Source organism: Akkermansiaceae bacterium (assembly GCA_019634595.1).
In the GTDB taxonomy this organism is placed as follows: domain Bacteria; phylum Verrucomicrobiota; class Verrucomicrobiia; order Verrucomicrobiales; family Akkermansiaceae; genus Luteolibacter.
Genome location: JAHCBC010000002.1, coordinates 57,296 through 114,384 on the forward strand (window position 1 = coordinate 57,296; position 57,089 = coordinate 114,384).

General features: G+C 62.8%; 54 protein-coding genes and 1 other RNA gene (2 of these 55 running past the window's edge). 28 read left to right on the top strand and 27 right to left on the bottom strand.

Annotated elements, in window-relative coordinates; translation table 11 throughout:
• The 5 genes from KF712_05940 to KF712_05960 all read left to right on the top strand — a co-directional run.
• On the top strand, positions 1-421 hold the end of the coding sequence (locus tag KF712_05940; protein ID MBX3740511.1) for a glycosyltransferase. Its footprint begins 1,667 nt before the window's first position; the window shows 421 of its 2,088 coding nt (coding positions 1,668-2,088); its start codon lies beyond the left edge, outside the window; it ends in the stop codon at positions 419-421.
• Positions 418-1,407, top strand: coding sequence for a tRNA preQ1(34) S-adenosylmethionine ribosyltransferase-isomerase QueA (gene queA / locus KF712_05945; protein MBX3740512.1), 990 nt, complete (start codon positions 418-420; stop codon positions 1,405-1,407). Before KF712_05940 ends, queA begins: the two co-directional genes overlap by 4 nt.
• Positions 1,408-1,434: 27 nt before the next feature.
• Positions 1,435-2,193, top strand: coding sequence for an exodeoxyribonuclease III (xth, locus tag KF712_05950; GenBank protein ID MBX3740513.1), 759 nt, complete (start codon positions 1,435-1,437; stop codon positions 2,191-2,193).
• Positions 2,194-2,257: 64 nt separating this feature from the next.
• Positions 2,258-4,588, top strand: coding sequence for a DUF1592 domain-containing protein (locus KF712_05955; GenBank protein ID MBX3740514.1), 2,331 nt, complete (start codon positions 2,258-2,260; stop codon positions 4,586-4,588).
• Between the two features lie 4 nt (positions 4,589-4,592).
• Positions 4,593-5,855, top strand: a complete 1,263-nt coding sequence (locus KF712_05960; GenBank protein ID MBX3740515.1) for a DUF1552 domain-containing protein — start codon at positions 4,593-4,595, stop codon at positions 5,853-5,855.
• Positions 5,856-5,988: 133 nt separating this feature from the next.
• On the opposite strand, the gene rsmI is transcribed toward KF712_05960, so the two are convergent.
• From rsmI to KF712_05995, 7 genes are all read right to left on the bottom strand, one after another.
• On the bottom strand, positions 5,989-6,669 hold the full coding sequence (gene rsmI, locus KF712_05965) for a 16S rRNA (cytidine(1402)-2'-O)-methyltransferase (protein MBX3740516.1): 681 nt from the start codon (positions 6,667-6,669) through the stop codon (positions 5,989-5,991).
• Between the two features lie 99 nt (positions 6,670-6,768).
• Positions 6,769-7,167, bottom strand: coding sequence for an acyl-CoA thioesterase (locus KF712_05970; protein ID MBX3740517.1), 399 nt, complete (start codon positions 7,165-7,167; stop codon positions 6,769-6,771).
• Positions 7,167-8,414 carry a beta-ketoacyl-ACP synthase II gene (fabF, locus tag KF712_05975; protein MBX3740518.1) on the bottom strand — a complete coding sequence of 416 codons (1,248 nt, stop codon included), beginning with the start codon at positions 8,412-8,414 and terminating at the stop codon, positions 7,167-7,169. The genes KF712_05970 and fabF overlap by 1 nt, the downstream gene beginning before the upstream one ends.
• Before the next feature lie 56 nt (positions 8,415-8,470).
• Positions 8,471-8,710 carry a hypothetical protein gene (locus tag KF712_05980; GenBank protein ID MBX3740519.1) on the bottom strand — a complete coding sequence of 80 codons (240 nt, stop codon included), beginning with the start codon at positions 8,708-8,710 and terminating at the stop codon, positions 8,471-8,473.
• Positions 8,691-9,488 carry a hypothetical protein gene (locus KF712_05985; protein ID MBX3740520.1) on the bottom strand — a complete coding sequence of 266 codons (798 nt, stop codon included), beginning with the start codon at positions 9,486-9,488 and terminating at the stop codon, positions 8,691-8,693. The genes KF712_05980 and KF712_05985 overlap by 20 nt, the downstream gene beginning before the upstream one ends.
• A complete protein-coding gene (locus tag KF712_05990) occupies positions 9,485-9,922 on the bottom strand; it encodes a biopolymer transporter ExbD (GenBank protein MBX3740521.1) in 438 nt (145 codons plus the stop codon). The genes KF712_05985 and KF712_05990 overlap by 4 nt, the downstream gene beginning before the upstream one ends.
• Positions 9,919-10,629, bottom strand: a complete 711-nt coding sequence (locus KF712_05995) for a MotA/TolQ/ExbB proton channel family protein (protein ID MBX3740522.1) — start codon at positions 10,627-10,629, stop codon at positions 9,919-9,921. Before KF712_05995 ends, KF712_05990 begins: the two co-directional genes overlap by 4 nt.
• A 94-nt stretch (positions 10,630-10,723) precedes the next feature.
• On the opposite strand from KF712_05995, the gene pyrE reads away from it, so the two are divergent.
• The 3 genes from pyrE to ffs all read left to right on the top strand — a co-directional run bounded on the left by pyrE (position 10,724) and on the right by ffs (position 12,556).
• Complete coding sequence (pyrE, locus tag KF712_06000; GenBank protein ID MBX3740523.1) at positions 10,724-11,290, top strand: orotate phosphoribosyltransferase; 567 nt, start codon at positions 10,724-10,726, stop codon at positions 11,288-11,290.
• Between the two features lie 31 nt (positions 11,291-11,321).
• Positions 11,322-12,377 carry a hypothetical protein gene (locus tag KF712_06005; GenBank protein MBX3740524.1) on the top strand — a complete coding sequence of 352 codons (1,056 nt, stop codon included), beginning with the start codon at positions 11,322-11,324 and terminating at the stop codon, positions 12,375-12,377.
• An 85-nt stretch (positions 12,378-12,462) separates the two neighbouring features.
• Positions 12,463-12,556: signal recognition particle sRNA small type (gene ffs, locus KF712_06010), an RNA gene on the top strand.
• Positions 12,557-12,726: 170 nt separating this feature from the next.
• Here the strand turns inward: ffs and KF712_06015 are convergent.
• The gene (locus KF712_06015) at positions 12,727-14,025 is read right to left on the bottom strand and encodes a C39 family peptidase (protein MBX3740525.1); all 1,299 of its coding nucleotides are present in this window, start codon (positions 14,023-14,025) and stop codon (positions 12,727-12,729) included.
• Between the two features lie 154 nt (positions 14,026-14,179).
• Between KF712_06015 and KF712_06020 the strand changes: the two genes are divergently transcribed.
• A complete protein-coding gene (locus KF712_06020; protein MBX3740526.1) occupies positions 14,180-14,428 on the top strand; it encodes a hypothetical protein in 249 nt (82 codons plus the stop codon).
• Here KF712_06020 and KF712_06025 read toward each other — a convergent pair.
• From KF712_06025 to KF712_06055, 7 genes are all read right to left on the bottom strand, one after another.
• The gene (locus KF712_06025; GenBank protein MBX3740527.1) at positions 14,420-15,814 is read right to left on the bottom strand and encodes a hypothetical protein; all 1,395 of its coding nucleotides are present in this window, start codon (positions 15,812-15,814) and stop codon (positions 14,420-14,422) included. The two genes, KF712_06020 and KF712_06025, sit on opposite strands and share 9 nt — an antisense overlap.
• A gap of 67 nt (positions 15,815-15,881) precedes the next feature.
• The gene (locus tag KF712_06030) at positions 15,882-16,631 is read right to left on the bottom strand and encodes a haloacid dehalogenase-like hydrolase (protein ID MBX3740528.1); all 750 of its coding nucleotides are present in this window, start codon (positions 16,629-16,631) and stop codon (positions 15,882-15,884) included.
• 12 nt (positions 16,632-16,643) lie between these two features.
• Positions 16,644-17,243 carry a 3-isopropylmalate dehydratase small subunit gene (gene leuD / locus KF712_06035; GenBank protein MBX3740529.1) on the bottom strand — a complete coding sequence of 200 codons (600 nt, stop codon included), beginning with the start codon at positions 17,241-17,243 and terminating at the stop codon, positions 16,644-16,646.
• Positions 17,244-17,257: 14 nt separating this feature from the next.
• Positions 17,258-18,196 (bottom strand): TraB/GumN family protein, encoded by a 939-nt coding sequence (locus KF712_06040; protein MBX3740530.1) that lies wholly within the window; start codon positions 18,194-18,196, stop codon positions 17,258-17,260.
• A 37-nt stretch (positions 18,197-18,233) separates the two neighbouring features.
• A complete protein-coding gene (gene leuC / locus KF712_06045; GenBank protein ID MBX3740531.1) occupies positions 18,234-19,658 on the bottom strand; it encodes a 3-isopropylmalate dehydratase large subunit in 1,425 nt (474 codons plus the stop codon).
• A gap of 91 nt (positions 19,659-19,749) precedes the next feature.
• Positions 19,750-19,983 carry a hypothetical protein gene (locus KF712_06050; protein ID MBX3740532.1) on the bottom strand — a complete coding sequence of 78 codons (234 nt, stop codon included), beginning with the start codon at positions 19,981-19,983 and terminating at the stop codon, positions 19,750-19,752.
• A gap of 119 nt (positions 19,984-20,102) precedes the next feature.
• Positions 20,103-20,261, bottom strand: coding sequence for a hypothetical protein (locus KF712_06055; GenBank protein MBX3740533.1), 159 nt, complete (start codon positions 20,259-20,261; stop codon positions 20,103-20,105).
• A 398-nt stretch (positions 20,262-20,659) separates the two neighbouring features.
• Here KF712_06055 and KF712_06060 point away from each other — a divergent pair, with 398 nt between their 5' ends.
• Complete coding sequence (locus KF712_06060; protein ID MBX3740534.1) at positions 20,660-21,316, top strand: OmpH family outer membrane protein; 657 nt, start codon at positions 20,660-20,662, stop codon at positions 21,314-21,316.
• Positions 21,317-21,348: 32 nt separating this feature from the next.
• Positions 21,349-22,383, top strand: coding sequence for a UDP-3-O-(3-hydroxymyristoyl)glucosamine N-acyltransferase (lpxD, locus tag KF712_06065; protein MBX3740535.1), 1,035 nt, complete (start codon positions 21,349-21,351; stop codon positions 22,381-22,383).
• Positions 22,384-22,511: 128 nt separating this feature from the next.
• Here lpxD and KF712_06070 read toward each other — a convergent pair whose 3' ends face one another.
• The gene (locus KF712_06070) at positions 22,512-23,906 is read right to left on the bottom strand and encodes an efflux transporter outer membrane subunit (protein MBX3740536.1); all 1,395 of its coding nucleotides are present in this window, start codon (positions 23,904-23,906) and stop codon (positions 22,512-22,514) included.
• Between the two features lie 178 nt (positions 23,907-24,084).
• Between KF712_06070 and KF712_06075 the strand changes: the two genes are divergently transcribed.
• From KF712_06075 to KF712_06095, 5 genes are all read left to right on the top strand, one after another.
• Positions 24,085-24,654, top strand: coding sequence for a tetratricopeptide repeat protein (locus tag KF712_06075; GenBank protein ID MBX3740537.1), 570 nt, complete (start codon positions 24,085-24,087; stop codon positions 24,652-24,654).
• Positions 24,651-25,409, top strand: a complete 759-nt coding sequence (locus KF712_06080; GenBank protein MBX3740538.1) for a DUF4339 domain-containing protein — start codon at positions 24,651-24,653, stop codon at positions 25,407-25,409. The genes KF712_06075 and KF712_06080 overlap by 4 nt, the downstream gene beginning before the upstream one ends.
• Entirely contained in the window at positions 25,406-26,185 is a 780-nt protein-coding gene (locus KF712_06085) for an alpha/beta fold hydrolase (GenBank protein MBX3740539.1), read from the top strand. Before KF712_06080 ends, KF712_06085 begins: the two co-directional genes overlap by 4 nt.
• Positions 26,186-26,245: 60 nt before the next feature.
• Positions 26,246-27,061: a 1,4-dihydroxy-2-naphthoyl-CoA synthase gene (gene menB, locus KF712_06090; protein MBX3740540.1), complete on the top strand. Its 816-nt coding sequence runs from the start codon at positions 26,246-26,248 to the stop codon at positions 27,059-27,061.
• A gap of 960 nt (positions 27,062-28,021) precedes the next feature.
• Positions 28,022-32,065, top strand: coding sequence for a C39 family peptidase (locus tag KF712_06095; GenBank protein MBX3740541.1), 4,044 nt, complete (start codon positions 28,022-28,024; stop codon positions 32,063-32,065).
• An 18-nt stretch (positions 32,066-32,083) separates the two neighbouring features.
• Here the strand turns inward: KF712_06095 and KF712_06100 are convergent, their stop codons facing one another.
• Both KF712_06100 and KF712_06105 read right to left on the bottom strand, forming a co-directional pair.
• Entirely contained in the window at positions 32,084-32,521 is a 438-nt protein-coding gene (locus KF712_06100) for a hypothetical protein (GenBank protein ID MBX3740542.1), read from the bottom strand.
• 93 nt (positions 32,522-32,614) lie between these two features.
• Complete coding sequence (locus KF712_06105) at positions 32,615-34,357, bottom strand: 2OG-Fe(II) oxygenase (GenBank protein MBX3740543.1); 1,743 nt, start codon at positions 34,355-34,357, stop codon at positions 32,615-32,617.
• A 273-nt stretch (positions 34,358-34,630) separates the two neighbouring features.
• Here KF712_06105 and menA point away from each other — a divergent pair, with 273 nt between their 5' ends.
• The 6 genes from menA (at position 34,631) to KF712_06135 (ending at position 42,216) form a co-directional block, all read left to right on the top strand.
• The gene (gene menA / locus KF712_06110; protein MBX3740544.1) at positions 34,631-35,521 is read left to right on the top strand and encodes a 1,4-dihydroxy-2-naphthoate octaprenyltransferase; all 891 of its coding nucleotides are present in this window, start codon (positions 34,631-34,633) and stop codon (positions 35,519-35,521) included.
• The gene (locus KF712_06115; protein MBX3740545.1) at positions 35,518-36,486 is read left to right on the top strand and encodes a hypothetical protein; all 969 of its coding nucleotides are present in this window, start codon (positions 35,518-35,520) and stop codon (positions 36,484-36,486) included. The genes menA and KF712_06115 overlap by 4 nt, the downstream gene beginning before the upstream one ends.
• Positions 36,468-37,586, top strand: coding sequence for an AMP-binding protein (locus tag KF712_06120; protein ID MBX3740546.1), 1,119 nt, complete (start codon positions 36,468-36,470; stop codon positions 37,584-37,586). The genes KF712_06115 and KF712_06120 overlap by 19 nt, the downstream gene beginning before the upstream one ends.
• A 152-nt stretch (positions 37,587-37,738) precedes the next feature.
• Entirely contained in the window at positions 37,739-39,268 is a 1,530-nt protein-coding gene (locus KF712_06125; GenBank protein MBX3740547.1) for a PhoH family protein, read from the top strand.
• A 162-nt stretch (positions 39,269-39,430) separates the two neighbouring features.
• Positions 39,431-40,207 carry a hypothetical protein gene (locus tag KF712_06130; GenBank protein ID MBX3740548.1) on the top strand — a complete coding sequence of 259 codons (777 nt, stop codon included), beginning with the start codon at positions 39,431-39,433 and terminating at the stop codon, positions 40,205-40,207.
• A 119-nt stretch (positions 40,208-40,326) separates the two neighbouring features.
• Positions 40,327-42,216: a M48 family metalloprotease gene (locus KF712_06135; protein ID MBX3740549.1), complete on the top strand. Its 1,890-nt coding sequence runs from the start codon at positions 40,327-40,329 to the stop codon at positions 42,214-42,216.
• On the opposite strand, the gene ald is transcribed toward KF712_06135, so the two are convergent.
• From ald to KF712_06160, 5 genes are all read right to left on the bottom strand, one after another.
• Entirely contained in the window at positions 42,201-43,304 is a 1,104-nt protein-coding gene (gene ald / locus KF712_06140) for an alanine dehydrogenase (GenBank protein MBX3740550.1), read from the bottom strand. The two genes, KF712_06135 and ald, sit on opposite strands and share 16 nt — an antisense overlap.
• Before the next feature lie 86 nt (positions 43,305-43,390).
• On the bottom strand, positions 43,391-43,969 hold the full coding sequence (locus KF712_06145) for a membrane integrity-associated transporter subunit PqiC (GenBank protein ID MBX3740551.1): 579 nt from the start codon (positions 43,967-43,969) through the stop codon (positions 43,391-43,393).
• Positions 43,970-44,019: 50 nt separating this feature from the next.
• Positions 44,020-45,027 carry an MCE family protein gene (locus KF712_06150; protein ID MBX3740552.1) on the bottom strand — a complete coding sequence of 336 codons (1,008 nt, stop codon included), beginning with the start codon at positions 45,025-45,027 and terminating at the stop codon, positions 44,020-44,022.
• A complete protein-coding gene (locus KF712_06155) occupies positions 45,024-45,797 on the bottom strand; it encodes an ATP-binding cassette domain-containing protein (GenBank protein ID MBX3740553.1) in 774 nt (257 codons plus the stop codon). Before KF712_06155 ends, KF712_06150 begins: the two co-directional genes overlap by 4 nt.
• 3 nt (positions 45,798-45,800) lie before the next feature.
• Positions 45,801-46,907: an ABC transporter permease gene (locus tag KF712_06160; GenBank protein MBX3740554.1), complete on the bottom strand. Its 1,107-nt coding sequence runs from the start codon at positions 46,905-46,907 to the stop codon at positions 45,801-45,803.
• 416 nt (positions 46,908-47,323) lie between these two features.
• On the opposite strand from KF712_06160, the gene KF712_06165 reads away from it, so the two are divergent.
• On the top strand, positions 47,324-47,902 hold the full coding sequence (locus KF712_06165) for a hypothetical protein (protein ID MBX3740555.1): 579 nt from the start codon (positions 47,324-47,326) through the stop codon (positions 47,900-47,902).
• Between the two features lie 16 nt (positions 47,903-47,918).
• Positions 47,919-48,209, top strand: coding sequence for a hypothetical protein (locus KF712_06170; GenBank protein MBX3740556.1), 291 nt, complete (start codon positions 47,919-47,921; stop codon positions 48,207-48,209).
• Between the two features lie 16 nt (positions 48,210-48,225).
• Here the strand turns inward: KF712_06170 and KF712_06175 are convergent, their stop codons facing one another.
• Both KF712_06175 and KF712_06180 read right to left on the bottom strand, forming a co-directional pair.
• On the bottom strand, positions 48,226-49,131 hold the full coding sequence (locus tag KF712_06175; protein MBX3740557.1) for a hypothetical protein: 906 nt from the start codon (positions 49,129-49,131) through the stop codon (positions 48,226-48,228).
• A complete protein-coding gene (locus KF712_06180) occupies positions 49,124-49,672 on the bottom strand; it encodes an RNA polymerase sigma factor (protein MBX3740558.1) in 549 nt (182 codons plus the stop codon). Before KF712_06180 ends, KF712_06175 begins: the two co-directional genes overlap by 8 nt.
• Before the next feature lie 105 nt (positions 49,673-49,777).
• Here KF712_06180 and KF712_06185 point away from each other — a divergent pair, with 105 nt between their 5' ends.
• Entirely contained in the window at positions 49,778-50,713 is a 936-nt protein-coding gene (locus KF712_06185) for a PmoA family protein (GenBank protein MBX3740559.1), read from the top strand.
• Between the two features lie 37 nt (positions 50,714-50,750).
• Positions 50,751-52,181, top strand: coding sequence for a Gfo/Idh/MocA family oxidoreductase (locus KF712_06190; GenBank protein MBX3740560.1), 1,431 nt, complete (start codon positions 50,751-50,753; stop codon positions 52,179-52,181).
• Positions 52,182-52,446: 265 nt separating this feature from the next.
• On the opposite strand, the gene KF712_06195 is transcribed toward KF712_06190, so the two are convergent.
• Both KF712_06195 and rsfS read right to left on the bottom strand, forming a co-directional pair.
• Positions 52,447-53,001: a transposase gene (locus KF712_06195; protein MBX3740561.1), complete on the bottom strand. Its 555-nt coding sequence runs from the start codon at positions 52,999-53,001 to the stop codon at positions 52,447-52,449.
• 229 nt (positions 53,002-53,230) lie between these two features.
• Positions 53,231-53,590, bottom strand: coding sequence for a ribosome silencing factor (rsfS, locus tag KF712_06200; GenBank protein MBX3740562.1), 360 nt, complete (start codon positions 53,588-53,590; stop codon positions 53,231-53,233).
• 91 nt (positions 53,591-53,681) lie between these two features.
• On the opposite strand from rsfS, the gene KF712_06205 reads away from it, so the two are divergent.
• Positions 53,682-56,231, top strand: a complete 2,550-nt coding sequence (locus KF712_06205) for a DUF3516 domain-containing protein (GenBank protein ID MBX3740563.1) — start codon at positions 53,682-53,684, stop codon at positions 56,229-56,231.
• A 93-nt stretch (positions 56,232-56,324) separates the two neighbouring features.
• Positions 56,325-57,089, top strand: the 5' portion of a protein-coding gene (locus KF712_06210) for a hypothetical protein (GenBank protein ID MBX3740564.1). The gene runs 204 nt beyond the window's last position; the window shows 765 of its 969 coding nt (coding positions 1-765); the start codon lies at positions 56,325-56,327; its stop codon lies off the right edge, out of view.

The window sequence follows — 57,089 nt, forward strand, 5'->3', positions numbered from 1 at the left end:
CCAGCATGTGATGAACCGCATGCTGCCGCTGCGCGGACTGGACGAGCGCCATGACACGGTGGTGAACCGCCTGGTGCTCGATCTGGTCACCTTCATCCAGCCACGGCTCCGCGCCTGGGGCAGGAACCACGCCATCGTCCTGCGGAGCGGGGCGGCGGAACAGCACCGCGCGGAGGACCCGAGCGACGAGTTCGGCATCCAGCCGAAGGAAGGGCAGGACCGCGAGTTCTTTCTGAAGTTCCTCGTGGACCGCCGGTGGAAGCCCGGCGGCGATACGGATGAATGGGACGTGGAGAAAAACGGCACCCGCGTGCTGCTGGCCACGGAATACCGCAACCACAAGCCGGTGATCCTCTTCCGCGTCTGGGGCCCGGCGGAGCAACTGATGCTCTACATGGGCGTGAACCGGAAACGCCGATGAGCCTGCTGACGAAAGATTTCTCCTACCATCTGCCGGACGAACTGATCGCATCCAAGCCACTGGCGGAGCGTTCCGCCTCCCGCATGATGGTGATCCACCGGGACACCGGCGTCATCGAGCACCGCATGTTCACGGACTTTCCGGAGTATCTCCGCGCGGACGATCTGCTCGTGCTCAATGACACGAAAGTCATCCCAGCCCGCGTGTTTTCCGACGATGGCAAGATCGAGCTGCTCTGCCTGGACCGGCTTTCCCCGACCGAGTGGCGCTGCCTCGTCCGCCCCGGGAAAAAAATGCGCGAAGGCAGGACGGTCACCGCCGGAGGAACTACGGGAACCGTAGTCGAAGTTTTCGAAAACGGCGACCGCCTGATCCGCTGGGATGCCCCCGTGGACCTGGACAAGCACGGCCACCTGGCCCTGCCCCACTACATGAACCGGGAGGACGAACTGTCCGACCGGGAGCGTTACCAGACCGTCTTCGCCCGCGAGGAAGGCGCCATCGCCGCGCCCACCGCCGGCCTGCATTTCACCCCGGAGCTGCTGGCGCAAATCCCGCACGCATTCCTCACCCTGCATGTCGGTGTGGGCACCTTCCGCCCGGTGAGCGTCGAGAACCTTTCCGAGCACGTGATGCACTCGGAACGCTACGCCGTCACCCGGGACACCGCCGCCAAGGTGAACGCCGCCTCACGCGTCATCGCCGTGGGCACCACCGTCACCCGCGTGCTGGAGTCCCTGCGCACGGACGACGGCCGGAGGATCGCGGAGGACGACCAGCGCGGGGAGACGGACATCTTCATCCACCCGCCCTACCGGTTCGGTGTGATCGGCGGCCTGCTGACGAATTTCCACCTGCCGGAAAGCACGTTGATCATGCTGGTGAGCGCTTTCGCCGGACGGGAGCTGGTGCTGGACGCCTACCGCCAGGCGGTCGAGCGTCGCTACCGTTTTTACAGCTACGGGGACTGCATGCTGTTGATTTGAGCGGCGTGGTGTGGAAACTCCCGGTAGATGAAATTGATCTCCTGGAATGTGAACGGCATCCGCGCCACGCTGGGCAAGGGCTTCGGCGACTTCGTCACCGCCTCGAAACCGGACATCCTCTGCCTGCAGGAAACCAAGGCACGGCCGGAGCAGGTCACCCTGCCACCGGAGCTGGAAGGCTACCATGGCTTCTGGGATGTGGCGCAGAAGCCGGGCTACTCCGGCGTGGCCGTCTTCACCCGGGAGCAACCGCTCGACGTCCGCATGGGCCTGGGCATGGACGAACATGACAAGGAAGGCCGCGTGCTGACGCTGGAGTATCCGGACTTCCACCTGGTGAATGTCTATACGCCCAACTCCCAGGACGGCCTGCGCCGCCTGCCCTACCGCCTCACCTGGGACCTCGCCTTCCGCCGCCATGTCTCCGGACTGGCGAAGACGAAGCCGGTCATCTTCTGCGGTGACCTGAACGTCGCCCACCAGGAGATCGACATCGCCCGGCCAAAAGAGAACCGCCTTTCCGCAGGCTTCTCCGACGAGGAACGGGCCAGCTTCGGCGAACTGCTCGGCGCGGGCTTCACCGATACCTTCCGCCACCTTTACCCGGACAAGCGGGAGGCCTATTCCTGGTGGTCGTTCCGTGGCGGCGCGCGCTCGCGGAACGTCGGCTGGAGGATCGACTACTTCGGTGTTTCGCAGCCATTCATGGATCGCGTGAAGGACGCGGTCATCATGCCTGAGGTCACCGGTTCCGACCATTGTCCGGTCGGGATCACCCTTGCCTGATCCCGCCGCATCGGGCAGTTTTGCAAAAACGCCGGAAAACCCACGTATCCGGTGGCCCTGCGACATGCCGTTCCCGCGTACCATCCTTGCGTTCTCCCTGCTCTGCGCCGCCAGCTCCCATGCGGCGGACGATGGCGGCTTCACGGAACGCGCCTCGGAATTTTTCGCAAACCGCTGCACGGATTGCCATGATGCGGACACAAAGGAAGGTGGGCTGGACCTGACGAAGATCGGCCCGGACATGGCCGGACACACGGACCTGTGGACGAGCATCTATGACCGGGTGAAGTCCGGCGAGATGCCGCCGAAGAAGCGGAAGAACCGCCCGGAACCGGAAGAGATCCAGGGGCTGCTCAAATGGATCGAGCCGCGGCTCGCCCAGGCGGACCAGCAACAGCGCGAGGTGTATCTCCGCCGCCTCAACCGGGCCGAATACCGGAACACGATCCGCGACCTGCTGGGCGTGGACCGGGATTTCTCCGGCACGCTGCCGGAGGACCAGAAAGCGGGCGGCTTCGACAACAACGGCAAGGCGCTCGCCATTTCCGCCGACCAGATGGAGGCCTACCTCACCGCCGCGTCCGTGGCACTGGACCAGGCACTGAAACCGGGAGAGAAGCCGGTGACCCACAAGGTGGTGGTGGATCCCGCACCGGAGCTGCTGGAACACATCACGAAATATCCCACCAACAGCTACGCCATCGTCGATGGGATGGCCGCAACTTTCCGGACGGAACGCGGGACCTACTCCCAGGTCGCCACCCGGCAGAACGTGACGAAGAAGGCGGGCCACTACCGGTTCAAGTTCCAGGCAAAGGCGCTCAACACGACCAAGGATCTCGTCTTCGCCATCCGCAACTATGGCTCCGCCAGCGGCAGCGGGAATCCCGGCTACCTGGAAGTCGGTCCGCAGTTGAAGACCTTCGAGTTCGAGATGGATATGGGTGCCTACTCGCCCATCCAGTTCTTCGCCATGGGCCTGCCCTACCTGCCGGACAAGGCAAAGGGAGCGACCAACCCCGGCATCGCCTTCGGCAAGGTGGAGATGACCGGCCCGCTCGTCCCCGCTTGGCCGCCGGAACCTTACACGCGGGTGCTGGGCAAGCTGGATGTCACCAAGGCGACCGCTCCGGATGCGCTGCCCGTGCTGGAGAAATTCATGGCCCGTGCCTTCCGCAGGCCGCTGCAACCGGGTGAGACGGACCGCTATCACGCGCTGGTTTCCGCACGGATGGAATCCGGCGCGACGTTCATCGAAAGCCTGCGCGCCGGGATGCTGGCCGTCCTTTGTTCGCCGAATTTCCTCTACCTGCGTGAGGACGTGCGGCCCGGGGAGACCCGCGTGGCGGATACGGAACTCGCCTCCAGGCTGTCCTACTTCCTCTGGAGTTCCATGCCGGATGCGGAGCTGCTGGAGCTGGCCGCCACCAACAAGCTCCGCGACCCGAAGGTGCTGCACGCCCAGGTGGAGCGCCTGCTGGCGGACGAGCGGTCGGAGCAGTTCATCCGCAACTTCACCGGCCAATGGCTGCACCTCCGGGAAATCAATGCCACCACCCCGGACGCGAAGGTTTATCCGGACTACGATGACCTCCTCCAATACTCGATGGTGGAGGAAAGCCGCACCTTCTTCCGGGAGATCCTCAACCGGGACCTGCCGATGGTGAACTTCATCGACTCCCAGTTCGCCATCCTCAACGGCCGCCTCGCGCAGCACTACGGCATCCCCGGCGTGGAGGGCATGGCCCTGCGCCCGGTGCGGCTGCCGAAGGACAGCGTGCGCGGCGGAGTGCTGACCCAAGCCAGCGTGCTGAAGGTCACCTCCAACGGCAGCTACACTTCTCCCGTCGTCCGCGGGGCATGGGTGCTGGAAAGCATCCTCGGCCGCCCGTCCCCGCCGCCGCCACCGAACATCAATGGCATCGAGCCGGACATCCGCGGCGCGACGACCATGCGCCAGTTGCTGGAAAAGCACCGGGAGGACTCGAGCTGCGCGTCCTGTCACCAGCACATCGACCCGCCCGGATTCGCGCTGGAGGACTTCGACCCCACGGGCGCGTTCCGAACCCACTACGTGAACTACGAGGCGGGCGAAGGGGAAAAGGAAAAGGGCAAGCTGGTGAACGGCCTGGCGGTGGATGCCAGCGGCGTGCTCACGGACGGACGCACCTTTTCCGGCATCGCCGGATTCAAAAAGCTGCTGCTCGCGACAGGCAGGGATGATTTCAGGCGTTGTCTCACGCAGAAGCTCATGACCTACGGCCTCGGCCGGGAACTCGGATTCTCCGACCGGCCCGCCGTTGCCCGGATCATGAATGAGTCCTCCGCGAAAGGTGACGGCCTGCGCACCCTCGTCCACCTCATCGTCTCCAGCGAAACCTTCTCCAACCGTTGATGCCATGAAACAAGCACGACTCTCCCGCCGCACCTTTCTCCGTGGCACCGGTATCTCGCTCGCGCTGCCGTTCCTGGAAGCGATGATGCCGCTCTCCGCCCGGGCCGCCGCGGCGCAGTCCGTTCCCCGCAGGTTCATCGCCATCAACATCCCGCTCGGCTTCCTGTCGGAGAACTTCTTCCCGGAGAAAGCGGGCGCTGGCTATGACCCCAGCCCCTACCTGAAGATCGGTGGCACGCTGCAGGACCAGTTCACCGTTTTTTCCGGCGTGAGCCACCCGGGCGTCGATGGCGGGCATGAAACCCAGAAGTCCTTCCTCACCGCCGCCCACCACCCTGCGGCGCGGAGTTTCAAGAACTCCGTCTCCGTCGATCAGGTGATCGCCAAGGCCATCGGTGCGGAAACCCGGTTTTCGTCGATCACCCTGGGCGAGCACAGCCTGGCCGTTTCAGAAAACGGCGTCGTCGTCCCGCGCATCGGCATGCCGGGGACCGCCTACCGCCGCCTGTTCATGTCCGGCACGCCGCAGGAGATCGCTTCCCGTGAGGCGGACCTGCGCGATGGCCGCAGCGTGATGGATCTGGTCATGGAGGAGGCCAAGACCATCGAGCGGCACGCCAGCCAGGCGGACCGGGAAAAACTCGACCAATACTTCACCGCTGTCCGGGAGACGGAGCAACGGCTCGAAAAAGCCGGTGCCTGGGAAAAGACACCGAAACCACAGGTGGACGAGAAGCCGCCGGGCAAGTTCGAGGCCGAGGACGTGGTGGCCGCCTACCGCTCCTACTTCGACGTCATGCGCCTGGCCATCCAGACGGACTCCACCCGCGTGCTGACGCTGGGCGGCACCGCCATCGGCACCGTGCCGAAAATCGAGGGCGTGGCGCAGGGCTACCACACGCTTTCCCACCACGGAAAGAATGCGGACCGACTGAAGCAACTGGAGATCGTCGAGCGCGCGACGATGAAGGTGTTCTTCGATTTCCTCACCCAGCTCCGCAACTTCCGCGAAGGCGACTCCAACCTGCTGGAGCGCACCCAGGTGCTGCTGGGCAGCAACCTGGGCAATGCCAGCGGCCACCAGACGAACAACCTCCCGCTGCTGCTGGCGGGCGGCGGCTACAAGCACGGCCAGCACCTAGGCTTCGACACGAAGAACAACTACCCGCTCTCGAATCTTTTCATCACCATGATGCAGCGCGCCGGCGTCCAGAAGGACAGCTTCGGCGGCCACAGTGGAACGATGCGCGGCCTGGAGATGGCGTGAGGCCCCCAGTAAGGAGGGTGGACACTCTTGTCCACCGGCTGCAACCGGACCACGCAGCCAAAGGCACATCGGTGCAGATCCACTCTTCAGGAGATCCGCCAATGCCGCCGACGGACAGGAGTGTCCGTCCTCCTTACTCCTTGCAGTGAACCAACAGCACGATCTCACCCTTCGGCGGATGGGCCTTGAAATGAGCGAGTACTTCCGCAGCGGTACCGCGGTGATACGTCTCGAATTTCTTCGTCAGTTCCCGCGCGACGCAGGTCCGCGCCTCCGGGTCGATCTCCGCCAGGATCTCCAGCGTGGAGACGATGCGGTGCGGCGACTCGAAAAAGATGCCCGTCTCCCCTGACTCCAGCGCGGCGGACAGGGCGGAACGGCGCTTGCCGGACTTCACCGAAAGGAACCCGCCAAAACGGAAGGCATGGCATGGAAACCCGGAGCCGATGAGCGCGGTGATGACCGCGGACGGACCGGGCAGCACCTCGATGGGCACTTCATTCTCCAGACACGCCTGCACCAAGCGGTAGCCCGGGTCCGAGATGCCGGGCATGCCCGCATCACTGATCACCGCGATGATCTCACCGGCCTTCGCCGCAGCGACCAACTCGGGAGCGCGGCGGGCCTCGTTGTGCTCATGCAGGGCGACGAGCGGCTTTCCTGAAATGCCATGGTGCGCGAGCAGCGGAGCGGAATGCCGGGTGTCCTCGCACGCGATGCGGTCGCAGGATTTCAGGATCTCCAGCGCGCGCAGCGTGATGTCGGCAAGATTGCCGATGGGCGTGGGGACAAGGATGACGCGGCCGGTTTCCATATTTTAGAAAAGCCGCAGATGAACGCAGATGAACGTGAATAAGGAGACTGCTCCAAATTTCTTATCTGCGTCCATCTGTGTTCATCTGCGGTTGAAAGTTCAATGATTCTCCAGCTTCCCGCGTTCATCCTCGGAAAGGATCCTCGGTTTTCCATCCGGACCCACCCTGACAGTGGTCATGCCGCCGGATGCGGAAAGCTCCCCGTCCTTGCCGATGATTTCGAACTCCCAGGTCACGGACGCACCACCGACACGGGAAATCCCGAGCAACACCTCGATGCGGTCACCCAGTTGCAGCGGACGCTTGAAGTCCGCGGAGACGCTCGCCCGCGGCCAGCCGCCGCCGTCGCGTGCGAAGACGATGATGCCACGGGAACTGAGGAACGTGTGTTCCGCGATCTCCACGTAGCGGAAGATGTTCGGGAAATGGACCCACCCACTGGCATCCGTATCCCCGAAGGCGACTTCGAGCGTCTGGCGGTGCCGCGGGTTTTCCATCACTCGAATTTCCGGACGAGCACGGCGGCGTTGTGGCCGCCGAAGCCGAAGCCGTTGCTGAGGGCCACCGTCACCGGGGTCTCGCGGGCGACATTCGGGACGACGTCCAGATCGCACTCCGGGTCCTGGTTCTCCACGTTGATGGTCGGCGGGATGACGCTTTCCTGGATGGCCTTGATGCAGGCGATGAGCTCGATGCCGCCCGCCGCACCGAGCATGTGGCCGGTCATCGACTTCGTCGCGCTCACGGCCAGGCCGTTCTTCGCGTAGTCGCCGAAGGCCAGCTTGATCGCCTTCGTTTCCGCGATGTCACCGAGGCCGGTGGAGGTCGCGTGGGCGTTGAGATACTGCACGTCCGTCGGGTTCACCTTGGCGTGGTTCATGGCCATCTGCATGGCGTAGGCCGGGCCGGATCCGTCCGGAGTCGGCGCACTGAGGTGGTGGGCGTCCGCGCTGATGCCGTAGCCGGTCAGCTCCGCGTAGATCTTCGCACCGCGCTTCTTCGCGTGCTCCAGTTCCTCGATGACAAGGACGGCGGCACCTTCACCCATGACGAAGCCGTCGCGGTCCACATCGAACGGGCGGGAGGCGCGCTCCGGCTCGTCGTTGCGGGTGCTGAGCGCCTTCATGTTCGAGAAACCGGCAAGACCCATCGGCAGGACGGCGGCTTCCGCGCCACCGCAGAGGAAGGCGTCCGCATCGCCGAATTTGATGATGCGCCAGGCCTCACCAATGTTGTGGTTGGAAGTCGCGCAGGCGGTGACGATGACCATGTTCGGCCCGAGCAGGCCGTGCTCCATGGAGATGATGCCGCTGGCGATGTTGGAAATCATCATCGGGATGGTGAACGGGGAAACCCGCTTCGGTCCCTTGGCGATGTAGGTGCCGTGCTCACGCTCAAGGGTGGAAAGGCCGCCGATACCGCTGCCGACCATCACGCCGAAGCGGCGGCGGTCGATCTTCTCCACGTCCACGCCGGAGTCATCCATGGCCATCTTCGCGGCGGCCACTGCATACTGCACATAGCGGTCGGAGCGACGGGCGTCCTTCGGCACCTTGAAATAGCCGTCCGCGTTGAAGTCCCTGACCTCACCCGCGATCTTGCACTCGAACGGCTCCGGATCGATCTGCGCGATGCGCTTGATGCCGCTGCGGCCGTTTTTCAGCCCATCCCAGGTGGACTCAAGATCATTGCCAAGCGGGCTGAGACAGCCGATTCCGGTGATGACGACGCGTCGTTCGCTCATAGTTTGTCGGGCAACTTTGGCCGCTGCGGCGGATGGGCGCAAGCCCTCATCTCCGCTCATCCCAGACGGCGGCTGCGGCCGCGCTCGTTCGCCGCACCGCAGTGGGGGCAGTCCACCACCTTCCCGCGCTCCTGGGTTTCGAACGCATGGAGGCAGAGGCGGCAGATCACCCGGCGGGCCAGCGCCCGCGCCTCCGCACGGTTGTGCAGCGTGCGGGAGATCATGGAAAAAACCACGACCAGGCCGGATGTCCCCAACAGCAGGAAGAGAACGAAGTCAGCGAGGGTCAGGTCCATCCGGAACAGCGATATTGGTGAATCCCACCGCCACAGCCAGAACCGGGGACTTTGCGGCGACGGCAGGGCCGAAATTGATCTTCATCAACCAGTTGCGGATGACCGGGGCCTCATCATCCCCGGACAGATCCGTGCAGGACAGCACCCTGCCGTCCTGGTCCAGTTCCAGCAGGAACTCCCGCGGTGCGGACGCCGCGGCGGTCGCCTTCATCCCGGCAGGATCGAACACGGGCAGGATGGCGGGAAGCTCCTCCGAGGTGATGCCGGACCGTGGATGGAGAACCGGAACCGGGACCGATGCCACCGGCGGGGCAGCCGGGCCGGATTTCACGGGATGCTTCGGGAAAACCCGCTCATGCCTGTCAGCCAGCGGGACAGGCAGCACCTCTTCCCGGGCAGGGAGTTCCTTCAATTTCGGCTCATACCCGCCGATGGACAGGCGCGTGGCGCTGATGAGGGAGTCCTCCAACCCGGCATCCTTTCCCCAGGCACCCACATCGAAGCGGGCGGGATACGGCCCGCTTTCCTGCGCCCGCTGCGCCCACATCCTCCCCGCACCGTCCGCCGGCAGGTGGATGATGGAGGCTTTTTTCTCCACCCATTGCTGCGGCGCGCTCACGCGGATCCTCACCGTCGCGGCGAACAACGCGAACAGGCCGCCGGTGATGAGCAGCGCGAGAAATCCCCGCAGGGGAGTGCCGTCCAGCCCCCGCCAGCGGAAAATCCAACGCCGGGTGGCGTGCAGGCGATCCCTCACCATGACCGCCGGACTTTTCATTCCGCCGGCTTGTCGAGGGGTTGCGCCGCGCTCGGGACGGCCTGACCGACATAGGCGATCCGGAAGCCCTTCGCGAGGATGGCCTCCGTGACCTCCCGCTCCACGCCCACCGGGGTCCCCGCATCCGTCTGCATCAGCACGATGGTCTTCGCGATGCCGTCCTGGCCGTGGATCTCATCCAGCCGCTCCAGCAGGTCCGGCAGCGTCATGGAGTCTCTCCCCAGGTGGAGGCGGCCCGGCCCCAGCGTGACAACCAGGGAATCCCGGAACCTCTCCATCTGGAACCGGGACGGCGGCATCTCCACGGAAATCCCGGAGTGCATCACGAAGGACGGGCCGAGCAGCAGGAACAGCAGCAGCAGCGCGAAAAGATTCAGCACCGGCACCGCATGCAGGAAGCCGGGGCGCTCTGGCAGCGTCATCTCCAGCTTCATGGCACCGGCTTCGGTTTCACCTTCGTTTTCTTCCCGGAACTGACCTCACCCTGGAACGGGTGGAATTCCTCTTCCTCCCGCGCGTCCGCGATCATGTTCACCATCTCGATGCCGGTGCGCTCCAGCCGGTGGACCAGCCGGGTCGCCCGGCCCAGGAAGTAGAGATAAAAGAGATAGAGCGGGATGGCCGTGGCCAGACCCACCACCGAGGTGATGAGAGCGGTGAACGCTCCGCTGGAAAGCTCCGCCGGACCCGTGACACCACCGTGCTCGCTCACCCGTTGGAAAATCTCCACCATGCCCAGCAGGGTGCCCAGCATGCCCACCAAAGGTGCCAGCAATGCCGCACCCAGGATGGCGCGGATGTTTTTCTCGATCCGGGGGACCTCCAGTTGGCCCGCCTCCCGCGCCACCTCGCGCAGTTCCGCACGGTTCAGGTAGTAGCGCAGCAACGAGGCGTGCGCCACCCGCGCCACCGGCCCCGGCGCGCGGGCCGCCTCATGCAGCGCCTCCGCGAAGGCACGCCGCCGCACATGGTGGGACAGCCCCACCAGCAGGTCACCCACGTTGATCCTCGCCCGGTGGAAGAAAAACAACCGTTCCACGATGCAGACGCCGCCGATGAATCCGAGGCCCAGCAGCACCCATACGAGTGGGCCGCCCTGCTCGATCAATCCCGAAGGTTCCATCAACTGTCCCAAGATCATCCGGCCCGGAAAATACCCCTCCGCCCGTCCCCGTGACCAGAGCAAAACCCCGCGCTTGCCTCCGCGCCCTCCCGTTTCCAGCATCAGCCCCGCCATGCACGCCTCCACCGCCGCCCTCAAAGCCCTCCTCCTCGAAAAATCCGTCCGCACCGGGACCTTCACGCTCGCCTCCGGAAAGCAGAGCGACCTCTACATCGACTGCCGCGTCACCGCCATGGACCCCTTCGGCGCGAACCTCATCGGCGAACTCGGCTGGCAGGCCGTCCGCTCGAAGATCCACTCGGAGCACCTCAACATCGCCGCCATCGGTGGCATGACCCTCGGCGCGGACCCCATCTCCCTCGCCATCGGCATGGCCTCCGCCAGGTCCCACCCGGAGGAGGCGCTCCAGGTCTTCACCGTGCGCAAGGAGCCGAAGGGCCACGGCGCGGGCAAACAGATCGAGGGCAACTTCAAGTCCGGAGACACCGTGATCGTCGTGGATGACGTCATCACCACCGGCGGCTCCACCCTGAAGGCCATCGACGTCATCGAGCGGGAGGGCGGAAAGGTCGCCTTCGCCATCGTCCTGGTGGACCGGGAGGAAGGCGGTCGCGAAGCCATCGAAGCCCGCGGCATCCACGTCATCCCGCTCTTCAGCCGCAGCACGCTGCTGGGCTGATACGGCAAATCTTCCCAAGCAAACGCCTCCCATGAAAGCCGCGGCCTTTCTCCTGCTGTCCGTTTGCCTCGCCGCAGGCGATGTCGCGGAAGTCCGGCTCCTCTCATGCAGCCCGGAGATCGCCAACGCCATGCGGGCCAACCTCAACGGCGGAAAGCTCACCGACGAGGCGTTTGAGAAAGCATATGACCGCCTGACGGCAGGGAAGCAGATCGAGGAGCTCGACCGGTTTCGCAAGGATGACTGGGAGATCTCCTCCGAACAGCCACGGGAATTCGTGTTCACTTCACCGGGCTGGGACACATACAACGCTCCGCAGAATGGCATACGGGCATCCAACAAGGGTTGGGAGCATCAGATTCGCATAATCGCCTCCCTTCATAAAAGCAGGGTGGAGTACGGATGGAGCAAGTTCTCCCTGCCTCCGGGAAGCAGGGATTTCGGCCTCAACCGCTTCGAGCTGGAGGCCATGACCATCACCACGTTGCCTTCGCCGACATGGCAGATCATGGATGAAACCAGCTACGGAAACCAGGTTGTCATCTCGCTCTTCCGGCATTCCGCCGCAACCACTCCGGCCCCGGATCCCGCCACCCGCCTTTATTGGGCGGAAGGACTGTTCCTGATCGCCGGGCCGCAAGAGCGCGACGCGATCACCGGAATGGACCAGGAGCGGCTGCGGCTGAAGGTGACGGAATTGCGGAAGTCCGCGCAGTCATCGGATTTCTTCAGAATCAGGGCAGGATCCAGCGCGCACGACCCGACCAGCGGCCCATTTTTCCGCCATCGCAAGGGTGCTTGGGAGGATCCGGCGAATGATTACCAGGCGGACAAGGTGACGGCCACCAACATGACGCTTTTCTCCGGAGATCTCAAATTTCCGGGCGATGCGGGCGAAACCGAACTCACGTGCGTGGCCGAACTGGCACCCATACCAGGCCCCGGCCTACCCTTGGAGAAATACGAATTCAGATTCACCGGGAAGTTGCCTCTCGGAACGTGGATCGCCGTTACCTCGAACACTCCGGACAAAGCGGGACGCACGGGGATTTTCTTCACACGGATCTCCCTCCCCAACGCGGACTGAATATCTCCGACATACCCATGGAACCTCTGCCATCGCTAAAAATTCATTTGCGGTGGAAGGAAGGCTCGGCTTTCCTCTCCCCGCTGTCAGGGGCCGCAGAGGTCCGGCAAGCGAACCCCGCCAGGCCTTGATCGGAGCAACGGTAGTTTGTCCGGGCTTGCCGCGGATTCCCTGGCAGCACTTTTCTCTCATCTCTCTTCAGAGGAGCCTCCGGCAGCCGGCCGACCGTTCCGCATGCGACCGCCACGGCCAGTGGACCGATATGCTTCAATCCATACGGCAGCCATTGAGGACCGGTTTGCCACGGTCCAGAGGGGACCCGCGCGAGCTTCCTCGCTCTACGTGTCTCTCAAGGCTCGAACAGGAAATAGAGATAACCGGAGTGCTCCATTTCCTCCACCCTCATCCGCCGGTTGCGCTTGTTCTCGCCCCAACTCTCGGTGAAGAGGATCTCACCCCGCTCGCGGTTGTAGCCGGTGACGATGGATGCATGGCCCCCGTTGCTTCTGCCTGCCCACCGCTCTTCCTCTTCCTTGTCCTTTTTGGGATCGGGAAGCACCGCGGACGGATCCGTCGCGAAAGTCTCGGCGAAATCACTGTGCACCTCATCCCGTTCACGGCTGAAGTAACGCCAGATCAGCACCGGCTGGCCTCTGTCCACCTCCTTGATCAGTTGCCGGGCCTTCAGCGGAGGCGTCACGACCTGCAGTTTCAGTTTCCCCTCCTTCGCGGCAGACTCGTATATCGGGACGATACTCGCGTGTTCCACGCTGCCTTCCTGATAGCCTGCGGCGGCGGCAAGCTGGTCGATATTCACGTTGACCGAGTAATACTGCATGATCATCGCCAAGGTTCCCATCGCGCAGTAGCCGCGGCTGCCCTGGTTCACCATCGGGATGTTCCGGATCACCACATCCCCGTTCGGAAGCTTTTCCGGCCCGGCCTTGATGTCCCGCCGCCGGTCGGATCCTGTCTGGGTGACGAGCTTGTTGCCCGTCACCTCAGCGGGTATGATGGCGAGCAAGATCAGCTGGTCTTCCTCGGCTGAAAACCGGAAACGCAGCGAGGGGCTGACGAACTCCGTGGCACGGACCTTCAGCATGCGGTCGCGGCCGATGCTGACCTTCTTTCCAGGAGCGCCGCAGAACGCTTCCAACGCCATCGGGATCGATTTTTCGAGATCCCCGAAAAGTTTTTCAAACTCCTGTTTCCGCCCCGCCGCCTCCAGATCCTCCTTGTCCTTCATTTCCCTCACCTCCTTCTCTGAGAGTTTGTCCCGGACATAGGCGTCTTCGCGGGACTTCCGGTATCCGAAAACATTACCCGTCTCCAGATACGTCACGTCCATCCTTACCAGCTTGTCCGCCTGATAGTATGCCAGCACCTGTTGGGGGCGCGCACCGAAGAACCTGCCCATGGACTTCAGTTCACAGGTCTTCTTGTCGCCCTGGTTGCTGATCGTCACCCATTTCCCGGGAACTTCCTGGGCGCCTTCCCATACCGAAGGGGCAAGCAACACGGAAACGAGATCCGTGTCCGTTTGATCCACTTCAAGATTTTCACCGACCTGTGCGTGCACCATGGGCGCACAGGCAAGGCCCATTGCATAAAGGACGATCCGCAGATAGGAGAAAAGGGGGATTGCCATGGCGGTTTGATCGGGAACTGGATCATCACATATTTTTCACCCGTTGAAATGCAACCCTATTCCACGAACAGGGCACGTGTTGCCTCATAATTGGGGACACCATGGCGCGAGCCATGGGCATGACCGAAAAGAGCACCGAGGAATACACCAGGAGATGCGGGCGAGGTATGCGCGGCTGACAGGCCGGAAGGCCCGCTGGGAGACCAAGCTGTGGAGCCGGTGGCGCAACCTCTTCTGCGTGACGATGATGCAGGAGAGCAAGCGGCGTGAGGGCAGCCGCCAGATCCGCCACCACGAGAAGAAGGGTTTCACCCCTGCACATCGTCTGATCGGGAGCGGGGACCTGCAAGGGGAGGAGCGACGGAAGGGATTTTCACGGCGTGCTCCTGGAATTTCAGGGTGACACCATGGAGGAGATCGACTCCAGCGTCGGGATCGCCACCCCTTTCAGTTCCGCCGCGGGCTTTTCAACAAACTTCAGATGGGGTGACAGCTTCGAGATCCGCGACTTGCAGTTGCTGACGTAGAGTGGGATCTCCATCGGTCTGGTGATCTTCGCATCGTCCATGGGGTTCTTGTCATCGACGAACGTGCAGCCTTCGAAAATACAGTCACGGGTGAGGGTGAGGAAACTGGCGGGTATGGTGCAGTTGACGAAGCGGCAGTTCACGATCCGCATCCACGGATGGTTCGCGAAGCTGGCCGGTTGCTTGCTCTTGAAATCCACGCCCGGCAGCTCGATGCCCTGGAAGACGGTGGACTGCGCGCGGACACCATGGTGGTCGATGTTGAGGAAACCCGCGAGGCTCCCCTTCACCAGGCAACGGTCGAAATGGAACTTCGCCGCGTGGTCCGGGCCGACCCGGTTCCCGCCCTTGCGGATCCCGCAATCCTCCAGCGTGGAGTTGGTGAAATGATAGATGCAGTTGAGATCCGCCAGAAAGGTCAGCTTCTCAAAACGCGCCCGGTTGGCCACCAACCGACCGGCTGTAAGCTCCACGCTGGCACCATCCACCGAGGACCAGACATTTCCGGGCGCAACCACCACGACCGACGCGGACTTCGCGCTGCGGTCCCCGATGATGATCCGCTCACGGATCCGTTGCTTCATGGCGGGAACCGTCACGGATTCAAGCCAGCGGCCCTTGGTCGAAAAAATGTTGGCATTCACCGGCGGCTGATCGCCGGGGACCGTGATGGCGGGCAGCTCCTTCAGTTCCAGCGGACCCGCCGCCTTGGGATCTTCGCCGAAAGGAATGTCCGCCGCTGACGAGGTGTCCGGCACCAGCTCAAGCAGCAATCTTTCGCCTTCCTTCCGCAGTGCCAGGGCATCATCCACTTTCCCGGCCTTGGTCAGCACCAGCTCCTCCGCGCGTATTTTCCGGGTGACCTCCTCCGCCACCTTCGCGTTGGCCGCGGCAAGCTCCCCGTGGATGACTTTGCGCGCCGCCAGGTATTTCCCCCTCAGTTCCACCAGCTCCTTGTCCGCATGGGCGGTGGGTGTGCCGGATTCCTTGATCGCGTCCCGTTCCTCCCTCAGACGGACGATGAGGTCGAGGTTGCCCTCCGCGGCGAGCTTCTTTTCCAAGGCATCGAGCGCCGCGAGATAGCGGGTGGAAAGCTCCGCCTCCTTGAAAAGGGCGCTGAGTTCGGACTCCTCCACCTGGGTGGCCGCCGTTTTCCGGATCTCCTCCAGCGGCTCCTGCCCATGGAGCGGAGAGGAAATGACCATCCATCCGCCCGCGAGCAGCAGCGCGGATGACATCCCGTTTCCGAGTTTCCAACCCATGACCTTTCCTATTTCAGGGGACCGGCATGTCAATGGTATAACCCAAAGGCAGCCAAGGGCATTCCCGCTAGCCCCGCAACCCGCCGGGATCCGCGCCGATGCCGAAAAGGAGCTTCAGCGATCGCCGGATGAAATCCGCCTTCGACTTCCATGGACGGACGGGACGGACGACCTGCCAGCCATGCCGGGTGCCGATCTCCAGCAGTTCCGGCTTCGGATTCACCAACGTCGCGTGCTGGCAGAGTCCCAGCATCGGCAGGTCCGCGGTGCTGTCCGTGTAGCCGTGGCAGTTCCGCAGTTGCGGACCATCGAAGTACGAGGCAGGCAGCAGCACCCGCAGGCGCGCGACTTTCGCCGCGCCCTTGTGGTTCTCCAGATCGGGGAACAGTTCACCGGGCGTCACCACAGTACCAAGCACGAGGTCGAACCCGAGCAAGCGCCCGATCTCCGAGACATAGAACTCCGGGCTGGCCGAGGTGAGCACCAGCAGGTACCCGGCCCGGCGGTGGCGTTCGATCTCCTCCCGCAGTCCGGGATAGATCGCGGGCATCACCGAAGCGGCGAAACTCTTGGAATGCTCCGCCACCTTTTCAGGAGGCATGCCCCGCAGGTAGCTGAGGAACACCCGCTTCATTCCCTCCGTCTTCAGGATGGAATAGAGCGGGAGCAGCCCCAGGAAAACGGGCAGGTAGGCCCGTCGCCATGGCTCATGCCGGACCACATGGTGGCGGAACAGGAGCTGGCAGTCCCAAGGGATGAGCGTCCCATCGAGATCGAACAGGGCGATGCCCGGAGGTGGCTCGGGAGGGAGGATCAAAACGTGCGTCTGTTAGACGTAGTGGAGCTCCTTCGCCTTCGCGTCGATGGCGGCGTCGTTGTCGAGCAGCTCCTGGATGGGATCCCAGCGTCCGGACACCAGTGCCTCGCGGAACGAGTCAGGCATGGTCACGGAAAACTCCAGACCACCGGAGGTGCGGACCTTGAGGGCCTCTACATCGATGGTGACAGCGACCTTCGGGTCGGCTTCGATGGCGGCGGCGAGCGCGGTGATGTCGGCGGCGGCGGCCATCACGCAGGGCATGGCCAGGCCGGTCGAGTTGCCGTAGAAAATCTCCGCGAAGGACTCCGCGATGACGCCGTTGAAGCCATACTTCCGCAGGGACTGCGGGGCGTGCTCACGGGAGGAGCCGCAGCCGAAGTTCACACCGGCCACCAGGATGGAGGCACCTTCGAAACGGGAGTCGTTCAGCGGGTGGTTCGTCTTGTTGCCGTGCTCGTCATAGCGGACGTCGTAGAAGGCGAATTCACCGAGTCCGTCGAAGGTGACGCACTTCATGAAACGCGCCGGGATGATGCGGTCGGTGTCGATGTCCGCGCCGGGGATGAAAACGCCGGTGCCGGTGACTTGTTTGACGGGTTCGAGGGCCATGGGAGTTGAGTGGATCAGTCTTGGATGCGGGTGATGCGGTAGCCTTTCCTGGCCAGGTGGTCGCGGATGTTGTCCTTGCCGATGAAATGGCCGGAACCGGCCGCGAAGAAATGGACCTTGCCGCCTTCTTTTGCGAGAAGCCCGCCGATGGTGGCGGCCATGCTGAGGTTGCGGTCGGCGAAAACCTTCTTGAGGAATCGCTCGCCGAGTTCCTTGTGCTCGCTCTCGGCGATGGACTGGTTCATGCGCTCGATTTCCTTTTCGAGCTCCGCGTCATCCCCCGCGGCGTAGGCGACGAGCATGGCTTCGATGCCGTCGATGCCCTTCGCCCGGTCCGCCTTCAGTTGGGCGAGCGTTTCCCTGAGGATGATGATGTTCTCCTGCTCGTTGAATCCGCCCAGGAGGCCCAACTGTTCCTCGGCGGTCTCGATGGCACGGACTTCCTTCCCATCCTTGATGGCACGTTCGGAGATGACCTGATCGACGGCCTTCATGCCCATGATCTGATACTTCAGGACCGGCAGAGACATGGTCACCGCCCAGGTCTGCAACGGCTGGAAGGGGGTGGCGTCAAGCTGGGGGTTGATCAGCTTCAGTTCCGCATTCAGGGCGGCGGAAAGCTCCTTGCCAATGGACTCGGAAAGGGTCTTGCCATCCTTCCGGAGCAGCAGCGGCATCATCTTCAACTGGCTGTCCGCATCCATCGGGATCTCGGTGTAGACCATCTCAGAGGAAACGAAGGCCTTCTCCGCCGCCGGGTGCAGGTTCGCGATGGCGGGAGTGGAGACGTGGATGGTCCCGAAGAGGTACGAAGGCTTCTCCAGACCGTTGCCCTCGATCTTCCAGAGCAGCGGCTTGGCCTGATGACCCTTGTCCTCCGCCGCAAGCGGCTGGGCCAGCAATCCGCCCGCGATGACGAGGGCGGCGCGACAGATCCATGGGAAACGCTTCATAGGCTTGCGGGAAACAGGTTCCGGGTCCGGCCGACGGTCAGGCGACGGCGGCCTCAGGCTCCAGTTCGAAGAGTTCGCGGGCGTCCGCGATGTGGCCGCTGATGGCCGCGGCGGCGACCATGACCGGGGACATGAGGACGGTGCGGCCGGTCGGGGAACCCTGGCGGCCCTTGAAGTTCCGGTTCGAGGAGGACGCGCAGAGCTGGTCACCCACAAGCTTGTCGGGGTTCATCGCCAGACACATCGAGCAACCGGCGCCGCGCCATTCGAAGCCGGCGGCGCGGAAGATTTCCGGCAGGCCTTCCTGCTCCGCCTGGATGGCGACCACCTGGGAGCCGGGGACGACGATGGCCTTCACGTGCGGGGCGACGCGGTGGCCCTGGATGTATTTCGCGACCTCGCGGAAGTCGGAAATGCGGCCGTTGGTGCAGGAGCCGATGAAGGCGACGTCGATCTTCACGCCCTTGATCGGGGTGCCGGCGTCCAGCTTCATGTAGGTGAGGGCTTCCTCGATGGTCGCCTTCTCACCGGGTGACTCCGCGTTGGCAGGGTCCGGGATGTTTTCGGAAACGAAGATGCCGTGGTCCGGGGAGATGCCCCAGGTGACCGTCGGCTCGATCTCCTCCGCCTTGATCTTCACGATGTCGTCGAAGTGCGCGTCGGCATCGGAAGCGAAGGACAGCCAGCGCGCGGCGGTGGCGTCGAAGTCGGACATGTCCACATAGGGACGGGCGCTGAGGTAGGCGACGGTCTTCGCGTCCGGATTGATGTAGCCGCAGCGGGCGCCACCTTCGATGGACATGTTGCAGACGGTCATCCGCTCTTCCATGGACATGCGCTCGAAGACGTCACCGGCGTATTCGTAGGCGTAGCCGATGCCACCCTTCGCGCCGAGCAGGCGGATGATGTGCAGGATGACGTCCTTCGCATACACGCCCGGGCGGAGCTTTCCATTCACCTCGATACGGCGGACCTTGAGCGGCTCCACGGCGAGGGTCTGGGATGCCAGCACATCGCGCACCTGGGTGGTGCCGATGCCGAAAGCGATCGCGCCGAAAGCACCGTGGGTGGCGGTGTGGGAGTCACCGCAGGCGATGGTGGTGCCGGGCTGGGTGATGCCCTGCTCAGGGCCCACCACGTGGACGACGCCCTGCTTGCCGGAGGCGAGGTCGAAATAGGTCACGCCGAAATCATCCGCGTTCTTGCGCAGGGCGTCCATCATCTCCGCGGCGAGCGGATCCTGCGGCGCGTCCTGATCCACGGTCGGCACGATGTGGTCCACGGTGGCGAACGTGCGCTGCGGGAACTTCACGCTCAGCCCGAGATCGCGGAGCATGCCGAATGCCTGCGGCGAAGTCACCTCATGGATGAGGTGGGTGCCGATGAAAAGTTGCGTGCGGCCATCGGCCAGCGTGCCGACGGTGTGGGATTCCCAGACTTTTTGGAAGAGGCTCTTGCCCATGTTCATGATCAGCCGTGGTTCGCGGCGGGGCGGGAAAATGGCCAAGCCCGGCAAAAATGTCAAAGCCGCATCTCGCGGAACGCCACCGGCCTCAACCTCCGATGCCGATCCAGATGCCGCCCAGGATGGCTCCGAAGACCGCCAGCACTCCTGCGGCGGCCGCCGCCCCCGGCCAGAACGGCTTGCGGTGCCCGGAACGCACTTTCCCGGAGAGCTGTCCACGATGGACCCGCCGTTTCAGAGGAGCCACGTGATAGTGACAGAGGCTGCCTTGATAACGGAGCGGGTTCGGCTCGCCCGGGCGAAGTCGCTGGGTTTGATTCATTCAGGGGGGTGGGGTTTCCGATTTGCATAATGCATCCCCTGCCAGAACGTCAATAAAAAAGCGCCTTCCTCTGTTACAAGGAAGGCGCTTCAGGAAAATTCTATTTCAGACCGGGAAACTTATTTCTCGGCGTGCACCTCGGAGACGGTGGTCGTTTCAATCTCCTGGAACTGCGGGAGCGGACGGAGCGGCGGGGCCTTCGGCTCGCTGGTGCAGCAGCACGATGCGGAAATGAGCGCGAAAGCGGTGACGGCGATGGCGGAGATGAAACGGATCATGGAGAGGAGGTTGGAGTTTTTTTACAAGTGGCGGACCGGCTTTCACACGAAAACCGGCCCGCATTCAAGAAGATTACTTCGCAGGAGCCTGATAGGTCGGCCGGGAAGGCTCGGGAGCGGCGGTCGGGCAGCAGGAAGCGGCGAGCAGAGCTGCTGCGCTGGCACCGGCGATAAAGACGAATTTGAGTGTTGTCATATTGGATGGATGGGTTGCTTTTATCGAAATCACCGGCCCACAAGTGACCAGTGATGATCAGGTTAGCGTTCGGTTAGTCTGCTGCAAGGGAAAAGAAAGCTGGTCCGGCCATGAAATGATGAGCGTTGACGGGGGGGCGGTTTCCATCCAAGTTGCGTCTCCGACTCGCCTTTTTGCCGAGGAACCATCAGCCATTCCCCAAATGACCATCATCCGCCGTTTTCTCGCCGTCATCTCCGCGGCCGCCATGGTATCGTTCGCATCCGCCCAGGATGGGAAGCTCAAGATCGCCACGGTCGATATGCAGGAGCTCTTCAAGCAGTATTACAAAACCAACGACGCGCAGAAACAGATCAACGTCGAGCGCGCGCGCATCCAGAAGGACAACAACGAGCGCCTCGCCCGCATCCGCGAGCTGGAAGGCACGCTGGGCGGCCTGCGCAAGCAGCTCGAGGATCCGACCATCAATGAATCCAAGAAGCAGCAGCTTTTCAAGGATTGGCAGATGCAGCAGCAGGAAGGCATCGCCCTGGACCGGGAGCGCCGCGAGTTCCTCCAGCGCCGCAACCAGGCCCTCAACGAGAAGATGGTGCAGCGCATGAAGGGTATCCTCGAGGAGATCCGCAAGCTGGTCGAAGAGCAGGCGAAGAAAGATGACTTCGACTACGTGTTCGACAAGTCCGGCCTCAGCACCTCCCAGGTTCCTTTCCTCCTCTACACCAAGGACGCCACGGACATCACCGCCGGCCTCCTCAAGGACCTGAACAAGGACGCCCCGGCCGAGTCCCTGCCGACTCCCGGCGAGCCTGCTCCGGAACTTCCGGACACCACGCCTGCTCCCGCCCCTGCGGCTGAGTAACCCGTCCCGTTCCCCTACAATTCAAGAAACGGGTGGCAACAGCCCTCTCCCTTTCCGAGCTCGCCCAGTTGGTCGATGGTGACATCGTCCGGGGCGGGCTCGCTCCGTCTCTGGCAGGTGTGGCCGCGCTCGATGCGGCCGGACCGGGTGAAGCCAGCTTCTTCGGCAACGACAAGTACCGCTCCCAGTTTCTGGAAACGCGCGCGGGTGCCGTGATCGCCGCCACGGGTGAAACCGGCGGCTCTGAAACGTGCGCCCTCATCACGGTGGCGAATCCGTCGCTCGCCTTCGCCACGGTGGTCCGCCACTTCGCGGCGGCCGCCAAAAAACTGGAACCCGGCATCCATCCGCGGGCCGTGGTGGAACCCGGCGCATTGCTGGATCCCACGAAGGTCCGCATCCACGCCGGAGCCGTCATCATGCCCGGCGCCAGGATCGGTGATGGCACCGAGGTGGGGCCGAACGCCGTGATCGGCGAGGAAGCGGTGATCGGCGCGGACTGCCGCATCATGGCCAACGTGACCGTGCGCGAGCGCTGCGTCATCGGCGACCGTGTCATCCTCCAGCCCGGATGCGTGGTCGGCTCGGATGGATACGGCTACGAATTTTCCGGCGGCAGGCACGTGAAGATCGACCAGGTCGGCATCGTGGAGGTCGGTGACGATGTGGAGATCGGCTCAAACAGCACCATCGACCGCGCCCGCTTCGGCAAGACGGTGATCGGTGAGGGCACGAAGATCGATAATCTCGTCATGATCGCCCATAACGTGATGGTCGGGAAGCACTGCCTCGTCGTCAGCCAATCAGGCATCGCCGGCAGCGCGAAGCTGGAGGACTACGTGACGGTGGCCGCCCAGGCCGGAGTCGGCGGGCATGTCACCGTCGGCGCGAAGGCCATCCTGACCGCGCGGACCGGCGTCACCGCCAGCCTCCCCGGGGGAGCCACCTATGCGGGGAAACCCGCCCTGCCGATCCGGGAGGAAATGAAGCAACAGGCACAGCTCCGGCGGCTGGCCCGGCTGATCGAGCGCGTCAAGGCGCTCGAACAGAAGCTGGGCGGAGAGTAGCGTATCCCACGCGCAGCGAATCCCGTGAGAGATTCGGGGGGAAGGACGTCACCCAACAGATGGGCGACGGTTCTCCATGGACTTCCCCGCAGCCGGAAGTCTCACGACTTCCGCCACAGAGCCACCGCTCACCATCCGCCGCCGATGGCTTTCGCCAAGGAGACGGAAAGGGCGAGACGCTCCGCACGCACGGAGTTGGAGCGGCGCTCCGCGTCCAGACGGGTCCGTTCCGCGTCCACCACGTCGAGGAAGCTGACCAGACCGGCGTCGAAGCGTTTCGAGGACAGGTCGAAGGTGTTCTTCGCGGCGGCAGCGGCTTGGTCCTGTGCTTTCTGGCGGCCCACGATGATCGAGGAGGCCTGCAGCGCGTTCTCCACCTCGCGGATGGATTCCAGGACGATCTGACGGTAGTCCGCGCTGGCTGCCTCATGGGCGGCGACGGCGGCATCCTTCCGGTCACGCAGGAATTTCTGCTGGGTGATGGGGATGTTGATGTTAGGGCCGATGGACCAGATCAAGCTGGAGGACTTGAAGAGCTGGCTGGCGGTGTTCGAGGAAAAGCCGCCGCTGCCACCGATGGTGAAGGATGGATAGTAGGCGGCCATCGCAACGCCGATGTCCGCGTTCGCGGCGGCCACGCGGCGCTCCGCCGCACGGACGTCCGGCCGCTGGCGCAGCACTTCGGACGGGACCGAAACCGGGATGGAAGGTGGAGACGGGAGGTCGAAACGCTCCGGAACGGAAGATCCCGTGGCGGAGGCCCCCGCCAGCACGGCCAGGGCGTTCACCAGCTCGACACGATCCTGGTCGAGCTGGATTTTGTCCGCCTCTGCGGTGGCCACCTCCACTTCGGCACGGGACAGGTCAAGGCCGCTGATGGCTCCGGCATCCCGCTGCTCCTTCAGCAGGCTGAATGCCTTGCGGCGCAGTTCAACGGCCCGCGACAGCAGCGCGCGGTCCGCGTCCACGGCCCGCAGCGCCCAATAGGTCTGGGCCACTTCGCTGGCGATGGTGAGTTTCAGCGCGTTGAAGCTCTCCTGCTGGGCGTCGGCGGAAGCATCCGCGGACTCCACCTGACGGCGGACGGCGCCCCACACATCGAGTTCATAGGAAAGGTCGGCGGGGACCGAGAAATTGTTCTGCACGGTGGAGATCCCCTGTGCGCGGGTCTTCGAGCGGCTGGAGGAAGGATTCAGATCGATGGAAGGGAAGTACCGGCCGCGGGCCGCCGCGCTCAGGGAGCGGGCCTGCCGGACCCGTGCGGAGGCACCGGCCAGCTCCTGGTTGTTGCCGAGGGCGCGGTCCACCAGCGAGTTGAGGGTGCCGTCTCCATACAATCTCCACCAAGCCCGCGGGTTGGGGAGTGAGTCAGGGGACTGCTTCTTCCACTTCACTCCTCCGTTGGAGAAGGACGCGGGGAGTTTCATCTCCGGTGTTTCGTGATTGGGTCCCAAAGGCTTGCAAGCCGCGATCAATAACACGGAGGAAAGAGGCAGGACGGTGGCTAGAGATCTCGGGGACATGGAAGTGGCGGAATTGAACCATCGTTTAAGAACCTCGCAAACGAAAGTTGCGGAATTTCCCAAATGAGACGATGAAATGTTGGGGAATTGTGCTCAGTCCACCCGATGGGAGGAGGAATTTCAGGTTTGATTCCCGGAAATTTCCGGGCATCTTCGGAATAACCCAAAAACCCCGAAAATGCGCTCGATCCTCATTCTTTTCATCGGCGGCACCTTGATCGCCTCCGCCCAGAATCCCACCGCCGCCCAGCAGGCACAGCAATTCTACCAGCAAGGCATCGCACAGGAGCAGGCTGGTGATGTCGAGGGTGCCAGGACCGCCTACACGCAGGCGCTCCGGCTCAACCCCCATCTTGCGGATGCGCGGTTCCGCCTCGGCCAGTTGAAGATGGACCGCGGCCAGCTCGCGGCAGCCGCCCGGAAGAACAAATTCGGCACCGTCATCATCCCGCAGATGAATCTCGACGGGGCGACGGTGGCCGAGTCCCTGGAAGCCCTCCGCATTTCGATGGAGAAAGTCTCCAACGGCGAAGTCGCGCCGAACTTCGTCCTCAAGGACCCGGACCGCAAGCTGGAGAAAACCTCCGTTTCCTTCCAACTGAAGTCCGTGCCCGCCAAGGCCATCCTCGACTACATCCTGACCCAAGGGCATGCGAGGGCGATCTTCGACGAACATGCGGTGGTCATTGAACCGATTCCGGGCCCCGGTTTGACATCCCCCGGGGATTCCGTTAACGGGAGCCGATGAAGATATCCGCCGACGGCGCTTGGTACTTTTCGCGGGACGGCCAGCAAAGCGGACCGCTCACCTATGCCGACCTCAAGGAGAAAGCCGATGAGGGGGTGCTCAAGCCACGCTCCGACCTCGTCTGGAAGGAAGGCTTGGCGGATTGGGTGCCGGTCGGTGAGGTGGACGGGCTGTTCGAACGCCGCGAAACGGTGGTTCCGGCAGCAGATCCCTACGCCCCTCCGCCCACCACCATCGGTGATCCCTACCATGCGGAGACGGCGGGCGACTGGCCCGGCGCACGACGCCGCTCCTACCTGTTTTTCAGCCTGGTGTTCCCGTTCGTGCTGGGCTTTGTCACCGGTCTGGTGAAGGCCTCCTTCCCCGGCTTGCTCGAACCGCGGGGGTGGGAGATCGTCGATCTCTACGGCCTGATGGTCTTCCCGTCCGTCCTGGCGCTCTATTTCGGCATCCAGCGGTTCGCGAACCTGGGGATGAGCCGCTGGTGGTACTTGGGCCATTTCGTGCCGATCCTGAATCTCTGGACCGGCTACCGCAGTTTCGCCTGCCCCGCCGGATATGCGGTCCACAAAAAGATGGATGGAGCCGGGATCTTCCTCGCCATCATCTATTGGCTGGTGGTCGTGGCTGTCATTGCCGCCATTGCCTTCCTCATCGCAATCCTTGCCGGTGCGGCCGGAAGCCCTGAAATCCAGCAGCAGCTCAAGGATCTTCTGGAAACGCTGCGGCTCCAACCCCCTGCTGGAGCGAAATGATCCGCTACTCCAAGGAAACGGACGAGCGCCGTGAAGCCGGCTCCCACGAATGCTGGTGCCTGCATGGTTCCGTGGGGGCGGCATCGGATTTTCGTGCACTGGCGAAGGCCCTCGCCCAAGGGGGCATCGGCTCGCGGGCGGTGGATCTGTGGCGCTTCCTGGAACCCGGTCCACTCCCCATCGGAGAATCCGGAGCCACGCTGAACGAGGACGCGAAGGGGGAAACCTTCCGCGGCACCGGGCGCTCGCTGCTGGGTTACTCCATGGGCGGCCGCCTGGCTCTCCATGGGCTGCTGGAGCCGGACCATCCCTGGCAGGCGGCGGTCATCGTCTCCGCCCATCCCGGGCTGGAGGACGAACTGGAACGGTCCGCCCGCAAGGCCGCCGACAGCACTTGGGCGGCGAAGGCATTCGCCGGAGACTGGAAGGAGTTCACCAGCCAATGGAACGCCCAGCCGCTGCTGGGCGGGAACATCCGCGAGCCGGAGGCCACCCAGCGGCTGGTCGCCCGCCGCAGGGAGATTTCCCGCAGCTTCCTCGACTGGTCGGTGGGGCTCCAAGAGCCGCTGTGGGACCGCCTTTCCTCGGTTGGGATTCCCGTCCTGTGGGTGGTGGGTGAGCGGGATGCGAAATACGCGGCCATCGCGGAACGGGCGGCCGGTCTCACCCCACGGGGCATTCTGGCCGTCGCCCCGGATGCCGGACACCGCGTCCCGTGGGAGAATCCGGCGTGGTTCGCTGACCGCGTTTCACGTTTTCTCAAAACCGCTTCCTGACCACGGCACACGCCGTATGGGTTTGCCAACTCCCCGGGGGCGTTCAAACTCCCCGTCGTCATGTGGACCACCCAGCGCGAATTCGAGGACATCCGTTACGAAACGACCGATAACGGCAGCATCGCCAAGATCACCATCAACCGGCCGGAGGTCCGCAACGCCTTCCGCCCGAAGACGGTCGCCGAGCTGCTGAAAGCGTTCGACCTGGCGCACGAGGACCCGCAGGTGGGCGTCATCATCCTCACCGGTGAGGGCGACATGGCCTTCTGCTCCGGCGGCGACCAGAAGGTCCGCGGGCACGCCGGCTACATCGGCGAGGACGGCGTCCCCCGCCTCAACGTGCTGGATCTGCAGAAGAAAATCCGCAGCCTGCCGAAGCCCGTGGTCGCCATGGTCGCCGGTTTCGCCATCGGCGGCGGTCATGTGCTCCACATCGTCTGCGACCTGACCATCGCCGCGGACAACGCCCGCTTCGGCCAGACCGGCCCGAAGGTCGGCTCGTTCGATGGAGGACTCGGCTCCAGCTACCTCGCCCGCATCGTCGGCCAGAAAAAGGCACGGGAAATCTGGTACCTCTGCCGCCAGTATGACGCGCAGCAGGCGCTCGACATGGGCTTGGTCAACACCGTGGTGCCGCTGGTGGAACTGGAGACGGAGACGCTCAAATGGTGCCGCGAAATGCTCGCCCACTCCCCGCTCGCCCTGCGCTGCCTGAAGTCCGCCCTCAACGCGGACTGCGATGGCCAGATGGGTCTGCTGGACCTCGCCGGAAACGCCACCCTGCTCTACTATATGAGCGAGGAGGGCAAGGAGGGCAAACAGGCCTTCATCGAAAAGCGGCAGCCGGATTTCTCGAAGTTCCCGCGGGTGCCTTGATGGTGGGAATGCGGGTCCTCTTACCAACCATGGGCTTATATATGGGGTGCACGATAATTACCGCCTTATCCTGCCCTCGTCCAGATTGGACCACCTGACTCCCAGCACGCGCATTGCGCCAAGTAGAATGACACCGGAGAAGGTTTGGGAGAGCCTCTGTCGGCGGTCGTTGCGTCAGAAAGAATGACACCCGGATGAGGACACTTACCGGGATCATGAGTCGGAAGAGCAGAACAGAATATTTGGAGAGCTGCCGTGCGCGTTATGTGGGGCGCAACCGGGCGGGAACGAGCGCGATGATCGATGAGATCAGCGACACCCCCGGCTGGAACCGCAAGCACACGATCAAAGCCCTCAACGGCAAGGTCAGCCTGGGAGCCATCGAAGCAAGGCTGGGGCGATCTTTGCCATCGTTGAGCGCAAGGAAGACCGTCAGGACGAGATCCGGCGGCCGGAGAGTCCCGGGAGGTAGGCCCCGTGGTGGTGGGACTTTCCACTATCAACCCAAACCATCAGAACCAGCCCACGCGCCGGGTGTCATGAATCCTGACGCAACGACCCACCAACTCCGGGGTCATTCTTCATTGGCGCAATACGCACGCGCAGCAGAAACGCCAACCCGAAATCCGTCAGCGTCCGCTTTCCGGTCTCAATGCACGCGGAGGTCGCCAGTCGATGTCCCAACCATTGGCTTGCGACCACGCCGCGAACTGCTCTTGCGTCCAGTTTTGGCACCCCGGTCCGCCGGAAAAACGCGGCCCGAAGAAATTCATTTTCCCTCCTCCGGGAGACGGGCTGGCAAACTCCGGCATGTGGATGGCAAGAGCGGAATCCACACACAGTTGGTGCAAATAATTTGAATTTCCCAGCATTTGGATCGTCAAAGCCCTCAATCCATTCCGGCGCAGATAAGCGGGCCGAACCATTTCCTTCCTCCTCCCTCACTTTGATCCTGCCTCCATGAAAACGCTCCCCCCGCAATCCTGGCACTTCCCCTCCATTTTCATGGCTTTGCGCTATGTTCTTCTCTCATGCTTTTTCTCTGTCGCAATCATCCAACAAGCAAATGGCATCGTCATTGGCGACAGGGTTAGAGCCGATCTGAATCTGAAAATCCGCTCCACCGCCTCTACATCGGGTGCGGATTTAGGCACGGTTCCGAGCGGGTCGCTCGGCGTTGTAATCGGAGGACCGACGAACGCAAACGGATACACATGGTGGCGGGTCGATTGGGAAAGCAGCAGTCTATCAACAGGATGGTCAGTCAATGATCTGACGGTCGTGAAAGCCCCGACTCCGGGAAGTCCTAGTCCTGGAAATACCTCCGGTCCGGGCCCCATTCTCCCGGGCACAAGCGTGACACTCACTTGGAGTTCCTCCAGCGGTGCAAGCTATTATGATCTCGGCCTCACCGACATCGCCACCGGCAACCTCGTGGTGGACACAACGACCACCTCGACCAGCCGCACTGTGAATCTGCAGCCCGGGAAAGCTTATCGTTGGAATGTCGCGGCGGGGAATTCAGCCGGCCTGTCCTCATACACCTCATTGCGTTACTTCCAGACCCCCCAAACCGTGGGAACACCAACGGTTTCGATTGGTTCGCCATCAGGAAACGTATCAGTGCCGAATGGGACGACCAGCTACAGTTTCTCAGGCTCGGCGACCGCGCCGGGGAGTTCGGTTTCGGCAGTGGAATGGCGTGTAAACAGCGGAAACTGGAACACTGCATCCGGCACGACATCCTGGAGTTTCACGGCAACGAATCTAAGCGTCGGCCAGAACATCGTTGATGTCAGATCCCGCAATTCCCAGGCTACCTACAGCACTATAACATCAAGAACCATCACGCGGCAAACAGCAGGAACTACGCTCGATTTCTCCAAGCTGATTCCGGAGCAGATTTCCACCAACACCGCACCCCATGATGCGACCCTCTCCGTTACCGGAGCCAATCTCAACAACGTCGATCGGGTAACCTTGAATTGGAGCGGAGCGGACAATGGGAGCGCAACGTGGAATCGAAACGATTCCAACTGGAATGCGAAGGTGACCGTCAATTCCAATACGTCGATGACTCTGCGGCCGAAAGTCGTTGAACAGAATCCCACTTGGTCGGGAACCCTGCATTGGACGGTCACCTTGCGGGACACCAGTGGCGCGACTGCCTCACGGTCATTCACCGTTGTTTATACCCCATCCCCTTCGCAACCTGTCCTCTCCGTAACACCCTCCAACCCTTCGATCCAATCATCTTCAGCGGGATCAATCAGCCTGGCCGTCAGCAATGCAGGTGGCGGGACAATGAACTATTCAGCAAGCGTCGCCAGTGGCTCATCGTGGCTTTCCATCACATCCGGAGCGTCCGGCGGAAACAGTGGAACGATCAACGTGTCTTATTCAACGAATACAGGCACACAACGCTCGGGAACGATTCAGATTGCGGCGCCCGCAGCGTCCGGCAGTCCGAAAACAGTGACCATCATCCAAGCGGGGGCAGGAGGCGGAACTGTCACACTTCCGGGATCAATGGCATATATTCGACAAATTGGCATATCTGACATGCATCCCGGGTTCGACTCGCGAGCTGCTTGCGGACCAGCTTCAGCGGTGATGATTTTAACTTATTATAATCGCCTGGCACCACGACCCATGATAGGCAAATCCGGCCAAACCAACAATTATAGCTGGTATGTCGCACCGATAAATCAGGAAGGAATCCCATCAAGCACAGCTTATTCACACGCAAACTTTCCATTCAATATAGGAACTGCGGATCTTGGCGGAAAGATTAACTATGGAGCGCATGGATATTTAATAGAAAACAGCAATGTGGGGACATTGGCTTACAAAGCCGTCCAATATTTCTGGAAACACGGTATATGGGCTTCTTTTGAAGGTTCTTCCAGTGAAGCGAAAGTCAAATCCGAAATCGATGCAGGACGGCCGGTTTTTTTAAGCACGCAATTCCAATCAGGTGGTCACATCATGGCTATTCGTGGATATACTCCGACTCATTTGATTGCCTCAGATCCATGGGTGCGCAATGACCTTCAGAGCAGAGATCATCATAGTTATACATGGAGTGAAATCCACTATAACGGGGCACAAAAATGGATGATTAAAATGCTTTCTCCGATCACTGCGGGACAACAGATTCGCACCACATCTATATTCCCTGGCAATGTCCGCGCCCAACCAAGCCAGACAGCAAGCCAGATTGGCGCACAACGAACTGCCGGAGCGTTAGGAACCATCGTCTTCGACAGTACGAAAAATTCCACATTCTGGAATGCCGAAGGATACACTTGGGTCAAGGTTCATTGGGATACCGACCAAGTGGTCGGTTGGTCTGCAATCGGAAGTAGCGATAGTCTGTGGATTGAGCCGATACCCGGTTCTTCACCCCCTGCCACCCAATACACGATCACAGCAACTGCTGGCACCGGAGGCACGATCAGCCCCAGCGGAAACGTCTCCAAGAACGCGGGGGGGAGCCAGACATTCACGGCCAGCCCAAATGCCAACTATATGGTCAATCAGTGGTTGGTTGATGGGACCGTGGCGCAAACCGGCGGGAACAGCTACACGCTTTCCAACATCCAGGCCAACCGGGGTGTCCACGTTACATTCGCGGCATCTCCGGCAGGTCCCACCATCTTGCAGAATGGGATCCCCGTGGCGGGAATAGGCGGTCTTCAAGGCAGTTCGCTTCATTACAAGATCACGGTTCCTTCCGGGCAGGCCCAGTTGGTGATCGGCATTTCCGGAGGGACGGGGGATGGAGATTTGTATTTGAAGCGCGGAGCGCAGGCGACAACAACCAGCTACGACCATCGCCCCTATTTGAATGGCAATAATGAGACCGTGACGATACCCAACCCTGCTGCGGGGGACTGGTACGTCATGATTCACGGTTTCTCCGATTATGATGGGATTACCCTGACGGCCTCTTTCACATCTTCGCAGGCGCAAACCGGCTCATTGCAGGTGAATCTCACGCCGGCAGGAGCGGTGGGGGTGGGGGCACAGTGGCGGGTGAACGGAGGAGCGTGGCAGAACAGCGGCGCCACCTTGCCGGGACTTCCTGCAGGTTCCCATACGTTATCCTTCAAAACGGTGGACGGCTGGACCACGCCCGCCAACCAAACGGTAACGATCAACTCCAACCAAACGACCACAGCGATCGGCACTTACGTGGCGGTTCCGGGCCACGTGGATCTGGTGGTGCTCGAACCTATCCCCGTCCCCGCCACCCATGTCGCCCAAGGAGGGACGATCCAGATGAGTTGGACGGAAAGAAATAATGGCTCCGCAAGCCCTGCTTCCACGCACAACACAAAGATATTCTTATCCAGCGCTTCGCATGGAACAACCCATCAAATCGGCTACTATGGCCCGATGGGGTTCTTGAGTCCCGGTGCATCGGAAAGTTATTCCGGTTCCATCGTCCTGCCCCCTTCGATCCCTCCTGGAGAGTATCATGTGACGGTGTTCATCGATTCCGATCAGCAGATCCCCGAGTCTAACGAGAACAATAACATCGGCAGTTCCAGCCCGGCCAAACTCACGATCCAATCAAACGGTGGAGGCGGCGGCGGCGGCGGCGGTGGATCTTCGGCATTCGCCTCCTGGGCATCAGCATTGCCTGCGGGCCAACGCGGGCCGAACGATCAACCGCTCGGCGACGGTGTTCCGAATCTGGTGAGATATGCGCTTGGTTTGGCTTCCGGCCAACGCGCACGGACTGAAGATCTTCCCGCTTCCGGGTGGGTGACGGTGCGGGGCAAAACCTATCAACGCTTCACCTACACCCGCCCGGCTGATCGGACGGATATCGGATATATCGTGCAATGCTCCTCAAACATGATCGATTGGCGTCAGGCGGAGTTGGTCGATGTCGTGGCCAATGGCAACGGTACGATTACGGTCATCCATAGGCATGAAACACCCGCAAACTCGGGCGGACAGGGCTTCATGCGCCTGCGGGTAAGCCAGCCTTGACTCCCCACGGGACCATTTTCATCCCATCGCTCTCAACCGGCCGAGCAGCGTTTCATCCGCAGTTCGCCGGGCAAGAGCCCGATGGTGAGAATTGTCATTCTTGGTGCAGGAGAGGATGTGGGGGCTTCCCTTGCGGATGGTGACGTGGTCGATGTCGAGATGGTGATCCCGGATCAAGCCTTCAAGCATGCCGCGGATGTCCTGGGGGTAGCGGAAATCATGCTTCCCGGCGGCGGGGTCCGCCATGAAGCCTATGAGTTGGCGGATGGCCTCACTGGATTTTTCGCATTGGTAACGGTAACCATAGCCGGTCCGGGCCTGGATTTCCGGAACGGAGCAGGGGCGGGACCAGTCCGGGTATGGAAGAAGCGGTCGTGCGACCTCCGCCGAAAGCAGGTCGCGGGCGAAGGCCAGAACGACAGGCACAAGCGAGGAAGGCGGAAGGCTGGCTTTCACAGGGATTTCCAACAATGCGGGTCCGAGCGTTTGCCGGACATAGTCCAGCGAGCGGTCGGCAAGGAGGAACCCGAGGGCTTTCCTGCGATGGGTTTAATCATCCAGCAAATGCGAGGCGGCGAGCAGAATGCGGGTTTCGACAAGGTTGCCGGGCGGGCAGGGAGTCGATTCTCCATAGGAGAGGTTGGGGGCTTTGGGAGCAAAGGCCGCCAGGAGGCTGGCGATGGGCCGTGCAGGTGGGGCACTTTCTCCGCACGATGCAAGGGCATCAAGGATGGTGAAGAGAGTGGTCCGGTTCTCTCCGGGTTCGCCAGCAAGGCGGTCGCGCAACGTAGCGAAAGCATCCGTACCGAAAGCCTGGTGGAGATCCCGCCAGAGAGGCGCGGTGCAGATTTCCCACGTCTGATCCGGGACAGAGGACATGAGTTCATCAAGGAGATCCCGGGAGCGGGTCCCGGCCAGTGAGCGGAGGACGAGGGCGAGCGGCGCATCCTCCATGCCCCGGTGATAGCGGTGAGTGACGTGATCCGGCAACCCCGTGATGACTGCCCGTGCCAGACGGTGGAAAGGCGAGCCGGGGCCATGTCTTTTCCCGGCGGAGAGATCAGCGAGCGCGGCACAGGCCCCTCGGAAGCCGTAGCGGCAGAGGATGTTTTCCTGGTCCTCCTTCGCCCAGAGAACGATGGCAGCGCGGCGGTACCAATGGTCCATGGTGCAACCGGCGTTGCCGGTGTAGCCTTCGGCTTCCTTTTCATCCGGCTCCCCCTCGCCGATGGGTTGGCGGGAAATAATGGCATCCTCCCCGATGTGATAGGAACCGAGATCCACCCGCCGGTCCCGCGCATCCCGCCAATGTTCGATGACGAGGGATTCATCGATGATTTCGCCCATGGTTCCGTCTTCCACGTCTTCATCATCGTCATAGCCGTATCCCCCGCTCTCAAGGGTGCCGCAACAATGGTAGGTCACGAGGCCGGCCAAGGCGGAAAAGCCAGCTTCCCCGGCAGCGGCAAGCAGCGCGCGGGCGCGGACGGTGTCCTCTCCCTTCAGATTTCCCAGGGAGAAATTCGCCTCGGTATAGCCATGCTCCAACAGGATGGCAGCGAGATCGCCCGGACTCTCCCGTTTCAGTTGCTCCAGCACGGGCACCAATGACCTTGCCTGCGCATCGGGAGGCTGGTTGAGGGCGTCCGGCTCCCCGGAATCGAGCCGGAGGTTATAAACCAGACAGCATCGGTAGCCGGAACGCACTGGCACCACCTCATGCTCGCAATCGGCGAAAAACGCGGCGTGCTGGAATTTGTGCCGGTGTTCCGGCTCGCTGAAATCGACTTCGATTTCCTTTCCCGCGTGGCGGATGAAGAGACCGCCTCCCTCATGGGCGGAAGGCAGCGCGATGATCAGCGTGCCGAACATGGCATCGAGTTTTTCGGTGTCGCGATGGGCTTTGAAATGCCCACCTTTCCCGTAAAGCAGCAGCTTGTAGGGATGGGCTGAGATTTTCCCCTGGATGCCGAGATTCTCACGGATCCGGACCACGGTCTGGTCGAGGAATTTCTTCCACTGCGGCGATTTAAAGGAGAATCGCGAGGCATCGATCTGCCAGCATTTGCGGACGGCTTCGTCCAATATGGTCTTCTCACCCAGGCCATAGGGGGCGGCCTCTGCCAGTGCAATCAACTCCTCCGCCTGCGAAGGCGGGAGCGGGAAGGCCAGTTCACCAATGCCATCGACATGCAGCCCGGGCAGAAAAAACGGTGCCGTCCCGGCGGAATGGAAATTCCCGCTGCCGGTGATGGAGGACAACGCTTCAAGCAAGGCCCCGGATGCTGACATGCCGGAGTTTGTGTCAGCCCGGGCCGCGATGTCAAAGCAGGCGAACCCGACAGGCTGGACACAGCCTTTCCTTTTGTCCTCAAACGATCTGTGGATCGCCGCAATGACTCTCGAACACCGGCTTCCCCCTGCTCAGCAATGACAGTCATTTCGACCTTGTTCCGGGGATCCGCCGCATTCCGTTATGAAGCGGTCCTATGATCGGAACCCGCAAAGGCGGACAACGGAAGGAATGAGGTGGTCTGAAAGGAGCGGATCACTTTCACTCCCCCCGTGCCCGCCACACCGATCAAATCCATCCTGCTCGCCGCCCGTCCGAAGACGCTGCCCGCCGCCATCGTGCCGGTGTGGGCGGGGTGTGTGCTATCATGGAAGCTCACCGGGGCTTTCAATCTCTGGCTGGCCATCTGCACGCTGGGCGGGGCGGTCGCCATCCAGATCGCGACGAACTTTTTCAATGACGCCATCGACCACGCGAAGGGCGCGGACACGGCGAAGCGGCTGGGACCGAAGCGGGTGACCGCCTCCGGCATGATGAGCCGGAGCAAGGTGATGAAATGGGCCGCCGGGTTCCTCATCGCGGCGGCGTTGTTCGGAGCGTTCCTCATCGAGGCTCGCGGCTGGCCGATCCTGGCCATCGGCATCCCGTCGCTGTTCCTGGCCTACGGCTATACCGGCGGACCCTTTCCGCTGGCCTACCGTGGGATGGGTGAGCTGTTCGTGATCCTGTTCTTCGGCTTCATCGCGGTGACGGGCACGGTGTTCGTGCAGACCGGCGGGTGGCCGAAAGAGGCGTTGCTGCTGGGCGGGCAGATCGGCCTGCTGTCGGCGGTGCTCATTTCCATCAACAATCTGCGCGACCGCGAGGAAGACGCCTCCACCGGCAAGCACACGCTGGCCGTGCGCTGCGGGCCGAAGTTCGCGGTCATGTTCATCTGGCTGCAGGTGAAGCTGGCAGCCTTCGCCGGGCTGGGCTGGGTCGCCTTTGGTTACCCTTATCTGGCCATCGCCAGCGCACCGGTGCTGCTGATGGGGCTGCGGATCATCTGGGGCCTGATCAGCACGCCACCCGGTCCCGCCTACAACCGCTACCTTGCCATGGGCGGCATCCAGCTCATCATGTTCGCGGCGGCCTATCACCTCGCAGCCGTTCTGAAACCATGATCTCCACCGGACAAAAGCCACTCATCGCCCGCTACCGCATCCGGAGCCGTGGCTTCCTCAACGCCATCTCCGGCCGCCGTGAGTTCGAAGGCGCGCTGATCCGCGTCGGCGACGGCTTCGGCTGCATCCATCCCTGGCCGGAGCTGGGCGACCCCACGCTGGACAAATGCCTCGCGGACCTGGAGGGACCGCGCCGCTGGCCCATCGTCCGCCGCGCGCTGCGCTGTGCCGAGTATGACGAGGCCGCCCGCAGCCGCGACGAATCCCTGTTCGAGGAAATGGAGGTACCGAAAAGCCATGCCACGGTCACCGATCCGAAGCTCCCCGCGATCCAGGAAGCGGTGGAGGCGGGCTTCACCGTCATCAAGATCAAGGGAGGCCGGAATCCGGAGAAGGAACGCGCGTTCCTGCTGGAGGCGGCGGAGGAGTTCCCCGCCCTGAAATGGCGGATCGACTTCAACGAGTCCCTCACCCCGGAGACGGCGGAGGCTTTCCTGCTGGGGCTGCCGGAAAAGGTGCGCGGCGCGATTGATTTCATCGAGGATCCCTGCCCGTTTTCGGAAACCGCGTGGCCTGCCCTCTACCGGAAAACCCGCGTCCCGCTCGCCATCGACCGTGAAGCCGGGCCTCACCGTGAAGGCGCGCAGGTCTGCGTCATCAAGCCCGCCATCGACGAGCCGTTCCTGCTGGCGGAGGCAGCCATCGCCCACCGGCAGCGGGTGGTGCTGACCAGCTACATGGACCATCCCTTCGGCCAGGCGTTCGCCGCGTGGGAGGCCGCGCGGCTGGAACTCCAGTTCCCCGGCATCACCGGCGTCTGCGGCCTGCAGACGCACCACCTTTTCGATGCGAACGAATTCAGCGAGGCGCTCGGCCCATGGTCGCCGGACTTTACTCCGCCTCCCGGCACCGGCCTCGGATTCGACGACCAACTCGAAGCGCTGCCATGGACGCGGCTCTACTGACCGATCCTTCGTTCTGGGATGATCCGCGGCCATTCGCGCCGGGGGATGACCGGCGCGCCCTGCCGGATCTGCCGGAACTGGAAGGTCATGTCCTTTTCCAGACATCCGGCAGCACCGGCACGCCGAAATGGATCGCCCTTTCCAAGTCCGCGCTGCTGCTCTCCGCGGCCTGCGTGAACCGCCACCTCGGCGTGACGGAGGACTCCCGCTGGGGACTGACGCTGCCGCCCCACCATGTCGGCGGCTTCGGTGTGGCGGCGCGGTGCTTCGAGGCGGCGTGCGGTTGCGCCACGTTTTCCGGAAAGTGGAATGCCACGGCTTTCCAAAAGTGGGCGGAGGAGAAGGCCATCACCCATACCTCGATGGTGCCGACGCAGGTGCATGACCTGGTGGCGGCGGAGCTTCCGGCCCCCGCGGCCCTCCGTGCCATCGTGGTGGGCGGCGGCAGGCTGGACGAACGGACCGGACAGGCGGCAAGGGATCTCGGCTGGCCGGTGCTGGCCAGCTACGGCATGACGGAGACCGGCTCACAGATCGCCACCCAGTCACCGGATCTACTGGATTCACCGTACGAAACAGGCCGCATCCCGCTGCTCGACATCTGGGATGTCCGCACGGCGGATGACGGCATCCTGGAGGTCTCCGGCCCTGCACTCTTTTCAGGAATCCTCCGCCCGGATGGGTCCGGCGGATGGAACTACGAGGAACGCAGTAGCGGATGGCACCGCACGTCCGACAGGGTGCTGTTACAGGACCGCCACATCACCCCGCTCGGACGCGCCGACCAGATCGTCAAGGTGCTGGGCGAACTGGTGGATCCGGAGGAGATCGAGCGCGAACTGGTGGGGATCTCCGGCGGAATCTTCGCTCCCGGGACATTCGCCATCGCCGCCGTTCCGGATGCGCGCGCGGAGCACCGGCTGGTGCCCATCTTCAAAAATACGATCCCGCCGGAATTGGTCCTCAACCTGCTAAAGGAGTATGAAATCCATGCTCCAGGATACCGCCGCCTCCAGCCCCCCGTGTTCGTCGAATCGCTTCCTTGCAGCCCGCTTGGGAAAATACTCCGGGCCGGGCTGCGAAAGTTGGCCGGCGGCTGAAAAGTTGTTGTCATCTCCGGAAAATCCAGCGAGCCTGCAATTACTTTGAAAAGCCGTATTAAATGGCCGCTCAACAAAAGTGGCCTACGCGATCACCGGTGGCGGGCCGGCGGATGCACCCCCTTACCCGCCATGTTTCCACCCATTGAATCATGATCAACCGTACCGATGAGTCACAGGCATTGATTACCGAAGAGGAAACCCTTCCCAAAATCAAAACCACCCGCAACCAATCTGTGACCTCTCGACCGCGACCGACGGAACTGGGCCTCACCGCCCCCAACCAGACCGCCAAAAACTACGTCCTCGACACCAACGTGCTGCTGCATGACCCGGCGGCGCTCGAACGGTTCAAGGAAAACCACCTCTGCATCCCCGTGGATGTCCTTTCCGAACTGGACAAGTTCAAGTCGGAGCAGACGGAGCGCGGAGCGAACGCCCGCCGCGTCCACCGCCGCCTGACGGAGATGTTCTCCTGCGCGCGGAAGGTCACCCGGGGAGTGGACACCGCGGAGGGAGGCACCATCCGCCTGGTGATCTATGATCCGGAGGCCTGCCCGAAGAACTCCAGCCAGCTCGACAGCTTCCACCGCATCTTCCCGGACCGGGAGCGGGTGGACCACCGCATCCTGGCCGCCACGCTCCTGCTGATGCAGCACAACAAGAGCCCCGTCGTGCTGGTCACCAAGGACATCAACATGCAACTCAAGGCCCGGGCGGTGGGCATCGATTGCCAGGACTACCTCAATGACAAGGTGGATGCCCGGGAGGTCTCCAACTACGAAGTCCGCCGTATCGAGGTGGACCCCATGGAGCTGCACCGGTTCTCCAGCACCGGGGAGCTGCTCATCTCCCCGGAACGCTTCACCGGCCTCGCCACGAACGAATACCTGCTGCTGGGCGCGGGGGAAAAGCAGACCATCCCCGCCCGCCTGCATGCCGACGGCCGCTTCGTGAAACTGAACATCCCGGAGGTGCTGAAGATCCCCGACGGACAGACGCTCAAGCCGCTCAACCTGGGCCAGCGTTTCCTCATCGACGCCCTGCTCAACCCGGACATCTCGCTGGTCACCTGCTACGGTCATGCCGGCACCGGCAAGACGCTCGTCGCCGTCGCCGCGGGCCTCCATGAGATGTTCAACCGGAGGTACAACGGCATCACCGTGAGCCGCCCGGTGGTGGCCATGGGCGACCAGCTCGGCTTCCTGCCCGGCTCGCTGGATGAAAAGATGCGCCCATGGCTGCAGCCGATCCATGATGCGCTGGACCTGCTGATGCGCCCGAACATCCCGCTGGGACCGAAGCGCAAGCAGCAGAAGCCGAACCCCGGCGCCCCGCCCGCCAAGAAGCCCTACGAGCTGCTGATGGAACAAGGCATCCTGGAAATCGAGGCGCTCTGCTACATCCGCGGCCGCTCGATCCCGAACCGTTTCTTCGTGCTGGATGAGGCGCAGCAGCTCACCCCGCAGGAAGCGAAGACCGTCGTCACCCGAATGTCCCGCGACTCGAAGCTGGTCCTCGTCGGTGACCCCGCCCAGATCGACAATCCGTATGTGGACAGCCGCAGCAACGGCCTGGTCTATACGCGGAACCGCCTCAAGGGGCAGCCGTTCGTCGCCCACGTCGCCCTCAACCGCGGCGAGCGGTCGGAGCTGGCGGAGGCTGGCGCACAGTTGATGTGACCCCCGCCTGACTCTTCTGATAGAGCGCGCGATGCCCACGGGGATCGCGCGCTTTTTCGTTTCCGCAAACAGGGGTCTGAAATTTTTTGTCCAATTTTCCGGTTTCATGACCTTGTGTGAAAAAGCGGGGTATTCCGTCCCGCACCTCCCACCACAAAACCCATGAAACCCAGCTTCCGTCATCTCCTGCCTCTGTGGCTCGCTTCCGCTGTCTGCGCGCACGCCGCCACGACCTATCAGGAAACTTTCCCGAACGCGACCGGAGGCAACGTGAGCCATGCCTCCATAGGCTGGACCACCGTCTATGGCACATCCGCGATAGATGGCTCCGCCAACACCACCAACAGCGCCAGCGGTGGATTCGTCGTGAGCAATCTGGGCGCCGGGTATGGTGCCAAGACGACCTTTGAGAGCAGCTACGGCCTGGCCTACACCACGGAGTTCTATGATCCGCAAAATCCCATCACCACGGCGGACATCTCCAGCATCTCCTTCCTCGCCCGGAACAGTTCCGCGAACGACCGCTACCGCATCGTCCTCGCCATTGATGCCCCGGGGAATCCCACCCAATGGTTCGTGTCCAACACGTTCTTCACCACGACCGCAGGGACCTGGGCGGATGGCGCGCAGCTCCGGGAGCTGCTCTTCACCACCGCTGCCTCCAGTTGGCGGAATATGACGGTGACCAGCAGCGCCTTGTCCATCTCGGACAGCACCCTCGGCTCGGCACTGCCAAGCGGCACCCTGGTCGCGGCGGGCCTGTTCCTTTCCGGCAACAATAACACGGCTGGAACAAGCGGTGGCGCCCATGTGAACACGATGCGCTATGACAACTTCACCGTGAACGTGGTGCCGGAGCCATCCGCCGCCCTGCTGGGCATCGCTGGATCCGCGCTGCTGTTGCTGCGGCGCAAGACGCGCGACACGGGCGGCTGTTGAAATGGAATTCATCCCCGGCGCGGCAATCATCCTGTCCGCGCCCCACGGGATGCTTTTCTAACAGTTTCTCCACTCCTGCCGTATTGACGGCCTCCGGACTCCCCCGAAGCATCGCCGCCATGACACGCGTGGAGTTCGATCAACTGGTGGAAGGCCTGGAGGAAAAATTCCGTGGCCGCAAAGACGCGCTGACACGATCCTCCATCTCGTGGGCGATGTTCGGCTACGTGGTGCTGTCCGTCGCCATCGTCTGTAGCCTGGCCCTGCTCGCAGGCTGCGTGTTCTTCATCATCCTCCATCCCAACGTCGTCACCATCAAGTTCGGGGCCGTGCTGGGCATCGCGGCCGGTGCCCTTTCCCTGACGCTCATCCGCAGCCTGTGGAACCGTCTGCACCCGCCGCAAGGCAAGGAGATCACACGGGATGAAACGCCGGCCCTCTTCGGGATGATCGATGACATCTCCGACGCCGCGGGCGGGGTGCGGTTCCACAAGGTTCTCCTCACGAACGACCTCAACGCCTCCGTGGTGCAACTGCCGCTGGCAGGCATCTTCGGCATGCACCGGAACTACCTGAGCCTGGGCCTGCCGCTGATGGACGCGCTGGAACCGGAGGAGTTCAAGGCGGTGCTGGCCCACGAGTTCAGCCACCTTTCCAACAAGGACGGCAGCACCGGCAACTGGATTTACCGCATGCGCATGACCTGGGAACGCGCGGCGGACGGGATCTTCCAGAAGGAAGGATTCCTCATCGCGCCGCTCAAGAAGTTCTTCGTCTGGTTCTGGCCGCGCTTCAACGCCCGGGCCTTCGTCCTTTCACGCTCCAACGAGTATCAGGCGGACGCCTTCGCGGCGAAGGTCACCTCCCCCGCCACCTCCGCCCGCGCGCTGCAGCGCGTCGATCTCCGGGCACGCCATCTGGAGGATGTGTTCTGGAAAAACATCAATCTCAGGGTGGCCGACGAGCCTCTCCCACCGCTGGCGATTTATGGAGAGATGAGGAGTTTCCTCAAAGCCGATCCGGAACCGGCGGCCGCTTCCCGCTGGCTCTCCCACGCGTTCTCTCTCGCAACCGGAACCTCCGACACCCACCCGAGCCTGAGCGACCGGGTCAAGGCATTGGGCATGCCGGTGGATTCGCGGTGGATTCCCACGTTGCGTGAGCACGCATCGGACGCGCTGCTCGGTCCGGAGTTTTCGGCCCGGGCGCGGGAAGCATTCAGCGGTGAGTGGCACCAGTTCGTCCTGGAGGACTGGCAATCCAGCCACCGGAGCCGCGCGGAGTCCCGGGACAAACTGCAGGAGCTCACCCCCACGACCGAAGGCGGGGACAGCGGGGAGACCGGCTGGCAGCGGATCATCCTCCGTCTGGAAGCGGAAGGGATCGACTCCGTTTTCCCGGCCCTGCGGGACTACGCCATCCGCCACCCGGAGCACAAGGAGGCGTCCTTCACCACGGCAAGCTACCTGCTGGAGCATGACGACCCGTCCGGGCTGCGGATCATGGAACGGCTGGCGGAGGACCCGATGGACACCCTGCAATGCCTCGGTGCGATGGCCGCCTACCATGACCGCCAGGGGAACCATGACGCCGTGAGGGAGATGAAGCGCCGGGCGGATCTCCATGATGAGCGGATGAACTCCGCGATGCACGCCCGCAACAACCTGACGAAGCGCGACACATTTCTTCCGCACGGCCTGGATGAGGAAAAGATCGGTGAGATCCGCGAACTCCTGGCCGGGGAAAAAAGCGTCCGCACCGCGTGGCTGGTCCGCAAGGAACACCAGGAGTTCGCGAACTGGAGCCATTACATCCTTGCCGTGGACCTGCGCTTCCCGTGGTACCGGTTCACATCGGACAACGACGTCCGGAGAGTGCTCCAGCGGCTGGTGGATGGACTGAAACTGGACGGCTACATCCTCGTCATCCGCGACGAAAAGGAAAACAAGCCGATCTGCAAAAAGATCCGTTCCCAGCAGCCGGAGGGCGCAATCTACACGGTCCGCTGAATCTCTTCGGCGGGAAGGCCGTGTGCCTCCGCCACCGGCTTGCAGGTCAGTTTTCCGCCGTGGGTATTGATCGCGGAGCGGAGTTCAGGCCGGGCTTCGCACGCACCCGCCAGCCCCTTGTCCGCGATGAGTGAGATCCACGGGTGGGTCACGTTGTTGAGGGCCTGGGTGGCGGTGCGGGCATACGCGCCCGGCATGTTCGCCACGCAGTAGTGGAGCACGCCTTCCTCCTCGTAGGTGGGATTGTCATGCGTGGTGGGACGGGTGGTTTCCGCGCAGCCGCCCTGGTCCACGGCGATGTCCACGAAGACGCTGCCGCGCGGCATGAGGCGGAGCATTTCACGCGTGATCAGCTTCGGAGCCTTCGCCCCCGGCACAAGGACCGCGCCGATGACCAGGTCCGCCCGCGGCAACAGGTCGGCGAGGTTCGCCTGGTTCGAATAAACCGTGTGGCCGCCCATGGTGATGTCGAGGAAGCGCATGCGCTCGAAGTCCACCTCGAGGATGGTGACATCCGCACCGATGCCGGTGGCGACGCGGGCGGCATTCACCCCGGCGGTACCTCCACCGAGCACGACCACCCGCCCGGGTGCGACGCCGGGCACGCCGCCCAGCAGGATGCCACGCCCGCCCGCGTGCTTCGCCAGATGGTAGGAGCCGACGATGGCGGCCATGCGCCCGGCGATCTCGCTCATCGGCTCCAGCAGGGGCAGGTGGCGGTTCACTTCCAGCGTCTCATAGGCCAGCGCGGTGCAGCCGCTGGCCATCAGTCCTTCCGTGAGCGGCTTGCTCGCGGCGAGGTGGAGATAGGTGAAGAGGAGGTGCCGTGACTCCAGCATGGCGATCTCCCCTGGCTGCGGCTCCTTCACTTTCACGATGAGATCCGCTTCCGCGAACACGGTCGGGGCATCTTCCGCTAAAATGGCACCGGCCTTTTCATACTCCCCGTCCGGATAGCTCGAGCCCGCTCCGGCACCCCGCTGGACGAAAACGCGGTGACCGCGCTTCACCAGCTCCACGACGGATCCGGGAGTCATGGCCACGCGGTTTTCCTGTGCCTTGATCTCAGTGGGAACGCCGATGTTCATGGGAAAGGAAGGCAATTCTCCGGATTGCCGGTTGTTGGGGATGGTGAAGGTGGATTGAAGAGGCAATCCGGAGGCTTGCCTTCCTTTCAGAGGGAACCGGCGATGACCCGTGAAAGCCGGGCAAGGGCCTCGTTCATGGCCGCGATCCTCGGGGACAGGTCGGTCTTGTCCGCCGACGGGGTGAACGGGACCTCCGTGCGGAAGTTACGGGGCTGCAGGGGCCGGCCATGCACCGGCTGGACCTTCCAGGTGCAGGCAAGCACCACGTGGTCGTGGTCCGCAGGCTCGAACTGGGAGATGCGGAGCTCCACCAGCGAGGTGTACTCCAGGGTGACGAAGTTGTTGATCGGCTGGATGTTCGATGACCCGGTGAGGCGGGTGAGGTTCATGGAAACGACGCGGGCGATGCCCGTATCCAGCGGCTCCGCCCACAGGTGGTAGTTGCTCATCTTCAGCTCGCCCGCCTTCACCCGGGTGACGATCTGCTGGCGGTCCAGATAACTCGGGAGCGATGGCCGGTTGATGGCGACGGCCGGTGTGGCGGATGACGGGTTCCTGTCCGGGATGGCGGGGTCCAGCAGGTAGGTGACGGAGGTGTCCTTCACCGGCTGGAGCACGTTGCAGGAAAAAAGAAGTAACGGAAGGAGGCAGAGGAAGGCTTTCATGGTGTTGGGTGGGCGTGGGGTGGAAGATGCCGGCTGAAGCCAGCGCTCCGTCATTCGTTCTCCTTGCCGGAGATCAGCGCGTTCGGGTTCCGTTTCAGATCGTTCGCCAATTCCTTGATGGCTCTGGAAGCACGCTCGGTTTCCTCCAGCACGTTCTGGAAACGCATCAGCACGGGTGCCCGCGGATTGCTGACATGGCTGAGTTCCGCGGCGGTTTCGTTGATCCTTTCCAGGCTTTCGTCCGCCCGCTTCAACACGGCGGAAAAGTCCGCCATCATCGGGTCGATGCCCGCGTTGATCTTCGCGGTGAGTTCGTTGATCTCCTTCAGCGACCCATCCAGACTGTCGATGGCACTGTTGAGCTTGTCGTTGCCGGTGATGGCCTGGATGTCCTTGGTGATGGTGATCACGTTGTCGTTGATCTCCTTCATGTTCAGGGCGGCCACCTGCTGCCGCGCCACCACGATGGTGTCCCGGAGATCCTTGATGATGCCCTCCAGATCCAGCGAGTTGAACTTGTCCAGGCCGCTCGAAATGCCCGCGATGAGTTCATCCATCTCCGTGCCCACGCTGGGGACGATGGGCATGCCCGGGTCCCTGCGCGGCTGGTAGGTGAAGCCCTGCGAGTTCGGCAGAATGTCGAACTCCACGTAAAGCTGGCCGGTCAGCAGGCTCTGCTGCTTCATGCCCGCGCGGAGGCCGCGCTTCACGGCATCCTCCACCCGTTCCGGATCGGAAAAGTCGATGGGATTCCCGCTGGTGGTGCCGATGTCCCGGATCGCCTTGTCCGTCAGCTCCACCACCACCGGGATGATCTTGCGGTTGTTGTCGGAGTCCACCAGCACGCTGATGGATTTCACACTGCCGATGCGCACGCCGCCGAACCGCACGTCCGAGCCGACCAGCAGGCCGTTCGCGCTCCTTTCGAAGAAAATCAGGATGTCGTGGGTGCGTTCGAAGTACTTGCCCGCGCCGAAGGCAACGAGGGCGAAACCCGCCAGGATCAGCCCGATGAGGGTGAACGCTCCGATGACCGTGGGATTGGCTTTCTTGCTCATGGCTGGCTGGCTTCTGGATCGTCGCCGCGGTTGAGGAACACACGGACGGCCGGGTTGTCGGAATGGTCGCGGAGTTCCCTTGGATTGCCGGTGGCTCCCTGGGTCCTTGTCGCAGTATCGAGGAAAATGGAGTTGTTGGCTACGGCGAAAATGCTGGCGAGTTCATGGGTCACAATGACGATGGTGGACCCCAGGCTGTCGCGCAGCCGCAGGATGAGGTCATCCAGCCGGCGGGAGCTGAGCGGATCCAGACCGGCCCCCGGCTCGTCCAGGAACAGGATGTCCGGGTCCAGCGCCATCGCCCGCGCGATGCCCGCCCGCTTGTTCATCCCGCCGCTCACCTGGGACGGATAGTAGTCCTCGTAGCCGGACAGGCCCACCAAGGCGAGCTTGTAGGAAACCAGGTCGGCGACCGACTTCGGATCGAGGTCCGTATTTTCCTCGATGGGCATGGCGATGTTCTCCGCCAGCGTCATGGAGGACCACAGCGCGCCGGACTGGTACATCACGCCGAAGCGGTTGATGAACGCGCCGCGCTCCGACGGATCCGTCCGCGTGAAGTTCTTTCCATCGTAGAAAACCTCACCTTCCGCCGGTTCCCGCAGCCCGATGAGGTGGCGCAGCAGGGTGCTTTTCCCGCAACCCGAACCGCCCATGATGATGAAGATGTCCTTGTCGTTGATGTCGAAGCTGAGGTCCTTCATCACGACGAAGGAGCCATAAGCCATGGTCAGGCCGCGGACGGATATTTTCGCGTTCGGAGCTTCCATGGATCAGATGTCGAGAAGGGTGAAGATGGCGGCGAAGGCGGAATCCAGGACGATGACCGCGGTGATGCCGGCCACCACCGCCTTCGTCGTGGCTTCCCCGACGGCCGCGGAGGAATTCCCCGCCCGCATCCCATGGAGGCAGCCGGCGATGGCGATGGCCGCACCGAAGAAGAAGCTCTTGAACACGCCGAGCGAGGCGGTGGTGATGGTGACCGCCGTGAGCGTCTCATGCCAGTAGAGGATGGGCGGGATGCCCACCGCCGCGCCCACCAGCATACCGCCGAGGATGCCCACCACGTTCGCATAGATGGTCAGGATCGGCATCATGAGGATGAGCGCGAGCAGCCGGGGCAGGACGAGGAAATCGAACGGGTCGAAGCCGAAGGTCTTCAGCGCGTCGATCTCCTCGTTCGCCTTCATGCTGCCGATGTTCGCCGCGAATGCAGCACCAGTTCGGCCGCTCATGATGATGCCGGTCATGACTGCACCCATCTCCCGCACCATCGCGATGCCGACGAGGTCCGCCACATAGAGGTTCGCGCCGAAGTTCGCCAACTGGACATTTCCCACAAAGGCGAGGATGAGGCCGATGAGGAAACTGATGAGGGAGACGATCGGCAGGGCCTGCGCCCCGCTCTGCTGGACGATCACCCAGAAATCCCGCCAACGGAACCTGGCCCGCCCCCTGAAAAAACGCCCTAGCGCCAGCATGGACTCCCCGACGAAATCCGTCAGGCATCCCAGGCCCTGGGCGATGTTGATCGAAACCTTCCCCAGCTTGCGGATGTCCGACTCATCACGGGTGGTGGACTTCGCCTCGCTCCGCTCCGGAACCGCGAGCGCGAGTTCCATCAGCCCGCGCAGGTCCTCCGGCAGGCCGTCGAACGGAGGCGTTTCCTCCGCCTGCCCCTCCGCCGCCGGAACTGCCCGGAACACGGATAACAGGAAAGCGGGCAGCGTGGAGTCATACCTCCCGAGGGCGGAGGTTTCATAGGAAACGGGGGCACCCTCCGGGGCGTCTCCGGAAATCTCGGGGCGCGGCCCGGAACGGGTCCAGTCCCCGGCCAGCTCCAGAACCCCACCGCCTTTCCAGACGGCGGTCGGTTTCATCTGGTCGCTGGCTTCCATTTTGGCGGAATCTTGCGCCATTTTCCTGTCAAAACAAGAAAGGAAGCACCTCCCGGGGAGAAAGCCTTGCTCTTGCAAGATGCCCGGATGGCACTATGACCGGCAGATGATCGCCGCCACGGTTATCGAGCGCATCAGGACATTCTTGAAGCCAGACTGGCCAACGCCGAAGCGGGCAAAGGAAGGTTCATGAGCATCCAGGAACTTCGCAAACGCCTGCACGGAACTTGATGAGAACGGTCGTCGTTTATTCGGACGCGGCGAACGACTTGGAGGAAGGCCGCGACTTCTACGACTTCCAGGAACCCGCACGGTAATGAACGGTAATCGGCCGCCCACCGAGAATCCCACGGTGCATCCATTGACAGCATCGCGGAGACGGATTTAACTGCTCCCCAATGCGCGCCTGCCGATGGATCCTGACCTGCGTGATGGCTTTCTCATCACTGGGCTGCGGATTGTTCCCGCAACAGACGACCTGGAAGGACGCGGTGAACCGGCAGGTCGGCCAGCTCGGCTACCGGAACTGGATCATCATCGCGGAAGCATCCTTCCCCGCCCACAGCCGCCACGGTTTCCGCCAGGTCACCGCCAACGTGGAAATCCCGGAAGCCGTTGACTACGTGCTGAACGCGCTGGAAATGACCCAGCATGTCCGGCCCCAGGTGTTCCTGCCGCGGGAGCAGCGGTCGATCGAGAACGACTTCGCGCCCGGCATCGATGACATGCGGAAGAAGACGAAGGAGGCGCTCCACGGCCATGAGGTCACGGAACTGGACCAGCAATCCCTGCTGACCCTGCTGGAGGACGCCAGCCGCAGCTTTGACGTGCTGGTCATCCGCACCCAGACGGCCCTGCCCTATTCCTCGGTGTTCCTCGAGCTGCAGCCCGGCTATTGGGACGCGGATTCCGAGTCACGCCTGCGCGACCGCATCAACGCGGAAAGGATGCGAAAAATCTCGCGGCCCGTTCCTTGAGCGGCATTCTTCCCGCGTGAGCAGCAAAGACGAAGAAATCCGCCTGGAACGTGCCAACGCCTGGATCGGCGATGCGGTGCTGGCCCTTTTCGCCCGCCAGTTCGTCCTGAGGGAACGGAACATGATGGATGGCGAGTGGTTCACCCGCATGACCTCCAACGAGTTTCTCAGCGCGTTCGGCAACCCCACCCGGGTGGAGGCCTCCATCGGCAAGCTGTTCCTGGAAGGTGGCCTGGAGGCGGCCTTCGCCTGGATGGACGCGGAGCTGGTGCCCCTGTTCCGCCGCCAGATCGCCAAGCGGCCCTGATTTCCGGAGCCGGTTCTCAGAACAGGGTGGCCAGCTTTTCCAGCGGGCGGGAACCCAGCAGCACATAGACCTGGTCCCCGTCGATCCAGCGGGCAACCGCCCATGGTCCGTTCTGGGAAAGGGTCGGGTGATCCCTCGTCGGGAGTTCCCCGCAGACGTCCGCCCGCTTGAAGATGACCAGATGGACCCGGCCATTGACCGGCTCATCGAAGCAGACGAGCGAGCCCCGCTTTCCATCAATCACCAGTTCCCGGCAGCCTTCGCCCTGGGCACCGACCAGTCCCGGGGGCAGCCGCTTCGCGCAGGGCAGTTTCTGCTTCTCCAGGATCTTCTCCAGCTCGCCATGCGGCTGGCGGTGTTCCTCGAAGCCGAACAAGGGGGACTCGAAGGTGCGGATGAAACTCGCCTGGACCACATCGACCGGCACCGTGGTGGAGGCCGGGATGACCGCTGAGATCGCTTCCGGAGGGACGCTCCGGTCGATCGTGAAAAGAAACGCCAGGCCAACTCCCGCGGCGGCTGCCGCCGGCCACGCCGCCTTGCGCCACCAGCGGCTCCCCGGCTGGCGGGCTTGGGCCGTCGTCGCCATGGAGGCCAGCACCCGTCCACGGAGGCTGTCCGGCGCGGCCATGGAGGCCAGGCCGCCGATCATCCAGGCATCGAGCCCTGATTCCGCCTGTGGGATGCCACCCAAGCCGGCGGTTTCCAGGCCGAGGATATCCTGCCGCAATGAAGCAGGGGCTTGCACGGAGCCGAGAGCCGCCGCGAACGCGGCATCCACCGCCCGTTCCCCGGCCAGCCACTCACCCAGCTCACGGTCCTCCGCGGCAAGCTGGAGGGCCGCGGCGAAATCCTCATCCCCCGCGTCCGCACCGTCAGGGCGGAAGCTGCCGAGCAGAAACTTTGCCTCGTCCTTATCCATGGCGTTTGCCCAGCGCCTCCGGTTCGAGTTGCAGGATGTTCTTCGGCGCGCTGGCCGGCTCCGCGGTCATCTGTTTGCGGAGCATTTCCTTTCCGCGGGAAAGGCGGGACATCACCGTGCCGATGGGGATCTCCAGGATCGCCGCGATTTCCTTGTAGCTGTGCTGCTGGAGATAAAAAAGCGCCACGGGAGCGCGGTAGGTTTCATCCAGGGTTCCGAGGATTTCCAGCGCGCGGGAGCCGTCCATCTGCCGCTCCGCATCCCCCTGGGGGGCCTCCGCCTCGCAGATGATCTCCTCGTTCAGCTCCGTGTCGGAAAATTTCGCCGCGTGCCGCCGCTGGCTGAGGAACTCACGGTGCAGGGTGGTGAAAAGCCAGGTCTTCGCCTTCGAGCGGTCCCGGAGCTGGTCGCCCTTTTCCGCCCAGATGCAGAACGTCTCCTGCACCAGATCCGCCGCCCGGTCCGCGTTGCGCGTCAGCGACATTCCGAACCGGAACAACGCCTGATAATAGGAATCTACCAATTCCGCGAACTCACTCATCGTTTCTTATGACTCACCACGGATGAAACTATTCCGGAAATCTCCGCTGAAAAACATCTCTTTTCTCGCATGATTTCCACCCAACCCCTACGTATCAGGAAACTCATGAAAAGATTGCTTACAATTTTTCTCGCATGCTCGGCAGCCGCCCAAGCCGACCTGAAGCTCGAAAAATCCGAAGGTTCAATGAAGGTCACCGATGGTGGAAAACTCATCACCGAGTACCGCACGGACTGGAAAGTCCCCTACCTTTATCCGCTTCTCTCGCCATCCGGCGCGAACCTCACCCGCCACTGGCCGACGAAGGAAGGCATCGCGGAGGAAGCGACCGACCACCCCCACCACCGGTCCGTGTGGATGGGCCACGGTGCCGTCAACGGCGCGGATTTCTGGGCGATGAAGGGCGAGGGCAACCCGACCATCATCCACAAGGGCTTCGGAGCGGAGACGAAGACCGCCGCCGACAGCGTCTCCTTCACCGCGGATCTGGAGTGGCAGGCGCACGGGAAGAAGCTGATCGACGAGAAGCGGGCCATCACCGTCCGCAAGATCAACCCGACCACCAGCACGCTGGAGTTCACCTGCACCCTGACCGCCGCGGAGGACGTCACCTTCGGCGACACGAAGGAAGGCATGTTCGCCTTCCGCATGGACCGCACCTTGCGCCTGAAGGGCAAGCAGGCGAAGGCCCACATCATCGACAGCAAGGGCGTCACCGATGCGGACACCTGGGGCAAGCGCGCGGACTGGGTGGCCTACCACGGACCGGATGAGAAGGGCGAGCCGGTCGTCGCCGCACTGTTCGACCATCCGAAGAATTTCCGCTACCCGACCTACTGGCACGTCCGGGACTACGGCCTCGTCGCAGCGAACCCCTTCGGCATCCATGACTTCGAAGGAAAGAAAGACCAGCCCACGCTGGGCGACCACGCGCTGAAAAAGGGCGAAGCCATGACCTTCCGCTACAGCATCGTCGTCCACCACGGAGACCTGAAGTCCGCCGAACTCGGCAAGCTCTGGGAATCCTTCTCGAAGAACTGATCCACCGAACCCTCAAACCCAACACATCCGTAAATCCATGAACCGCCGCCGTTTCATCAGCACTTCCGCCTTCGCCGGAACCTTCTCACTCCTGTCCCCGCTGGCACGCGCCCAGGGCGCGAACGGGGATGCCCGCGTCGCCATCATCGGCTTCAACAGCCGGGGCAAGGCGTTGCTCGAACAAGTCCTCAAGGCGAAGGGAGCCCGCGTGGTCGCCCTCTGTGACGTCGATTCCGGCGTCCTCGACAAGACCGCGGACGCACTCGACAAGAAGGGCATCAAGGTCGCCAAGTTCGACGACTACCGGAAGTGCTGCGAGTCGAAGGAAATCGACGCCGTGGTCATCGCCACGCCGAACCATACCCACGCCCTCATCGCCTCCACCGCCGCCGCGAATGGCAAGCACGTCTATGTGGAGAAGCCGGTTTCCCACAACGTCTGGGAAGGCCGCCAGCTCGCGCTCGCCGCGGAAAAGCACAAGGTCATCATCCAGCACGGATTCCAGCGCCGCTCGGAGACGGGCTGGCTGGACGCCGCTGCGTGGGTGAAGGAAGGCGGCATCGGCAAGGTGACGCTGGCCCGCGGCTTCTGCTACAAGCCGCGCAAGGCGATCGGCAAGGTCGGCGCGCCGAAGCCCCCCCCGTCCAACGTGAACTACGACCTGTGGTGCGGACCGCGCGAGGTGGTCCAGGTTCCCCGGGAAAAGTTCCACTACGACTGGCACTGGCAGCAGCCGTATGGCAACGGCGACCTCGGCAACCAGGGGCCGCACCAGCTCGACGTCTGCCGCATGTTCATCGGGGATCCGGATCTCCTTCCGGCTTCGGTGATCTCCGCCGGCGGCCGCCTCGGCTATGAGGACGACGGTGACTGGGCGAACACCCAGATCGTCTGGCTCGACTACGCCCCGGCGCCGATCCTCTTCGAAGTCCGCGGCCTCCCCGCCAAGGGCCTCAAATGGGAAGACGGCATGGACAAATACAAGGGCGTCGATCTCGGCAACATCATCGAGTGCGAAGGCGGCTGGCTCGCCGGAGGCCATGGTGGTTCCTGCGCCGCGTTCGACAAGGACGGCAAGAAGATCAAGGAATTCAATGGAGCCTCCCCGCACATGCAGAACTTCATCGACTCCATCCACTCCGGGAAGATCGCGAAGGAGCGCCAGGTCGAGTCCGGCCACCTCTCCGCCGCGCTGGCCCACATCGGCAACATCTCCTGGAAACTGGGTGCCAAGGGCGGCCTGAAGGAAGGGGATTCCGCCTTCACCAACCCGGCGGCGAAGGATGCCTTCGACCGCATGGTGACCCACCTGGAGGCGAACGGCGTGGATCTCGCGAAGACCCCGCTCTCCGTCGGCAAGTCCCTGACGCTGGACACCGCCAACGAGAAGTTCAACGGCACCGGAGCGGAAGAGGCCAACGCCCTGCTCAAGGGCAGCTACCGCAAGGGCTTCGAGCTGGTTTCCTGATACCTTCCATCCATCACGGAAAAGGCGGGCCGGGTGACCGGTCCGCCTTTTTTCATGGTTGTCGGGGAGCGCATGGAATGGCGCCAGCTTTTGGAGTGCGGCGGCCCTCCGCCGCTTTGGAGGAAGATGTCGCCAGCGGAAAGCAGCACGAAAGGACGGCAGACTTCTTGGTGCGGAGACTTCCGAGGCTTTGGGGAACTCATACCCGCAACTGCATAGCGGCGGAGAACCGCCGCACTCCATGACGCTGCCGCGAAAATCCGGCTCACCACTCCGGATCCACCTCGAAACCATCTTCAACTTTCACCTGATTGGTTTTGAAGCGGTAGATGGATTTCACCATCGCTGCGGAAGCTTCCCGTTCGAACCAAGCCGCCGAACACCATGGATACTGGTTTGCAACCAGAACAAGCCCGTGTTTGACGGGATTCTGGTGCACGTAGTTCAACCGGGCGAAATAGCCGGTCTGGTAAGTGAGCTTCGTCTCCCGGAAATTGAACCATACCTGCCTCCGTGGCGTTCCATCCAGACGGTTCACCCATCCCGCGGTTTTCGCATGCAGCATGCCGAGCATGGAAGAAAGATTCGCCGCGTCGGTGGGAGAGTTCCCGATGAAGTGGTAGTGGTTGGAAAAAACCGCCCAGGCTTCGAGATTCCATCCGAAATCGCGGGCGACGGTGAGCAATCCACGATGGAGGACCTCAAGACGTTCGGCACCGCGGAAGTGATGGGCCTTCAGATAGGTGCCCGCCGTAACGAAATACGCGCCACCCTCCACCAGCCGGTGTGGCGGAGCATGGGGCCATGGCGTTTCCGGCATGGGAGAGTGATAGGAAACAAAATAAGGAAGGGCGATATTTTATGGCGCCAGCTTCTGGAGTGCGGCGGTCTTCCGCCGCTTTGGGGAAAAATGTCGCCACTGAAAACGGCGGAAAGGGACAGCAAGCTCTGATACGCGGAGGGCTTCCGTCGTTTGAGGAAAGTCCCTCCATCACCGGATAGCGGCGGAGAACCGCCGCACTCCATGACGCTGCCGCGTTGACGGCGGATCAGCGGGACTTCCAGTCCACTTCCTTCGCGTCGGCCCAGAGTTCCTCGAGGGCGTAGAAGTCGCGCATTTCCTGGTGCATGACGTGGACCATGACATCCACGTAGTCGAGGACCACCCAGCGGGTGTCGGCCTTGCCTTCGGTGAAGGACGGGGTGTTGCCGTTGTTTTCCTCCACCACGGCGGCGATTTCCCGGATGACCGCGCGCAGGTGCGGCATGGAGTTTCCGGAGCAGACGATCATGTAGTCCGTCAGGGTGGAAACGCCGCGCATGTCCCAGACGCGGATGTTCTCCGCCTGGATGCCGTCAGCCGCCTTCGCACACGCCAATGCCAATTCTTCTCCGTGGATCGCCATAATTTCCCTTCGCGGGACGGCCACCATAGCCGACGATGCCCCGCGCACCACCCTAAAAACGGCCCGTCGGAAGACAGCCGCCCCAGCCCTTTCCATGCCGTCCGCCCTTTCCACCACCGACCTCCTGGAGAATCCCACCGCGGATGATATCCTGAACGCCTTCCTCGACTTCCTCGCGGGGACCGGGACGGAGCCATACGCCCACCAGGAGGAGGCCATCCTGGAACTGTTCCAGGACAAGAACGTGATCCTCGACACCCCCACGGGATCGGGGAAATCCCTCGTCGCGCTGGCCATGCAGTTCAAGTCGCTGGCGCAGGGCAGGCGGTCGTACTACACGGTGCCGATCAAGGCGCTGGCGAACGAGAAGTTCCTCTCGCTGTGCAACGTGCTGGGTCCGGAAAACGTGGGGCTGCTGACCGGGGACTCCACCGTGAACCCGAAGGCGCCCGTCCTCTGCTGCACGGCGGAAATCCTGTCGAACATCGCCCTCCGCGACGGAGCCGCCGCCCATGTGGACGACGTCATCATGGATGAGTTCCACTACTACGCGGACCACAGCCGCGGGGCCGCGTGGCAGATCCCCCTGCTGACCCTGCCAAAGGCGCGCTTCCTGCTGATGTCCGCCACGTTGGGGGATTCCTCGTTTTTCTCGAAGCAGCTCACGGACCTGACCGGTGCGCCCACCGTGCTGGTGCAGTCCGACCAGCGGCCGGTGCCGCTGGAGTTCACCTACTCCACCACCCCGCTGGAGGAGATGGTGGCGGAGCTGGTGGACGGCGGCCGCGCCCCGGTCTATCTGGTCCATTTCACCCAGAACGCGTGCGCGGAAACCGCCCGCAACCTGCTTTCCACGAACTTCTGCACGAAGGAGGAGAAGACCGCCATCGCCCGCGCGCTGGATGCCGCGGACTTCCGCAGCCCGTATGGCCGGGAGCTTTCCAAAATCCTGCGCCATGGCGTGGGCATCCACCACGCCGGGCTGCTGCCGAAGTACCGCCTGCTGGTGGAAAAATTGACCGCGCGCGGACTGCTGAAGGTCGTTTGCGGCACTGACACGCTGGGCGTGGGCGTGAACGTCCCCATCCGCACGGTCATGCTGACCGGCCTGTGCAAGTATGACGGGCGCGGCACGAAGATCCTGGCCGTGCGGGATTTCCGCCAGATCGCGGGGCGGGCCGGACGCCGTGGCTTCGACGACATCGGCTACGTGGTCTGCCAGGCTCCGGAGCACGTCATCGAGAACCTGAAGCTGGAGGAAAAAGCCAACGCGAACCCGAACAAGAAAAAGTCCTTCGTCAAACGGAAGCCGCCGGAGAAAGGCTACGTCCACTGGGAGGAGGCCACCTTCCGCAAGCTGATCGCCTCGCCGCCGGAGCCGCTGGTTTCCCGTTTCAACATCAACCACGGCATCCTGCTGAACGTGCTGTCACGGACGGATGAGGACGGATGCGCCGCGTTGAAAAAGCTCATCGCGGATTCCCACGAAACCGCGTCCCGCCAGAAGGCGCTGCGGAAGCAGGCGTTCACCCTTTTCCGCGGCCTCGTCGGCGCGAAGATCCTGCACATCCTGCCGCCTGCGAAGCGCACCGGCCCGCGCAAGGTCATCCTGGACATCGACCTGCCGGAGGACTTCTCCATCAACCACGCGCTCGGCCTGTGGCTGCTGGATGCCATCCCGCAGCTCGACCGGGAATCCGACGACTACGCGCTGGACGTCCTCTCGCTCATCGAGGCGATCCTCGAAAATCCGGACGCCGTGCTCCGCAAGCAGGTGGACCTGATGAAGACGGAGCTCATGGCACAGCTCAAGGACGAGGGCGTGGAATACGACGACCGCATCGCACGGTTGGAGGAGGTGGAATGGCCGAAGCCCGGCAAGGAATTCATCTACGCCACCTTCAACGAGTTCAAGCTGCTCCATCCCTATCTGGCGAACGAGAACGTCCGCCCGAAGTGCGTGGCCCGCGAGATGGTGGCGAACTACCAGTCCTTCGAGGACTACGTGAAGACCTACAAGCTGGAGCGCACGGAAGCCGTGCTGCTGCGCCACCTTTCCGAAGTGTACAAGGTGCTCTCCCAAACCGTCCCGGACCACCTGAAGACGGAGGCGCTGCATGAGGTGGAGTCTTTCCTGGAGCTCATCGTCCGGCACACCGACTCCAGCCTGCTGGACGAGTGGGAGACGCTGAAGAATCCGGAGGCCGTGCAGGACCACTCCGCGGCGGAGGAAAAGCTCCGCGCCTTCAAGGCGAAGATCCCCTACACGAAGGACCAGCCCGCGTTCAGCCGCCAGCTCCGCAACCACCTCCTGACGCTGGTCACCGCGCTGGCCCGCTACCAGACGGAGACCGCCCTCTCGCTGGTGGAACCCGCGGACTCCGACGGCAAACCATGGACCAACGAAAGGCTGCTGCGCCTGCTGGATCTGTACCACGAAACCCACCCGCAGATCCGCCTGGACCCGGAGGCGCGGAACGCCCGCCACACCCACCTCGCGGAGGACGGCGTGACCATCCACCAGACGCTCATCGACCCGGACGACCTCAACGACTGGTGCCTGACCCTGACGCTGGACCGGGCGAAGTCGGACGAAATGAGGACGCCCGTGCTGTTTCTGGAAGCCATCGGGGCAATCACATGAACACCCACTTTCGTGTGACCCTTCGGGGTTTGCACTGACCGGCCTCGTCCCGTGGGATTGGAAACCCAAAAACCAATCCCATTCCTCGAAGCCATGAAAACCCACCCAAGCCTTCTCTGCACGCTGATTTTGTCCTCCGCCGCCCCGGCCCATGCCGCCTTGCTGGCCTATGATGGATTCGACAGCACCGTCTATAATGCCGTCCCCTTGAGTTCCGGCGGCGGCTTCAAAAACCCCGACGCGGGACCATCCGACGCCCTTTTCTACGACAACGATACCAGCCGCAACAACGGCTCCACGGAGATCGGCCAGAATCCCTACGTCCATGGATTCACCGGGCCGTGGAGGTATAACGCGAACATCTCCTCCAGCGTCTATGCCCGGCTGGAACCAGCCCAGCTCTCCTACGCGGGCCTCACCACCACCACCGGCCACCTCAACCTGCATCGCTCCGCCAGCTCCAGCGCGACGGGCAAGGCCTTCGCCAGGGATCTGAATGTCGGGCCGAGCACGGGCTTCGGCAGTGTCCTCTACATCGGCGGACTGATCCAGCGCACCTCCGGCACCACCTTCAGCCTGAGCCTCAATTTCACGGGTGGCGGAACCCGCAACATTTCACTGTCCATCGCGGCGGATGGAATCACCTCCATGTCCGGCACCGACGCAACGACGGTCACGTCCGACTCCAACCTGTGGGTGCTCGACACTCCCGAGTTTTTCATCCTCAAGCTCGAAAACTCCGTTCTCGACGGAGTGGCCGGCGGAACCGTGGGGGACCAGATGTCCCTCTACATCAACCCGGACCTTTCCAACGAGGCCGCCAACACGGCCGCGCTCATCCTGGGTGACGAGGATTCG

Excerpts from the sequence above, each read along its gene's own strand:
- queA (MBX3740512.1), top strand. The coding sequence starts at position 418 with ATGAGCCTGCTGACGAAAGATTTCTCCTACCATCTGCCGGACGAACTG.
- xth (MBX3740513.1), top strand. The coding sequence starts at position 1,435 with ATGAAATTGATCTCCTGGAATGTGAACGGCATCCGCGCCACGCTGGGC.
- KF712_05955 (MBX3740514.1), top strand. The coding sequence starts at position 2,258 with ATGCCGTTCCCGCGTACCATCCTTGCGTTCTCCCTGCTCTGCGCCGCC.
- KF712_05960 (MBX3740515.1), top strand. The coding sequence starts at position 4,593 with ATGAAACAAGCACGACTCTCCCGCCGCACCTTTCTCCGTGGCACCGGT.
- rsmI (MBX3740516.1), bottom strand. The coding sequence starts at position 6,669 with ATGGAAACCGGCCGCGTCATCCTTGTCCCCACGCCCATCGGCAATCTT.
- KF712_05970 (MBX3740517.1), bottom strand. The coding sequence starts at position 7,167 with ATGGAAAACCCGCGGCACCGCCAGACGCTCGAAGTCGCCTTCGGGGAT.
- fabF (MBX3740518.1), bottom strand. The coding sequence starts at position 8,414 with ATGAGCGAACGACGCGTCGTCATCACCGGAATCGGCTGTCTCAGCCCG.
- KF712_05980 (MBX3740519.1), bottom strand. The coding sequence starts at position 8,710 with ATGGACCTGACCCTCGCTGACTTCGTTCTCTTCCTGCTGTTGGGGACA.
- KF712_05985 (MBX3740520.1), bottom strand. The coding sequence starts at position 9,488 with ATGAAAAGTCCGGCGGTCATGGTGAGGGATCGCCTGCACGCCACCCGG.
- KF712_05990 (MBX3740521.1), bottom strand. The coding sequence starts at position 9,922 with ATGAAGCTGGAGATGACGCTGCCAGAGCGCCCCGGCTTCCTGCATGCG.
- KF712_05995 (MBX3740522.1), bottom strand. The coding sequence starts at position 10,629 with ATGATCTTGGGACAGTTGATGGAACCTTCGGGATTGATCGAGCAGGGC.
- pyrE (MBX3740523.1), top strand. The coding sequence starts at position 10,724 with ATGCACGCCTCCACCGCCGCCCTCAAAGCCCTCCTCCTCGAAAAATCC.
- KF712_06005 (MBX3740524.1), top strand. The coding sequence starts at position 11,322 with ATGAAAGCCGCGGCCTTTCTCCTGCTGTCCGTTTGCCTCGCCGCAGGC.
- KF712_06015 (MBX3740525.1), bottom strand. The coding sequence starts at position 14,025 with ATGGCAATCCCCCTTTTCTCCTATCTGCGGATCGTCCTTTATGCAATG.
- KF712_06020 (MBX3740526.1), top strand. The coding sequence starts at position 14,180 with ATGCGGGCGAGGTATGCGCGGCTGACAGGCCGGAAGGCCCGCTGGGAG.
- KF712_06025 (MBX3740527.1), bottom strand. The coding sequence starts at position 15,814 with ATGGGTTGGAAACTCGGAAACGGGATGTCATCCGCGCTGCTGCTCGCG.
- leuD (MBX3740529.1), bottom strand. The coding sequence starts at position 17,243 with ATGGCCCTCGAACCCGTCAAACAAGTCACCGGCACCGGCGTTTTCATC.
- KF712_06040 (MBX3740530.1), bottom strand. The coding sequence starts at position 18,196 with ATGAAGCGTTTCCCATGGATCTGTCGCGCCGCCCTCGTCATCGCGGGC.
- leuC (MBX3740531.1), bottom strand. The coding sequence starts at position 19,658 with ATGGGCAAGAGCCTCTTCCAAAAAGTCTGGGAATCCCACACCGTCGGC.
- KF712_06050 (MBX3740532.1), bottom strand. The coding sequence starts at position 19,983 with ATGAATCAAACCCAGCGACTTCGCCCGGGCGAGCCGAACCCGCTCCGT.
- KF712_06055 (MBX3740533.1), bottom strand. The coding sequence starts at position 20,261 with ATGATCCGTTTCATCTCCGCCATCGCCGTCACCGCTTTCGCGCTCATT.
- KF712_06060 (MBX3740534.1), top strand. The coding sequence starts at position 20,660 with ATGACCATCATCCGCCGTTTTCTCGCCGTCATCTCCGCGGCCGCCATG.
- KF712_06070 (MBX3740536.1), bottom strand. The coding sequence starts at position 23,906 with ATGTCCCCGAGATCTCTAGCCACCGTCCTGCCTCTTTCCTCCGTGTTA.
- KF712_06075 (MBX3740537.1), top strand. The coding sequence starts at position 24,085 with ATGCGCTCGATCCTCATTCTTTTCATCGGCGGCACCTTGATCGCCTCC.
- KF712_06080 (MBX3740538.1), top strand. The coding sequence starts at position 24,651 with ATGAAGATATCCGCCGACGGCGCTTGGTACTTTTCGCGGGACGGCCAG.
- KF712_06085 (MBX3740539.1), top strand. The coding sequence starts at position 25,406 with ATGATCCGCTACTCCAAGGAAACGGACGAGCGCCGTGAAGCCGGCTCC.
- menB (MBX3740540.1), top strand. The coding sequence starts at position 26,246 with ATGTGGACCACCCAGCGCGAATTCGAGGACATCCGTTACGAAACGACC.
- KF712_06095 (MBX3740541.1), top strand. The coding sequence starts at position 28,022 with ATGAAAACGCTCCCCCCGCAATCCTGGCACTTCCCCTCCATTTTCATG.
- KF712_06105 (MBX3740543.1), bottom strand. The coding sequence starts at position 34,357 with ATGTCAGCATCCGGGGCCTTGCTTGAAGCGTTGTCCTCCATCACCGGC.
- KF712_06115 (MBX3740545.1), top strand. The coding sequence starts at position 35,518 with ATGATCTCCACCGGACAAAAGCCACTCATCGCCCGCTACCGCATCCGG.
- KF712_06120 (MBX3740546.1), top strand. The coding sequence starts at position 36,468 with ATGGACGCGGCTCTACTGACCGATCCTTCGTTCTGGGATGATCCGCGG.
- KF712_06125 (MBX3740547.1), top strand. The coding sequence starts at position 37,739 with ATGATCAACCGTACCGATGAGTCACAGGCATTGATTACCGAAGAGGAA.
- KF712_06130 (MBX3740548.1), top strand. The coding sequence starts at position 39,431 with ATGAAACCCAGCTTCCGTCATCTCCTGCCTCTGTGGCTCGCTTCCGCT.
- KF712_06135 (MBX3740549.1), top strand. The coding sequence starts at position 40,327 with ATGACACGCGTGGAGTTCGATCAACTGGTGGAAGGCCTGGAGGAAAAA.
- ald (MBX3740550.1), bottom strand. The coding sequence starts at position 43,304 with ATGAACATCGGCGTTCCCACTGAGATCAAGGCACAGGAAAACCGCGTG.
- KF712_06145 (MBX3740551.1), bottom strand. The coding sequence starts at position 43,969 with ATGAAAGCCTTCCTCTGCCTCCTTCCGTTACTTCTTTTTTCCTGCAAC.
- KF712_06150 (MBX3740552.1), bottom strand. The coding sequence starts at position 45,027 with ATGAGCAAGAAAGCCAATCCCACGGTCATCGGAGCGTTCACCCTCATC.
- KF712_06155 (MBX3740553.1), bottom strand. The coding sequence starts at position 45,797 with ATGGAAGCTCCGAACGCGAAAATATCCGTCCGCGGCCTGACCATGGCT.
- KF712_06160 (MBX3740554.1), bottom strand. The coding sequence starts at position 46,907 with ATGAAACCGACCGCCGTCTGGAAAGGCGGTGGGGTTCTGGAGCTGGCC.
- KF712_06165 (MBX3740555.1), top strand. The coding sequence starts at position 47,324 with ATGCGCGCCTGCCGATGGATCCTGACCTGCGTGATGGCTTTCTCATCA.
- KF712_06175 (MBX3740557.1), bottom strand. The coding sequence starts at position 49,131 with ATGGATAAGGACGAGGCAAAGTTTCTGCTCGGCAGCTTCCGCCCTGAC.
- KF712_06180 (MBX3740558.1), bottom strand. The coding sequence starts at position 49,672 with ATGAGTGAGTTCGCGGAATTGGTAGATTCCTATTATCAGGCGTTGTTC.
- KF712_06185 (MBX3740559.1), top strand. The coding sequence starts at position 49,778 with ATGAAAAGATTGCTTACAATTTTTCTCGCATGCTCGGCAGCCGCCCAA.
- KF712_06190 (MBX3740560.1), top strand. The coding sequence starts at position 50,751 with ATGAACCGCCGCCGTTTCATCAGCACTTCCGCCTTCGCCGGAACCTTC.
- KF712_06195 (MBX3740561.1), bottom strand. The coding sequence starts at position 53,001 with ATGCCGGAAACGCCATGGCCCCATGCTCCGCCACACCGGCTGGTGGAG.
- KF712_06205 (MBX3740563.1), top strand. The coding sequence starts at position 53,682 with ATGCCGTCCGCCCTTTCCACCACCGACCTCCTGGAGAATCCCACCGCG.